The organism is Bordetella genomosp. 4 (assembly GCF_002261185.1).
GTDB lineage: Bacteria > Pseudomonadota > Gammaproteobacteria > Burkholderiales > Burkholderiaceae_B > Bordetella_A.
In genome coordinates, this window is record NZ_NEVQ01000022.1 from 403007 (window position 1) to 460677 (window position 57671).

General features: G+C 59.0%; 53 protein-coding genes, 1 tRNA gene and 1 pseudogene (1 of these 55 cut by a window edge). 39 read left to right on the plus strand and 16 right to left on the minus strand.

Features of this window, described 5'->3' with window-relative positions:
• The 4 genes from pip to lysM form a co-directional block, all read left to right on the plus strand.
• Positions 1-682, plus strand: the 3' portion of a protein-coding gene (pip, locus tag CAL20_RS23095) for a prolyl aminopeptidase (protein WP_094823427.1). It extends 260 nt beyond the left edge of the window; 682 of the gene's 942 nt are visible here — the last part of the coding sequence; the start codon falls outside the window, past its left edge; it ends in the stop codon at positions 680-682.
• A gap of 9 nt (positions 683-691) precedes the next feature.
• The gene (thiS, locus tag CAL20_RS23100; protein ID WP_094839128.1) at positions 692-892 is read left to right on the plus strand and encodes a sulfur carrier protein ThiS; all 201 of its coding nucleotides are present in this window, start codon (positions 692-694) and stop codon (positions 890-892) included.
• A gap of 221 nt (positions 893-1113) precedes the next feature.
• A complete protein-coding gene (locus CAL20_RS23105) occupies positions 1114-1836 on the plus strand; it encodes a class I SAM-dependent methyltransferase (RefSeq protein WP_179266727.1) in 723 nt (240 codons plus the stop codon).
• Between the two features lie 150 nt (positions 1837-1986).
• Entirely contained in the window at positions 1987-2433 is a 447-nt protein-coding gene (gene lysM, locus CAL20_RS23110) for a peptidoglycan-binding protein LysM (protein WP_094839130.1), read from the plus strand.
• Positions 2434-2561: 128 nt separating this feature from the next.
• On the opposite strand, the gene ffh is transcribed toward lysM, so the two are convergent.
• Positions 2562-3971 carry a signal recognition particle protein gene (gene ffh / locus CAL20_RS23115; RefSeq protein WP_094823431.1) on the minus strand — a complete coding sequence of 470 codons (1410 nt, stop codon included), beginning with the start codon at positions 3969-3971 and terminating at the stop codon, positions 2562-2564.
• Positions 3972-4080: 109 nt separating this feature from the next.
• Here ffh and CAL20_RS23120 point away from each other — a divergent pair, with 109 nt between their 5' ends.
• The 4 genes from CAL20_RS23120 (at position 4081) to CAL20_RS23135 (ending at position 6490) form a co-directional block, all read left to right on the plus strand.
• Positions 4081-4923 (plus strand): cytochrome C assembly family protein, encoded by an 843-nt coding sequence (locus CAL20_RS23120; RefSeq protein WP_094839131.1) that lies wholly within the window; start codon positions 4081-4083, stop codon positions 4921-4923.
• Position 4924: 1 nt separating this feature from the next.
• Positions 4925-5185: a PP0621 family protein gene (locus tag CAL20_RS25680; RefSeq protein WP_094839132.1), complete on the plus strand. Its 261-nt coding sequence runs from the start codon at positions 4925-4927 to the stop codon at positions 5183-5185.
• 93 nt (positions 5186-5278) lie between these two features.
• On the plus strand, positions 5279-5860 hold the full coding sequence (gene ampD / locus CAL20_RS23130) for a 1,6-anhydro-N-acetylmuramyl-L-alanine amidase AmpD (RefSeq protein WP_094823434.1): 582 nt from the start codon (positions 5279-5281) through the stop codon (positions 5858-5860).
• A 9-nt stretch (positions 5861-5869) separates the two neighbouring features.
• Positions 5870-6490 (plus strand): glutathione S-transferase family protein, encoded by a 621-nt coding sequence (locus tag CAL20_RS23135; protein WP_094823435.1) that lies wholly within the window; start codon positions 5870-5872, stop codon positions 6488-6490.
• Between the two features lie 224 nt (positions 6491-6714).
• On the opposite strand, the gene CAL20_RS23140 is transcribed toward CAL20_RS23135, so the two are convergent.
• From CAL20_RS23140 to CAL20_RS23150, 3 genes are all read right to left on the minus strand, one after another.
• Entirely contained in the window at positions 6715-7971 is a 1257-nt protein-coding gene (locus CAL20_RS23140; protein WP_094839133.1) for a type II toxin-antitoxin system HipA family toxin, read from the minus strand.
• A complete protein-coding gene (locus CAL20_RS23145) occupies positions 7971-8231 on the minus strand; it encodes a transcriptional regulator (RefSeq protein WP_254924372.1) in 261 nt (86 codons plus the stop codon). The genes CAL20_RS23140 and CAL20_RS23145 overlap by 1 nt, the downstream gene beginning before the upstream one ends.
• Before the next feature lie 185 nt (positions 8232-8416).
• Entirely contained in the window at positions 8417-8908 is a 492-nt protein-coding gene (locus CAL20_RS23150) for a MarR family winged helix-turn-helix transcriptional regulator (RefSeq protein WP_094823438.1), read from the minus strand.
• Between the two features lie 268 nt (positions 8909-9176).
• Here CAL20_RS23150 and CAL20_RS23155 point away from each other — a divergent pair, with 268 nt between their 5' ends.
• The 3 genes from CAL20_RS23155 to CAL20_RS23165 all read left to right on the plus strand — a co-directional run bounded on the left by CAL20_RS23155 (position 9177) and on the right by CAL20_RS23165 (position 12007).
• Positions 9177-10442, plus strand: a complete 1266-nt coding sequence (locus CAL20_RS23155) for a flavin-dependent oxidoreductase (protein ID WP_094839134.1) — start codon at positions 9177-9179, stop codon at positions 10440-10442.
• Positions 10439-10921: a DUF3237 domain-containing protein gene (locus CAL20_RS23160; RefSeq protein ID WP_094839135.1), complete on the plus strand. Its 483-nt coding sequence runs from the start codon at positions 10439-10441 to the stop codon at positions 10919-10921. The genes CAL20_RS23155 and CAL20_RS23160 overlap by 4 nt, the downstream gene beginning before the upstream one ends.
• A gap of 120 nt (positions 10922-11041) precedes the next feature.
• Positions 11042-12007: a Bug family tripartite tricarboxylate transporter substrate binding protein gene (locus tag CAL20_RS23165; RefSeq protein WP_094839136.1), complete on the plus strand. Its 966-nt coding sequence runs from the start codon at positions 11042-11044 to the stop codon at positions 12005-12007.
• 181 nt (positions 12008-12188) lie between these two features.
• On the opposite strand, the gene CAL20_RS23170 is transcribed toward CAL20_RS23165, so the two are convergent.
• Positions 12189-13466 carry an MFS transporter gene (locus tag CAL20_RS23170; protein WP_179266728.1) on the minus strand — a complete coding sequence of 426 codons (1278 nt, stop codon included), beginning with the start codon at positions 13464-13466 and terminating at the stop codon, positions 12189-12191.
• A 177-nt stretch (positions 13467-13643) separates the two neighbouring features.
• Here CAL20_RS23170 and CAL20_RS23175 point away from each other — a divergent pair, with 177 nt between their 5' ends.
• Positions 13644-14378: an ArsR/SmtB family transcription factor gene (locus tag CAL20_RS23175; RefSeq protein WP_094839137.1), complete on the plus strand. Its 735-nt coding sequence runs from the start codon at positions 13644-13646 to the stop codon at positions 14376-14378.
• A 195-nt stretch (positions 14379-14573) separates the two neighbouring features.
• Here the strand turns inward: CAL20_RS23175 and htpG are convergent, their stop codons facing one another.
• Positions 14574-16472, minus strand: a complete 1899-nt coding sequence (htpG, locus tag CAL20_RS23180; protein WP_094823443.1) for a molecular chaperone HtpG — start codon at positions 16470-16472, stop codon at positions 14574-14576.
• Between the two features lie 348 nt (positions 16473-16820).
• Between htpG and CAL20_RS23185 the strand changes: the two genes are divergently transcribed.
• Complete coding sequence (locus tag CAL20_RS23185) at positions 16821-18218, plus strand: nucleobase:cation symporter-2 family protein (RefSeq protein ID WP_094839138.1); 1398 nt, start codon at positions 16821-16823, stop codon at positions 18216-18218.
• An 18-nt stretch (positions 18219-18236) separates the two neighbouring features.
• Here CAL20_RS23185 and CAL20_RS23190 read toward each other — a convergent pair whose 3' ends face one another.
• Positions 18237-18497 (minus strand): hypothetical protein, encoded by a 261-nt coding sequence (locus CAL20_RS23190; protein ID WP_094839139.1) that lies wholly within the window; start codon positions 18495-18497, stop codon positions 18237-18239.
• A 480-nt stretch (positions 18498-18977) separates the two neighbouring features.
• Between CAL20_RS23190 and CAL20_RS23195 the strand changes: the two genes are divergently transcribed.
• Positions 18978-19062 (plus strand) — tRNA-Leu (locus CAL20_RS23195).
• Between the two features lie 142 nt (positions 19063-19204).
• Positions 19205-20272 (plus strand): site-specific integrase, encoded by a 1068-nt coding sequence (locus CAL20_RS23200; RefSeq protein ID WP_094839140.1) that lies wholly within the window; start codon positions 19205-19207, stop codon positions 20270-20272.
• 1304 nt (positions 20273-21576) lie between these two features.
• Here the strand turns inward: CAL20_RS23200 and CAL20_RS23210 are convergent.
• Complete coding sequence (locus tag CAL20_RS23210; protein ID WP_094839142.1) at positions 21577-22449, minus strand: hypothetical protein; 873 nt, start codon at positions 22447-22449, stop codon at positions 21577-21579.
• Positions 22450-22663: 214 nt separating this feature from the next.
• Between CAL20_RS23210 and CAL20_RS23215 the strand changes: the two genes are divergently transcribed.
• The 8 genes from CAL20_RS23215 to CAL20_RS23250 all read left to right on the plus strand — a co-directional run bounded on the left by CAL20_RS23215 (position 22664) and on the right by CAL20_RS23250 (position 27875).
• Positions 22664-22900 carry a hypothetical protein gene (locus CAL20_RS23215; RefSeq protein WP_094839143.1) on the plus strand — a complete coding sequence of 79 codons (237 nt, stop codon included), beginning with the start codon at positions 22664-22666 and terminating at the stop codon, positions 22898-22900.
• Between the two features lie 10 nt (positions 22901-22910).
• Positions 22911-23525: a helix-turn-helix domain-containing protein gene (locus CAL20_RS23220; RefSeq protein ID WP_094839144.1), complete on the plus strand. Its 615-nt coding sequence runs from the start codon at positions 22911-22913 to the stop codon at positions 23523-23525.
• A gap of 820 nt (positions 23526-24345) precedes the next feature.
• Positions 24346-24729 carry a conjugal transfer transcriptional regulator TraJ gene (gene traJ, locus CAL20_RS23225; RefSeq protein ID WP_094839145.1) on the plus strand — a complete coding sequence of 128 codons (384 nt, stop codon included), beginning with the start codon at positions 24346-24348 and terminating at the stop codon, positions 24727-24729.
• 16 nt (positions 24730-24745) lie between these two features.
• Positions 24746-25498 carry a P-type conjugative transfer protein TrbJ gene (trbJ, locus tag CAL20_RS23230; RefSeq protein ID WP_094839146.1) on the plus strand — a complete coding sequence of 251 codons (753 nt, stop codon included), beginning with the start codon at positions 24746-24748 and terminating at the stop codon, positions 25496-25498.
• A 12-nt stretch (positions 25499-25510) separates the two neighbouring features.
• Entirely contained in the window at positions 25511-25735 is a 225-nt protein-coding gene (gene trbK, locus CAL20_RS23235; protein ID WP_094839147.1) for an entry exclusion lipoprotein TrbK, read from the plus strand.
• A gap of 10 nt (positions 25736-25745) precedes the next feature.
• On the plus strand, positions 25746-27299 hold the full coding sequence (trbL, locus tag CAL20_RS23240) for a P-type conjugative transfer protein TrbL (RefSeq protein ID WP_094839148.1): 1554 nt from the start codon (positions 25746-25748) through the stop codon (positions 27297-27299).
• A gap of 65 nt (positions 27300-27364) precedes the next feature.
• Positions 27365-27610, plus strand: a complete 246-nt coding sequence (locus CAL20_RS23245; RefSeq protein WP_094839149.1) for a type I toxin-antitoxin system ptaRNA1 family toxin — start codon at positions 27365-27367, stop codon at positions 27608-27610.
• Positions 27611-27617: 7 nt separating this feature from the next.
• Positions 27618-27875: a hypothetical protein gene (locus tag CAL20_RS23250; protein ID WP_094839150.1), complete on the plus strand. Its 258-nt coding sequence runs from the start codon at positions 27618-27620 to the stop codon at positions 27873-27875.
• A gap of 103 nt (positions 27876-27978) precedes the next feature.
• Here CAL20_RS23250 and CAL20_RS25945 read toward each other — a convergent pair whose 3' ends face one another.
• Positions 27979-28437 carry an XRE family transcriptional regulator gene (locus CAL20_RS25945; RefSeq protein WP_094839151.1) on the minus strand — a complete coding sequence of 153 codons (459 nt, stop codon included), beginning with the start codon at positions 28435-28437 and terminating at the stop codon, positions 27979-27981.
• A gap of 263 nt (positions 28438-28700) precedes the next feature.
• Here CAL20_RS25945 and CAL20_RS23260 point away from each other — a divergent pair, with 263 nt between their 5' ends.
• The 10 genes and pseudogenes from CAL20_RS23260 to CAL20_RS25920 all read left to right on the plus strand — a co-directional run.
• The gene (locus tag CAL20_RS23260) at positions 28701-29552 is read left to right on the plus strand and encodes a recombinase family protein (RefSeq protein WP_441299868.1); all 852 of its coding nucleotides are present in this window, start codon (positions 28701-28703) and stop codon (positions 29550-29552) included.
• Positions 29553-29611: 59 nt separating this feature from the next.
• Complete coding sequence (locus CAL20_RS23265; protein ID WP_094839152.1) at positions 29612-29818, plus strand: hypothetical protein; 207 nt, start codon at positions 29612-29614, stop codon at positions 29816-29818.
• A 161-nt stretch (positions 29819-29979) separates the two neighbouring features.
• A complete protein-coding gene (locus tag CAL20_RS23270; protein WP_094839153.1) occupies positions 29980-30564 on the plus strand; it encodes a recombinase family protein in 585 nt (194 codons plus the stop codon).
• 10 nt (positions 30565-30574) lie between these two features.
• A complete protein-coding gene (locus CAL20_RS23275; RefSeq protein WP_094839154.1) occupies positions 30575-33808 on the plus strand; it encodes a helicase-related protein in 3234 nt (1077 codons plus the stop codon).
• Positions 33805-34608, plus strand: coding sequence for a DUF4391 domain-containing protein (locus tag CAL20_RS23280; RefSeq protein ID WP_094839155.1), 804 nt, complete (start codon positions 33805-33807; stop codon positions 34606-34608). The genes CAL20_RS23275 and CAL20_RS23280 overlap by 4 nt, the downstream gene beginning before the upstream one ends.
• 25 nt (positions 34609-34633) lie before the next feature.
• Positions 34634-36514: a site-specific DNA-methyltransferase gene (locus CAL20_RS23285; RefSeq protein WP_094839156.1), complete on the plus strand. Its 1881-nt coding sequence runs from the start codon at positions 34634-34636 to the stop codon at positions 36512-36514.
• A gap of 8 nt (positions 36515-36522) precedes the next feature.
• Positions 36523-37641, plus strand: a complete 1119-nt coding sequence (locus CAL20_RS23290) for a Fic family protein (RefSeq protein ID WP_218830730.1) — start codon at positions 36523-36525, stop codon at positions 37639-37641.
• A gap of 190 nt (positions 37642-37831) precedes the next feature.
• A complete protein-coding gene (locus CAL20_RS23295) occupies positions 37832-40870 on the plus strand; it encodes a type III restriction-modification system endonuclease (protein WP_094839157.1) in 3039 nt (1012 codons plus the stop codon).
• Between the two features lie 113 nt (positions 40871-40983).
• Positions 40984-41187: a hypothetical protein gene (locus tag CAL20_RS23300; RefSeq protein ID WP_143277097.1), complete on the plus strand. Its 204-nt coding sequence runs from the start codon at positions 40984-40986 to the stop codon at positions 41185-41187.
• Between the two features lie 487 nt (positions 41188-41674).
• Positions 41675-41866 (plus strand): annotated as a pseudogene (locus CAL20_RS25920) (SDR family NAD(P)-dependent oxidoreductase); the annotation flags it as partial.
• Positions 41867-41887: 21 nt separating this feature from the next.
• On the opposite strand, the gene CAL20_RS23310 reads toward CAL20_RS25920, so the two are convergent.
• Positions 41888-42439, minus strand: a complete 552-nt coding sequence (locus CAL20_RS23310) for a DUF2076 family protein (protein ID WP_094839158.1) — start codon at positions 42437-42439, stop codon at positions 41888-41890.
• Between the two features lie 537 nt (positions 42440-42976).
• On the opposite strand from CAL20_RS23310, the gene CAL20_RS23320 reads away from it, so the two are divergent.
• From CAL20_RS23320 to CAL20_RS23335, 4 genes are all read left to right on the plus strand, one after another.
• Positions 42977-44071, plus strand: a complete 1095-nt coding sequence (locus CAL20_RS23320; protein ID WP_094839298.1) for a molecular chaperone DnaJ — start codon at positions 42977-42979, stop codon at positions 44069-44071.
• A gap of 294 nt (positions 44072-44365) precedes the next feature.
• Complete coding sequence (locus tag CAL20_RS23325) at positions 44366-45484, plus strand: Fic family protein (protein ID WP_094839159.1); 1119 nt, start codon at positions 44366-44368, stop codon at positions 45482-45484.
• 187 nt (positions 45485-45671) lie between these two features.
• Complete coding sequence (locus CAL20_RS23330; RefSeq protein WP_094839160.1) at positions 45672-46064, plus strand: nucleotide pyrophosphohydrolase; 393 nt, start codon at positions 45672-45674, stop codon at positions 46062-46064.
• A gap of 27 nt (positions 46065-46091) precedes the next feature.
• Positions 46092-47951: a DUF2075 domain-containing protein gene (locus CAL20_RS23335; RefSeq protein ID WP_094839161.1), complete on the plus strand. Its 1860-nt coding sequence runs from the start codon at positions 46092-46094 to the stop codon at positions 47949-47951.
• 179 nt (positions 47952-48130) lie between these two features.
• On the opposite strand, the gene CAL20_RS23340 is transcribed toward CAL20_RS23335, so the two are convergent.
• From CAL20_RS23340 to CAL20_RS23350, 3 genes are read right to left on the minus strand one after another with little or no spacing between them, the layout of a single operon-like run.
• A complete protein-coding gene (locus tag CAL20_RS23340) occupies positions 48131-48907 on the minus strand; it encodes an SDR family oxidoreductase (protein WP_094839162.1) in 777 nt (258 codons plus the stop codon).
• Positions 48908-48941: 34 nt separating this feature from the next.
• Positions 48942-49856, minus strand: coding sequence for a 3-keto-5-aminohexanoate cleavage protein (locus tag CAL20_RS23345; protein WP_094823467.1), 915 nt, complete (start codon positions 49854-49856; stop codon positions 48942-48944).
• A 10-nt stretch (positions 49857-49866) separates the two neighbouring features.
• Entirely contained in the window at positions 49867-51090 is a 1224-nt protein-coding gene (locus CAL20_RS23350; RefSeq protein WP_373558316.1) for an ABC transporter substrate-binding protein, read from the minus strand.
• Between the two features lie 140 nt (positions 51091-51230).
• On the opposite strand from CAL20_RS23350, the gene CAL20_RS23355 reads away from it, so the two are divergent.
• Entirely contained in the window at positions 51231-52007 is a 777-nt protein-coding gene (locus CAL20_RS23355) for a Crp/Fnr family transcriptional regulator (RefSeq protein WP_256981717.1), read from the plus strand.
• Between the two features lie 294 nt (positions 52008-52301).
• Here the strand turns inward: CAL20_RS23355 and CAL20_RS23360 are convergent, their stop codons facing one another.
• Together CAL20_RS23360 and CAL20_RS23365 are read right to left on the minus strand one after the other, a co-directional pair.
• The gene (locus CAL20_RS23360) at positions 52302-53276 is read right to left on the minus strand and encodes a Bug family tripartite tricarboxylate transporter substrate binding protein (protein ID WP_094839163.1); all 975 of its coding nucleotides are present in this window, start codon (positions 53274-53276) and stop codon (positions 52302-52304) included.
• 29 nt (positions 53277-53305) lie between these two features.
• The gene (locus CAL20_RS23365) at positions 53306-54511 is read right to left on the minus strand and encodes a mandelate racemase/muconate lactonizing enzyme family protein (protein ID WP_094839164.1); all 1206 of its coding nucleotides are present in this window, start codon (positions 54509-54511) and stop codon (positions 53306-53308) included.
• 88 nt (positions 54512-54599) lie between these two features.
• Between CAL20_RS23365 and CAL20_RS23370 the strand changes: the two genes are divergently transcribed.
• Positions 54600-55793 carry a citrate synthase family protein gene (locus CAL20_RS23370; protein ID WP_094839165.1) on the plus strand — a complete coding sequence of 398 codons (1194 nt, stop codon included), beginning with the start codon at positions 54600-54602 and terminating at the stop codon, positions 55791-55793.
• A gap of 34 nt (positions 55794-55827) precedes the next feature.
• On the opposite strand, the gene CAL20_RS23375 is transcribed toward CAL20_RS23370, so the two are convergent.
• A complete protein-coding gene (locus tag CAL20_RS23375) occupies positions 55828-57255 on the minus strand; it encodes an amidase (protein WP_179266729.1) in 1428 nt (475 codons plus the stop codon).
• Positions 57256-57671: the final 416 nt, after the last annotated feature.

Below are 57671 nucleotides of genomic sequence, written 5' to 3' on the forward strand. Positions count from 1 at the left end.
CTCGGACATTGAACGCCTGCGCACGGAAGTCATGGGCGTGGACCGCTGGCTGGTGTTCGGCGGATCCTGGGGTTCGACCCTGGCGCTGGCCTATGCGCAAACGCACCCCAGCCATGTCAGCGAACTCATCGTGCGCGGCATTTTCAGCCTGCGCCGTTCGGAACTCCAGTGGTTCTATCAGGAGGGAGCATCGTGGCTGTTCCCCGACCATTGGGAAGCCTATCTCGAGCCCATTCCGCCAGAGGAACGAGACGACATGATCGGCGCCTATCACAAGCGTCTGACCGGCTCGGACCCCGTGGCGCAACTGCGTGCCGCCAAGGCCTGGAGCAAATGGGAAGACAGCACCATTACCCTGATGCCCAGTCCGCGCCACCAGCAAAGCCACGCCGCAGATCGCGCCGCATTGGCCTTTGCCCGCATCGAAAACCACTACTTTGTGAATAACGGCTTCATGGAAGAAGGCCAGCTCATTCGCGACGCGTACAAACTGCACGACATCCCCGGCACCATCGTGCAAGGGCGCTACGATATCTGCACTCCAGCACGCACCGCCTGGGACCTGCACCGCGCATGGCCTCAGGCGCAGTTTCACCTCGTTCCGGATGCGGGCCATGCCTTTGACGAACCCGGCACATTAGCCAAGCTCATCGAAGCCACCGACGCCTACGCCGCACAATAAGGAGCCATCATGCACATCACGCTCAACGGTGCCGCACGCGAATTCCCGCTGGACACCACGGTTATCGAACTGCTCCAGACCCTGGGCTACGCAGGCAAACGCGTGGCGGTCGAACGCAATGGGGAAATCGTCCCCAAGAGCCAACACGAAGCCACCATCCTGAAAGACGGCGACCAAGTCGAAATCGTCGTAGCCGTCGGCGGCGGTTGAATCGCGGGCGCACCGGCCTGGGGCGGATAAGCGTGACCAAGCGTGTCACCCTCCACGATACTGGACACAGAATGTGAAAATTATCAACGGTGAGCTACCCAATCGAAGTTAGTGCTTGCGCAAGGCCCGCCACGTAGTACGCTGGCGCCTGTGTTTGATGTTGGCTAGCGAGAAACATGTCTTTTGCATTGGGCAAGCCAACTCTGCTCACAGGAGTTCATATGCTGCTCAAGTTCCTGACCGGAGACGAATCCGGTCTGCCCGTAGGCTCGCGGCTGTTTCGTATCGCAGGGGTTGCAGGCCGCGCCACCGGGCATGTTGCGGGTCGCATCAGCCGCCATTCCTGGGTGGCTGAGCGCATACGGTTTCTACGCGCCTGGCGCGCCAATCCCAAAGGCATCGGCGCTATCTGGCCCTCCAGTGCCCGCCTGGCCGCGGCGATGACGCGCGATATCACGCCCAGTTCGGGCCCATGCCTCGAACTGGGCGCAGGAACCGGGTCCTTTACCCGTGCCCTGGTGGCGCGCGGCCTGACATCGGCGCAGCTGACCTTGGTGGAAATGGATCCGCAGTTCGCCCAGCAACTGCGGCACGATTTCCCCGACGCCTATGTTTATCAAGGCGATGCCGCGAAATTGGTCGGCGTGCCCTTGTTTGCCGACGGCTTGGCCGGCGTTGCCGTCTGTGGGCTGCCCTTATTGAATATGCCGGTGAAACAGCAGATTGGCATATTGCGCAGCACATTTGCACAACTGCGCCCCGGGGGGTCAATGGTCCTGTTTACATATGGACCACGCTGCCCGGTCCGGCAACGTGTGCTCGATCGCCTCGGCCTGCGAGCACGGCGTGTCGACACCGTCATCGCCAATGTGCCGCCCGCCCATGTCTGGAAATTGACCCGCCGTACCGCGGCTGGCGCCCTGCACGCCCCCGTTGAGCAATAATTAGTTACTTATTATCAGTACGAGAAGAGCACAGCCTTCACGGAATCGGCCCATAATGAGTTCCCAGCAGATGTCGTCAGCTAGCTAAATAACGTCATCTTCTGCCAACAAGCACTTAACGTTTCTTAACAGTCTAAAAGAGGAAACACTATGGGTCTGCTCAGCTTTATTAAAGATGTCGGCGAAAAACTGTTTGGCGCCAGCGAAGCCCAGGCGGCATCGGTAGATGAACTGAAGAAGGAACTGGACAAGCACGGTCTGAGTGCCGATGGCCTGAACATTCAAGTCGATGGCGACAAAGTCACCGTGACCGGCGAAGCCGCCTCGACCGAAGAAGCCGAAAAAATCACGCTGGCGCTCGGCAACACCGTAGGCGTGGCCCAAGTGGACAACCAACTGACCGCCAAGCAAACTGCACCCGAAGCCCAGATGTACACCGTCAAAAAAGGCGACAACCTCTGGAAAATCGCCGAAGCTCACTACGGTGCCGGCAAGGGCGCCAAGCACACCGTGATTTTCGAGGCCAACAAGCCCATGCTGACGCATCCGGACAAGATCTATCCGGGCCAAGTGCTGCGCATCCCGCCGCTGAACTGAACACCACAGCACAAACCGGCAAGCCCCGCAGCATTTGCCGGTTTGCACCAGCGCGAACAATCCCCGTTCGCACTGGTTGACTCGGCCAGGCTCCTGCCTGGCCGTTTTTTTGCCGCCGGCGGGTTGCTTTATCTCATTCCGCCAAAGCGTCCCAAGCCTTTCAGGCCACCCATGGCGCGCATCATCTTGGCCATGCCGCCTTTCTTCATTTGCTTCATCATGCCCTGCATCTGCTCGAACTGGGACAGCAGGCGATTGACCTCTTGCACCGGGACACCGGAGCCCGCTGCAATACGGCGTTTACGCGAGGCCTTGATCAATTCGGGCTTGGCGCGTTCGGCAGCCGTCATCGAGTTCAGGATGCCTTCGGTACGGCGCAACTGCTTTTCCGCCTGTCCTCCCTGCAACTGACCCGCGGCCTGTTGAAACTGCGAAGGCAGTTTTTCCAGCAGCGAACCCATATCGCCCAGTTTTTTCACCTGGCCCAATTGCTCGCGAAAATCGTTCAGATCGAACTTGTTGCCCGATTTGAGTTTCGTCGCCAGCTTTTGCGCCTCGGCGATATCGATGTTCTTTTGTGCCTGCTCGACCAGCGACACGATATCGCCCATGCCCAGCACGCGCTGCGCCATACGGTCGGGGTGGAAGGGCTCCAGTCCATCCAGTTTTTCCGAGACACCGACGAATTTCAGGGGCTTGCCGGTCACATGGCGCACGGACAGCGCTGCACCGCCCCGTGCGTCACCGTCCAGCTTGGTCAGCACCACACCCGTCAAAGGCAGTGCCTCGGCAAAGGCCTTGGCCGTATTGACCGCATCCTGCCCCTGCATCGCGTCAACCACGAACAGGGTTTCGACAGGCTTGACCAGATCGTACAGTGCGCGGATCTCGCGCATCATGGCTTCGTCAATACCCAGGCGGCCGGCCGTATCCAGAATCAGCACATCGTAGTGATGACGGCGGGCGTGATCGACGGCATTACGGGCGATGTCTTCGGGTTTCTGGCTGGGATCCGAGGGCAGGAAATCGATACCCGCCTGGGCCGCGACGGCCTTCAACTGGTCGATAGCGGCCGGGCGATAAACGTCGGCGCTGACCGTCAGGACCTTTTTCTTGCCGGTATTGCGGCCATTCTGGGTGTGATTGCCCTCGGCCAGCCAGCGGCCGAGCTTGCCGGTGGTGGTGGTTTTACCCGCCCCCTGCAGGCCGGCCATCAGGATGATGGCGGGGGGCTGCACGGCCAGCGACAGCTCGCCGGCGCCCGCGCCCAGGTCGCCGCCCATCAGGGCTGTCAGCTCTTTGCTGACCACGCCCACCAGGGCTTGGCCAGGGCTCAGGCTGCCGACGACTTCTTCGCCCAGGGCTTTTTCTTTGACGCGTGCGACGAAATCGCGCACGACAGGCAGGGCCACGTCAGCCTCGAGCAGGGCCATGCGCACTTCGCGCAGCATTTCCTGCGTGTTGGCCTCGGTCAGGCGGGCTTCGCCGCGCAGCGTCTTGACGACGCGCGACAAACGTTGAGTCAGGTTATCGAGCATGAGAGGCGTTTCCGCTTACACTAGTTGATTGAACGGTGGCCCGGGCAGCAGGGTTTTTATCCCTGCCAGCGACTAGCGCCTGAGAGGCCCCATCCAGACAACGGTTTTTATGTCATTAGGCATTGTATTTCACGCAGCGGCCGCCCTGGCCTACGCCGTGCTCGGTGGGGCCCTCTGGTGGCGCCTGAAAGGTGCAGGCAGCGTCGAAAAAGCGGGCAAAGTCGCCCGCGCGAGCCTGCTGGGCGCCCTGATCCTGCACGGCATCGGCCTGTATCAATCCATGTTGGGCGACTCACACCTGTTCATAGGATGGGCACTCGCTCTGTCCGCCGCGGTCTGGCTGGGCATGGTGGTGTTCTGGCTGGAAAGCCTGCTGGTCCATATTGACGGGCTGCAACTGCTGCTATTGCCGGCCGCCACGGTGATTTGCGCCCTGGCGGCGCTGTTTCCCCAGGGGCAGCTCGTCCCCCATGCCGAAGACAGCTCCCTGCGCGTGCATCTGCTCATTGCCCTGGCCGCCTATGCCCTGATCACGGTGGCGGCCCTGCATGCCCTGCTGATGGCCCTGCTCGACCGCCACCTGCACCGTCCGCTCGAAGCCCCCGCGGAACGCAGCCTCATCGGCCGTGTCCTCGATGCCCAAGCGCCGTTGCTGGTCCAGGAACGGCTGTTGTTTCGTGTCATCTGGATCGGCTTCGCCGTCCTCACCGCCGCCGTAGTCACCGGCTCCATCGCCTCGATGGACCTGACGGGCAAGGTCCTGCCCTTTGACCACAAAACGGTTTTCACACTCCTGTCATGGTTGACCTTTGGAGTATTACTGCTGGGCCGTCACATTCGTGGCTGGCGCGGCCGTGTCGCATTGCGCTGGACACTGACCGGATTCGCCTTTCTAATCCTGGCCTACACCGGCAGCCGGTTTGTGTTGGAAGTCATTCTTCATCGGAGTTGAAGTGGGCAAGTTGTTAATCTGGGTCGTCATCATCCTGGCGGTCATGGTGGTGATGCGTATCGTGTCGGCCCGCAATAGCGCCAAGCGCAGCGCCGCCGCCAAAGCGCCCCCAAGCGCCCCTGCCCGCCAGCCCGGTAGCGGCCCCGTCGAATCCATGGTGCGCTGTGCGCACTGCGGCGTGCATCTGCCGCGCTCAGAGGCGCTGCTGATCGCAGGCAATACCTGGTGCAGCAACGAGCACGCACGATTGGGCGAGCGTTGACCTGATCACACATGCCGTAACGCAGCGTCCAGTTGATGCATCAAGCAAGGCAGGCATAATGAGGCTTACAGTTACCATTAACGAGCCGCATCTATGTCTTTACAGCTTGATCGACACGGGTGGCTGAGGCCTGCTCCTGCTGTGCGCCTGCTACCCTCGCCCAACCATGACGCGCGCCCTGCCGGGTCCACGGTTTCCTTACTGGTCATCCACAACATCAGCCTGCCACCGAACCAATTTGGCGGCCCGCACGTCGCCGATTTGTTTCTGAACCGCCTGGACTACGCAGCCCACCCTTGGCTCGAACGACTGCGCGGCCTGCGAGTATCTGCGCATTTTTTCATCAGGCGTGACGGCCAGATCGTACAATTCGTATCGACCGACAAGCGGGCTTGGCACGCTGGCGTTTCTCGCTTTGAAAACCGCGAACGCTGCAATGATTTTTCCCTGGGTATCGAACTCGAGGGCACGGACATCCTGCCCTACACTGATGCCCAGTACACCAGCCTGGCCAAACTGACCCGCGTGTTGCGCGCCCGCTATCCGCTGCGCGCGGCGTGGGGCCACGAACACATTGCCCCGGGGCGCAAGACCGACCCCGGGCCCGCATTCAAGTGGTCGCGCTTTGGTCGTATGACTGGCTTTGCGCGGCGCCAACTTGCGCCGCAAACCTAAGGAACCATCATGTTGAAAATCTGGGGACGTTCGAGCTCGGTCAATGTACAAAAAGTCATGTGGACCGTGCGCGAACTCGCGCTGCCGCACACCACGGAACAAGTCGGCGGCAAATTCGGTGGCCTGGACACGCCCGAATACGGCGCCATGAACCCCAACCGCAAAGTCCCCGTCATCGACGACGGCGGCCTGATCCTGTGGGAATCCAACGCCATCGTCCGCTATCTGGCGGCACGCTACAGCGAAGGCACCCTCTGGCCCACCGACGTCGCCGTACGCGCCCAGGCCGACCGCTGGATGGACTGGACCGCCACCGAATGGCAACCCGCCATGGGCCCCGCATTTCTAGGCCTGATCCGCACCCCGGAAGACAAACGCGACCATGCCGTCATCGAAGCATCAACGCGTAAAACCAACGACCTGGGCCTGATCCTGGAAAACGCCCTGCAGCAAAAGGAATACATCATCGGCAGCCATCTCACCATGGCCGACATCGTCCTGGGCTGCGTCGCTCACCGCTGGCTGGCAATGCCCATCGAGCGCCCCGCGACGCCCGCACTGAACGTCTGGTACCGGCGCCTGATGATGCGCCCGGCGACCCAAGGCGTGCTGACGCTGCCGCTGTCGTAACCCGCCCCCCCGTCAGCACTGCCTCGGCATGCCACTACTACGAGTCCCTGTCGGTCGCCTGCAAGCCGCACCGGGCCGTTGAGCGGCGATTTAGCCTCGCGCAGCGAGGCCGAGGCCCTTGCTAACGGGCCGAGTCGCCGCGATAGGCCCGGTGCGGCTTGCAGGCGACCGACAGGGACGGCCTAATAGAAACGCCCGATGCGCACACGCTGCCGCACCTCCCGTTACTCCCACCGAGCCACATGCTTGCGCGTATTCCCCCGAATCCACTGCTCCAGTCGCTCCAGCAACGTATGCTCAGTCCCCGCCCGAGTCTGCCCTCGCAGCTCTGCAACTACCTTCTCTAGCGCCGCAGGCAATTCATCTGCCAACTCTCGCGCCGCGCGCAACACATAACGACCAGAAACACCCAGATCCCGCCCCAGCGCCTGCAACTGGCTCATCCCAATCTTGCCCGGCAGCATCTCACCGCCAATCCGAAACGCAAACTGTCGCGACAATCCTGGATAAATAGCCGTGCACATCAAATCGTAGAACGGCGTCAGCCTCCAAGCATCTCTCGCATCTTGTATCACCGAAAGATTCTTGGCATGACTATCGTTATTACCCACAAATAAATTAAAGAGTACCCAGCGCACAAAACGCTGCACATCCTGTGCCGTCACCCCCATACGCCGCATGATCTCCCGACATTGCGCCAGAGTCGGTCCGCCATCGGCCTCGTACTTGACCTCCGATGGCGTTCCCGCCAATTGGCACAAATCCAACTGATGTAATCGGGCCAACCCTCCTGCGCCATCAGGCCTGCGATCATATCGGCGCACCAGACAAGCGCGCGTATCGGGCTGATATTCGACCTCGGCAGCACCGAGCTGCAACATCGCAGCCAGTTTCATCACCATCGTTTCATTCAATGCCGATGACCAGACACCATCAAGCCCCCGAATATCGGGCTTGAGAATGTGCGTGGATGGTGCCGTGCCTTCTGGAATCGCGGGTGAGCCGTCCGGCAACACCATCAACAGCAGTTTGTCTTGTGCCCCCGCCAGAGAAACGCGCGTACCCTCCGCATTCTCCGCGACTAACGCCGGAACAACTGCCTGTTGCATCCGCTGCGCGATCTCCGCCCAACTCGTCGGCCGATAACTGGGGGGTGCGGGTTTTTCGCCCTGAGGCAAAATCGTCACACCGCTTGCAGTATCACCGCCCACACTGCGCAAGAGTCCGAATACCGTACTGGCATGGCGGCTGACAGATAACAAACGCCGGAGGTTGCCCTCTGGCAACAAGTTCTCGAAATACGCGAACACATGATCGCCCACCAGATCCTGCTCGCCCAAGGGCAAATCCGGTGCGATCGGGCGAGCCTCAGACCAAGCCAACCAAGCAGGGTCATAGCGGAACCTCAACGGCTGGTCGTCAAAAAGACGCCCAACGCATCGTCCGGCGGCATAGACGTCTAACGCATCGACCGTCGCCATCAAAAGTCTCCGCGTTTGCGCTGAATCACCACCTCCAACCCGAGCAGATCCAACATGTCGAGCACCTTCTGCAACTGCAGTGTGGGTTTGCCCCGCTCCAGATCAACGACAAACCGGTTACCAGTCCCCGCGAGTCCGGCCAAGTCGACCTGCAATAACGCTTGTTCGGCCCGCACGGCTTTGACGAGTTTGCCTAGCTCGGCAGAAGTACGGACTTTGGTCGGCGCGTACACATCGATGGGCATAGAGTCGGTTGTCATGATTACCCTTGCTAATTCCCGATCGGTAATTCTAGAGAGTTTGATGGATGATTGGCTATAAAAAATTACCGCTCAGGAATTTTATTCAAAAAAAGCGACGTTTTAATCAAAAATTTCCCGATCGGTAATTTTAAAATGTACGACGCGTAGAATTCCCATGATTATTCCCGATCGGGAATATTGATTTATCCAACCCGCCCCAACAACGCAATCAACTGCTTGCGTTCCACATCACTCAACTGCGCACTGATACGTTGATCGTGGGCCTGCACCGCCCGAGTGATACTGGCGTGTGCGCGTCGCCCGGCCGGCGTCAGCGTCAAGGCGTAGGCTCGTTTGTCTGCCACGGCGTCGCGACGCGTGACGTAGCCCATCGCCTGCAGCTGATCGACTAATTGCACGGCTCCCGACCGGGCAATACCGAGAATCCGCGCCAGATCGGTGAGCTTCAATTCGGCATTCGATGCAATCAGCGTCAAAGCCGAGAATCGCTGTGGCGTAATGTCCCAGGGCTCCAGCGCCGCCAGAAAATCCTCGTAGATCAGGATCTGCGCTCTCCGGATCGCATAGCCCACCAGCGAATCCAGCGCACCATATTCGATGCCCGCGACATGCGGATCAAAATGTTCGCCACGGGCCGATGGCCGACGCGGTCGCGATGCAGAAGCTGAGGGCATAGCACGCCATGAGTGAAATAAAAAAAGGACCTACACACTACCGCAGACGGGAGCCTAGCGCTACATACCGCCCGAAAAGCGAGTGAACCGCCCACGGATGACAAGACCCGATACTTCGATGAATCCAGGCTCCGCGGTCCGTCCTCGGCCTCCAGGCCCACCCCATTACGGGTTAGTCCCAGTGCCGACTCTCACGCCCAATTTGTTATGGTACATAACAATATAAAATTCGTGCGTGAGCTACGACAGCAAGTCGGAGAGAGACTTTATGAATATCGTGATTGCCGGCGGCGGCATAGGTGGACTGACGCTGGCCCTGATGCTGCATCAGCGAGGCATCAATTGCCGCGTCTATGAAAGCACGCAAGAACTGCGTCCGTTAGGCGTAGGCATCAACCTGCTGCCCCATGCGGTGAACGAGCTGGAACCGCTGGGTCTGCTGAACACGCTCGCCGAACACGCCATCCCCACATCCGCCCTGCACTACTACAACAAGTTCGGCCAAGCCATTTGGCAGGAACCGCGTGGCCTGAACGCAGGCTATCCGCTGCCTCAATTCTCGATACACCGTGGCGAATTCCAGATGTTGCTAGCCGAGGCAGTACGCGCGCGCCTGGGGCACGATGCCATTGTCACCGGAATGGTGTTGGAATCGGCCGAGAATGACGGCATCACAGCGCGCGCGCATTTTCGCAGCCGCACCGACGGTTCCTTGCATACCGCAGTGGGTGATGCCGTAATCGGCGCCGATGGCATCCACTCTGCCCTACGCAAACAGTTTTATCCCACTGGCGACGAACCCCGTTTCTCCGGCCGCATGCTGTGGCGCGCAGTCACCGAGGCTACGCCCTATCTGGATGGCCGCACGATGTTCATGGCAGGCCATCAGGATCAGAAATTCGTCTGCTATCCGATCTCGGCGCCCTTGTATCGCGAGGGCCGTTCTCTCATCAACTGGATCGCCGAACTCGCCATTCCAGACGCGACGCTGCCCGCCACAGATTGGAATCGCCGCGTCGACAAATCCGTCTTTGCCGATCGATTCGCCGACTGGCGCTGGGACTGGATTGATATTCCCTCGATCATCGACGGCGCGCAGGCCATTTACGAATTCCCCCTGGTTGACCGCGATCCCTTGCCGCGCTGGACCAAGGGCCGTCTCACCTTGCTAGGCGATGCCGCGCATCCCATGTACCCCATCGGCTCGAATGGTTCGGCCCAAGCCATTCTGGACGCACGCTGCCTGGCCGATTGCCTCAGCCAAGCCCAGCAAGGCAAAGTCCGCGCATTGGAAACCGCCCTGCTCGAATACGAAGCCGAACGCCTGCCGCGCACGGCCGGCATCGTACTGCGTAATCGCCTGAACGGCCCAGAGCAAGTCATGCAAATGGCCGAAGAGCGCGCCCCGCAAGGCTTTGCCAACATTGCCGACGTCATCCCCGAACACGAACTGCAAGCCGTATCGCTGCGCTACAAGCAGCTGGCAGGCTTTGACCCCGCCGCACTGCGCCGTCATACCGGAGAAAAACCATGAGCGCCGTTAATCCAACCGAGCCCACACCTCCGAAACTCGAACACCTCGCCACGCTGCACGTACAAGTCGGCCCGCCGCAAGAGGTCGGAGACACGCCACAAGGCCGCCGCCGCGTCATTCCGATTCTGGGCGGCACCGTCACAGGCCCCAAGCTCAACGGCACCATCCTGCCCGGCGGCGCGGATTTTCAGTCGATCCGTTCAGCCACGTATACCGATATTCACGCACGCTACGTCATCGAAACGACCGAGGGTCATCGCGTATATGTCGAGAACACAGGCATCCGCACCGGCAGCGCCGAAGACATCGCGAAACTGGCCCGTGGCGAAAAAGTCGATCCATCGTGCATCTACTTTCGCAGCTATCCACGATTCGAAACGGCCGCACCCGAACTGAGCTGGTTGCACGAACAGATCTTCATCGGTACCGGTGCGCGCTTTCCTGATCACGTTGCGTTGTGCTTTTACCGGGTTTGCTGAGAAAGCATGGACGGCTCTACCAGCCGCACCCATCGCCACGCTCGCCCCCCCCCGTTCCATTAATACTTATCGCCACCAGCAACGTACTGGCAGCTCACATCACCGACACGGAGACATCCCATGCCATCCCCCTTGCGCCGACTGCTCGTCACAGCCATGCTGTGCTTGCCCGCCATCGCCCTCGCACAGTATCCCAACGCGCCCATTCGCCTCAACGTCGGCTTTCCACCCGGCACAGGGCCCGACATTGTTGCCCGCACGCTCTCGCAACAGCTAGGCGAGCGTCTGAAACAAAGCGTCGTCGTGGAAAATCGTGCGGGTGCCGGTGGGCAAATCGCAGCACAAACCGTCGCGCGCAGCCCCGCTGATGGCTACACCCTGCTGTTAGGCGAAGTCGGCTCCATCAGCATTTCACCCGCCACGTACAACAACCTGAACTACGACCCGGCCAAAGACTTTGCGCCCATATCCGAAGTTGTACGCGCCGATTTCGTCCTGGTCGTGCCGGCGACCTCGCCCTATCAAACGTTGGCAGACTTCATCAAAGCCGGCAAGGCCTCGAAAGACCGCGTGAACTTTGGCACATTCGGCGCAGGCACACCGGGCCATTTTGGCGCTGAACTATTCGCACGCGAAGTCGGCATGCAAATCGAACCGGTCCATTACCGATCCACCGGCGACGCCGTGTCTGGATTGGTATCGGGCAGCGTACAGGCCGAGTTTGTCACCACCGCCTTAGCGGCGCCTCAGGTAAAAGGCGGCAAAATGCGTGCCCTGGCTATCACTGGTGCCAAGCCGTCCAGCGCATTGCCTGGCGTGCCGACCTTTGCCCAGGCCGGATACGGCAAAGTCGATTTCGGTGCGTGGTTTGCCCTGTTCGCTCCAGCAGGCACACCCGCAGACATTCTGGATCGTCTGCAAACAGAAAGCGCGGCTGCGCTACGAACCCCCGAAGCCGCAAAAACATTGGGAGATGCAGGCTTTATCGTGGTGGGATCCACGCGCCAAGATCTGCAACGCCTGCTGGACAGCGAAGCCAAACGCTGGTCCGCCGTCGTCAAGACGACGGGATTCAAGGCTAATTGATATCAAGGCGGACGCAAAGCATGGGAGTCAGCTTTGCGTCCAGCAACGGATTTCGCGAAACTGCCGCATTGTCATTGGCACCGATCGAGCATGCCAATACCGCATTTTCCTGTCGTCTCGCATCCTGCCTGCCGCCACCATTTACCCGCAGCCCGTTGCCAATCGCATCTCCATCCGCGTACTAATCCAGCACCCGACGCCGGCCTAGCAAAAATACGACGGCAGCAATCAGCTGAATCACCATCGCCGTCGCAAACAACGCACTTGCATGATGGGCCATGCCCGCCGACACATCGACCGTAGGCCCCTGCAACACACCAAAAATAGCCGGCGCAAACGCATAAGTCCCCTGACTGATCGCCACAATCAGCGCCACCACACGCGGTACATCCTGCGATGCAAAGTCCGTTTGCGCGATCAACGGGGGCAACGACGTGGCATTACCTATACCAGCCCCCAACAACACCACACCTAGCACCAGCGGCCAGACAGTGCCTGCCGGCGCACACAACAACACCGCCGAACCCAGCGCCTGCATGCTGTAGCTAGCCGCCGCGATCGTGCGTCGATCTCCCACATATCCCATCGCCCGAGCCGCCACCATACGGCCGATAATGGCGCACGCCGTGCCGCCCCCCATCAACCACCCTGCCGGTTGCGCACCGAGCGTCGGCACCAACAGCTTGAACAGATGCGCCAGCAAACCAATCTGTGCAAACAAGCCGATCGCCATCCCTAACGACAACGTGACAAAGGCGCGATCCCGCCACAGTGCCTTGCCCGACAGCACGCCACGCGCTGATGCGGACGCCTTGCCTACAGTCTCGTGCGCAGTTACGCGGCCATCCAGCGATTGCCCCAGGGTTTGCGGCGTCTTGGAAAAAACCGCGACACTCAACGCCGCGATGACAGTGATCATCACCACGCCAACCAACGCCGCTGCTGCAGGAAACCCCAGGCCTTGTATCAGCGCCACCCACAAGGGCGCAAAAATCGCCCCACCGATACTGGCGCCGTTATATGCCTTGGCCAGCGCAGAGGGCCGGCCCGCGGCGTACCACCGCGCAATCACCGCATTGACCGCTACCGCCCCCATCATCACCCAACCCGAGCCGCTGACCAGGGCCGCCACAAACAATTGCCACGGTTGCGCAGCCATCGCCCAGCCAAACACACCCAGCGCCGTACACACCGCCCCCAACGCAATACTCGGCGCCAATCCCAACCGGGCATGCACCCGAGGCAAATTCGCCACCACCAATGCGCCGAACAAAAAGTGCACCGTCACTGCCGTCGACACCCATTGCAGCGACCATCCTGTGCGCGCAATCACCTCGGCCAGATAGATTGAAGGCCCGTAAAAACCTACCCCCCAGCCAAACATGGCCAGCACAAACGCCGCCCGAATCACCCAGGGCCCGAAAAAGCGATACTGCGGCAAGGCAAATTCATTAACCATCACGCAAACGCTCCAAAGAATCAGAGCCCACACTGTGCCGTGTGTCGACGCGCCTATGCTACGGCCCAGACCGTAGTATCGCCAGCAGAAAAATTGCTAAGCTGACCGAAACCCGCGGATGGGGTTTATCACGGGACTTATACCGAACCTATCACTGGATTCATCACAGGAGCCGTCATGGTCAGCACCGCCTCACTCGCCGAAACCGCCGCCCTCATCGGCGACCTGGCGCGCGCGAACATGCTCGCCGCCCTGATGGACGGCCGCGCCCTGACCGCCTCCGAGCTCGCCCACATCGCAGGCATCTCGCCGCAGACCGCCAGCGGACATCTAGCAAAGCTGACTGACGCAGGACTATTAGCCCGGGAAAAACAAGGCCGCCATCACTATCACCGCCTCGCCACGCCCTCCGTCGCCCGCATGCTGGAGCAAATCATGTCCGTCTCCATCGAGCGCGAACGAGGTTCCGCGGCGCGAGGTCCCCGCGTCATCACCGGCCCGCGCGACAAGGCTCTACGTTACGCCCGCACATGCTACGACCATCTGGCCGGTGAAATTGCCGTGGCGATCACCGACAGCATGATCGATGCGGGGCATATCGAGCTGACAGCAGAAGCAGGCGCCCTCACCACCAAAGACATCACCGCGCTCCAAGCCCTGGGCATGGACATCGCCAGCCTCAACATCGACTCCAAACCTCGCAAATCCTCTCGCGTATTCTGCCGCGCCTGTCTGGACTGGAGCGAACGCCGTCATCATTTGGCCGGCACCCTGGGCACCGCCTTGTTATCTCACTACGTAAAACAGGATTGGGTCAGACGACTATCAGGCACACGCGCGGTCACCATCACACCCCGCGGATATGCCGCTTTTGAAAAAGCATTCAATTTGCCGCTGCGAAAATCGCTGTAGATAAACTCGCGGTCGACACCGGCAGCTTCTCTATAGAACACCTCAAACAAACCCTCACCAAACTTCGTCCGCCCAAAAACAAAACACCCCAGAAATCGATATTTGATCTCTGGGGTGCACCCGCATCCGGCTAAAGCCAAAACGCGGCACAGTAATGATGCACGCGCCTCTGCTTCAAAAACAGAGGCCGCCCACTTACTTCAACAACAACGCATTCAACCTCTTCACAAACGCCGCCGGATCCGCAATCTGAGCGCCTTCAGCCAACAAGGCCTGATCCAACAACAGACGAGCCCATTGATCGAACTCGCTATCATCAGCATCACGCACACGCGCGATCAAAGCATGCTCGGGGTTGATCTCCAACACCGGTTTCACATCCGGCGCCTCTTGGCCCGCGGCCTTTAGCATGCGCAGCAAATGCGGGCTGAGTTCGTTCTGCCCCACCACCACGCACGCCGGCGAGTCCACCAGACGCAGCGTCACGCGCACCTCTTTGACCTGATCCTCCAACGTCTTTTTCAGACGCTCGACCAGCGGCTTAAAGGTTTCCTCAATCTCGGCTTGATGCTTCTTCTCGTCCTCGTCCGCCAGCTCGGCCAGATCCAGACCGCCCTTGGCCACCGACACCAGCGACTTGCCATCAAACTCGCGCAGATACGACAGCATCCACTCGTCAACGCGATCCGACAACAACAGCACCTCGATGCCCTTCTTGCGGAAAATCTCCAGATGCGGGCTATTGCTCGCGGCGGCAAAGGTATCAGCCGTGACGTAGTAAATCTTGTCCTGGCCTTCCTTCATGCGCGACACATAATCGGCAAACGAGACATTCTGAATCGCATCGCCCGTGTGCGTCGAAGCGAAACGCAGCAGCTTTGCAATACGCTCGATATTGCCCGTATCCTCGCCCGTGCCTTCCTTCAGCACCTGACCGAATTCCGTCCAGAACGTCGCGTAGTCTTCGGCCTTGTTCTCGGCCATATCTTCGAGCAGGGACAGAATGCGTTTCGCCGAACCCTCGCGGATCGCACGCACATCACGGCTTTCCTGCAAAATCTCGCGCGACACGTTCAACGGCAGATCCGCCGAATCAATCACGCCACGCACAAAGCGCAGGTACGACGGCAGCAATTGCTCTGCATCGTCCATGATGAATACGCGCTTGACGTAGAGCTTCACACCGCGGCGGCCATCACGATCCCACAGATCGAACGGTGCGTGTTTCGGCACATACAACAGCTGCGTGTATTCGCTGCGGCCCTCGACGCGATTGTGCGTCCAGGCCAGCGGGTCGTCATAGTCATGCGAGACCGTCTTGTAGAACTCGCGATACTGTTCGTCGGTGACATCGCCCTTGCTGCGCGTCCACAGCGCGTTGGCCTGGTTCACCGTTTCCAGTTCTTCGGTCTTGACCTGTGCGCTCTTTTCCGAATCCCATTCTTCCTTGAACATGCGGATCGGCAGCGAGATATGGTCGGAATAGCGGCGCAGGATCTCGCGCAGTTTCCAGCCATTCAGGAACTCGTCTTCGTCTGCACGCAGATGCAGCGTCACATCCGTGCCGCGCGTGGCCTTTTCCGCGGCAGCGATGCTGAACTCGCCCTGGCCATCGGATTCCCAACGGATCGCCTCATCGCTGCCGGCACGGCGGCTGACCACCGTGACCTTGTCTGCCACGATGAACGAAGAATAAAAGCCCACGCCAAACTGACCAATCAGTTGCGCGTCTTTCTGCTTGTCGCCGGTCAATTGCGAGAAAAACTCACGCGTACCCGAGCGTGCGATCGTACCCAGATTGGCGATCGCCTCGTCGCGCGACAGGCCGATCCCGTTATCAGAGATCGTGATCGTGCGCGCGTCCTTGTCGTAGTCCACCCGGATCGCCAGCTCACTATCGCCATCCAGCAGCCCCGGCTGGTCAATCGCCTCGAAACGCAGCTTGTCGCAAGCATCCGACGCGTTAGAAACCAGCTCGCGCAGGAAAATTTCCTTGTTGCTGTAGAGCGAGTGGATCATCAGGTGCAGCAGTTGCTTTACCTCGGCCTGGAACCCCAGGGTTTCAGAATTGGAAGACGTGGCGGTTTGGCTCATAGTTTTAACGGTCAGAAAAACAAGAGAGAAATGGAACAGCCCCGCGAATCTGATCAGCCCCCCCCAAAAAACCGGGGGACATCCGCGCAATTCGCCAGGACGAAACCTGAGAAACCCCCACAATATGGGGGTGACGACCAGGGTTTCAAGACCGCCGTCAGGCGAGACCCGGATCAGACCGACCTCTAAACCAGCCCTTTTTTGAGCCTTTTTGTGGTTTTTCCGGCATTTTTCCCATGCCAAACCGCCCTGCGAGCGCCAAAAAAAGGCATTCCCCCAGACAGGCAGCCCGCTGCCTCGCTAAAATCCCGCCCATTCCCATTTTCCCCAGCCGGCCGGCGCCCGCTCATGCAACCTGCCTCTCTCACCCAAACCGCCCCTCACAGCGCTGCGGACGACGACGTCCCTGCGCACGACCTGGTCTACGGTCCTGACGACCGTCCCGCCGCGCCAGTCGCCTTTGTCGCCGCCCTGCAGCACTTGCTGGCCATCCTGGTGCCCATCGTCACCCCTGGCCTGCTGATCTGCCAGGCCCTGGGCGTCAGCGTCCGCGACACCACCCTGATTGTCTCGATGTCGCTGGTCGTCTCCGGCATCGCCACCTATATCCAGTGCCGCCGATTCGGCCCGCTGGGCGCAGGCCTGCTCATCGTGCAGGGCACGAGTTTCAACTTCGTCGTGCCCCTGATCACCGCCGGCTCGGCCATGGTCAAATCCGGCACCCCGGTCGAAACGGTGCTCGCCACCATGTTCGGCGTCGTCATCGCGGGATCCTTTGTCGAGATCTTTATCAGCCGCATCCTGCCGTTCGTCAAACGGCTGATCACCCCGCTCGTCACCGGCATCGTCGTCCTCTTGATCGGCCTGACCCTCATCAAAGTCGGCCTCATCAGCATGGGCGGCGGCTACAACGCCATGAAAGACGGCACATTCGCCAGCGCAGAAAACCTGACCCTGTCCGGTCTGGTGCTGGGCACCATCATCCTGCTGAACCGTCTGCCCATCGTCTGGATCCGCAGCACGGCGCTGGTCATCGCGCTGATCGTCGGTTATATCGCCGCCGCCTACATGGGACGATTGGATTTCACCGGCGCGCGCGAGGCTGCCCTGTTCCAGATCCCGGTGCCGTTGCATTTCGGATTGGGATTCTCGTGGTCGCTGTTTGTGCCCATGCTGATCATCTATTTGGTCACCTCGCTCGAGGCGATTGGCGACGTCACCGCTACCAGCAAGGTTTCCAAGCAGCCTGTCGAAGGCCCCCTATGGATGCAGCGGATCAAGGGCGGCGTGCTGGTCAATGGCGTGAATTCGCTGTTGGCGGGCGTGTTCAACACCTTTCCCAGCTCGGTGTTTGCGCAGAATAACGGCGTGATTCAGCTGACGGGCATCGCCAGCCGCCACGTAGGGATCTGGATTGCCGGGATGCTGATCGTGCTGGGGCTGTTTCCTGCCGTGGCTGGGGCGCTGCAGGCCGTGCCGGAGCCGGTGTTGGGTGGTGCTGCCATGGTGATGTTCGGCGCCGTCGCGGCGGCGGGGATCAATATCCTGGCGAGCATTCAGCTGGATCGCCGGGCGTTGTTGATCATCTCGGTGTCGCTGGCCCTGGGGCTGGGGGTATCGCAGGTGCCGGAGATCCTGTCGCATTTGCCGCATGCGCTGAGCAGTGTGCTGGAGTCGGGGGTAGCTACCGGCGGGATCTGCGCGTTGGTGATGAATTGGTTCTTGCCTGAGAGAAAGCGGGCGTAATCGCGAACGGAGGGATGGCTAATCCCTCTTGGCAATGGCGCGCGCCTTTGTATCGCGCAGGCGGTATTCCAAGACGGTCTGCTGATAGTTGCCGGCAGAAACACGGCGGACGCTGACAACGCCCGCCTCGCTGATCAGCCAGTATTCCCCGTCGTTATTCCAGTCACCATCGCACAGCACGACCTGCAGTTCGCGCGCCGTGCCGCCGCCCAGAGCCGTACCGGTATAGATCTGGTCGCATTGCGCGACCGGCTCGACATGGTGACGGCCCTCGATCACATGTAGTTCCAGTACAGACCGGGGGCTACCTGGGATACGCGTGTTGTTAGTGCCGTTGCTTGCCTTTAGATAGGCTACGGGGCCGGTGTTTCCAGAGGTCTGCGGTGCCGGAGGAGTTGATGAGCAGGCACCTAACATGACTATCGCCAGCACCGCCAAAAACCGACACGGCGACGAGATCGATGGCGAATTACTGCGCTTCATATTACTCAGGCTTCCTCTGTTAGCGGCGTGACGGTCTAGGGCATTTATGGGGAGCCCTTGCCATCCAAGTAGGCTTTATAACGCGCCAAGCAACGATCCGTTGCGATTGTTGTGAATATTTGACATAGGTGGGGGTGAGTATTGCGTGTTGGGCGCAGGAGATTTTCAGGTCTCGTGGACGAGAATTGGGGCGAGCTGACATTTTTTTAAAAACAGCATACAATCGCTGTCTTCGCATCTCCCGCAGCAAGTCATCAGACTGCTAGCGACCTCCTAGCCCGGGTGGTGAAATTGGTAGACGCAGGGGACTCAAAATCCCCCGCCGCAAGGCGTGCCGGTTCGATTCCGGCCCCGGGCACCACTCAAAAATCCCTAGTATTTACAAGCCTCTAGCGCGATTTTTCGTCTTGCCCTGACACCAGGGGATTTTCCAAGTTTGTGAGCCAGGTACAGTTTCGGTACAGTGGCGAAGCACCGAGTGTACTTTCGGAGCTTTTACACGCATGGCTACTATTGTTAAGACACCTTCAGGAACATGGAAAGCCGTCATTCGAAAGACTGGCTGGCCGACTTCGTCTAAAACATTTCGCACCAAACGCGATGCTGAGGATTGGGCGCGGCGGACTGAAGACGAGATGGTGCGCGGGGTCTACATTCAACGAGCCCCGGGTGAGCGCATGACACTCGAGTCGGCACTAACACGCTACCTACGGGAAGTCACGCCCTCCAAGCGGGAATCGACACGCGCCTCTGAGCACAAAAAAGCCCAGCCGCTGCTAAAGCACCTTGGGAAATACTCATTAGCCGCCCTGAGTGCCGATATTGTGGCGCAGTATCGCGACATGCGACTGGCGGGCGATCCTGACGAGAACGGCAAGCTGGTTCCACGCAGCAACAACACTGTGCGCCTGGAACTCGCGTTGCTAAGCCACCTGTTCACCATTGCGATCAAAGAATGGGGGCTGGGCCTGCCTTTCAATCCCGTGTCCCAGATTCGACGCCCTGCTCCCGGTGCTGGCCGCAACCGTCGACTAACGCCCGCAGAAAACAAGCGGCTGTTGGCGGCTGTGGATGCCTACTCCAACCCGATGTTTAGCTGGATCGTACGAATCGCCCTGGAAACGGGGATGCGGCTCTCTGAAATCGGTGGTCTACGTCTTGGCCAGGTAGACCTACAAAGGCGCGTTGTACGGCTGGACATCACGAAAAACTCTTCGCCGCGAACTGTGCCCTTAACGAAGGCCGCTACGGCAGCATTTCAAGCTGCTATAGATAACCCGACTCGCCCACGTGAGACCGACCTAGTGTTTTTCGGTGAACCTGGCCGTGATGGCGTGCGACGGCCATATCTATTCGACAAGGCTTGGACTGACGCCAAGAAAGAGGCTGGGCTGACGGATTTCCGGTTTCATGACCTGAGGCATGAGGCGGTCAGCCGGTTGGTCGAGGCTGGACTGTCAGATCAAGAGGTGGCGGCTATCAGTGGGCATAAATCTATGCAGATGCTGAAGAGGTATACGCACTTAAGAGCTGAAGATTTGGTGGGGAAGCTCGACATGCTAGATAAATAAATGCATGGCATTCCCAGCACAGAAAAGCACCAAGGGATCAAGATAGTCCCAAGAACGAAAATCCAATATTCTTACAAACAAATTTATCGGGAGGCAACGTGAGCACGCCATCAGACAACTCTCTACGGCGAACCCTAGAGCCGATAGCTATCATTAGCGATGCTTTTAATCAGGCATCCAATTGGCGAGCAATAACGGAAGCCTGGAAGCTCTCACGAAGCATAGATCGACGCTTATTCTTAGCGTTCACCATAGCCTTTATTGCTTCCTTGGTCGCGAGCGCTATCTATACCTCGATGAGCCGAAACTTGCTTTTCGGAATTGCAGTGTTCGCCGCCATAACAAGCCTTCTCTACTTTCGCTGTCGAATTGCAGACAAACACCCTATCACAAGTTCATTTGGACGTTTTGACCAATGCTTTGGGCTAAATTATCGGTTTAGACGGTATTTAATGTTCCGAGAAGACCTATTAAAAGGCGGCATTGGATTAGAAGCTCTCGCGGCCGCACACAAGAACCTGCGAATAGAGGCGAGTCTTCTCGAAAATCGAACGGTCAGCATGGGGGCTGGCGCAACGGCGATAGTTTCCATTATCACCAGCATATTAACCACCGTCAGCACACAAGATCACATGATCACATCAGGACGGACGTTCCTGATTTTGTTTGTGCTAGTTCTAGCCCTGTATTTTTACTTTTTTCTAAAAACTGTGATCCCTAATACGAAGCATCGTCAGCAAGAGCTAGTGTGCTTTCTGACTTGGTATGAACAAGAACTCGCTTCCCTTTCACCGAAGCTACCTCACTGATTAGTACTCCCTAGGCAAACCACCTCTTGCGAATTCTCAAGCCAACCATACTGCTTTTTACTATATCGAGCACAGCCGACCTCCATATATAACAATGATGTCCAATTACTAGATAATGGATTTGTCGTATGGTACCCGAGGCCAGAATCGAACTGGCACGCCTTGCGGCGGGGGATTTTCTTACCACTTCGGCTTTCGCCGCCGTCGCTTTGCAAACAACGTTCGTGGTCTGGAGCACGCCTTCACCTTAGTCTTTCGACTTTAGGTGCTCGCCGTCTGCTCTCTACACCTTCCCGGCGTTCAACCGCCAGGCTTGGCTCGGCATTAGCTCGGATACGTGATCCAGGGCCTTCGCCGAGTTTGACGGGCTTCACCTCAGGGGTTTCCCCTTGAGGGCTCAAATTGTTCTGAGTCCCCTGCGTCTACCAATTTCACCACTCGGGCACAGACGGGAATTTAGCACCAAATGCCGGCCAAAATCACGGAAAAACCGGCTTATTTCACCGGCCGGAACGACCGATCCGTAAGTGAGGCTAATCTAGCGTAGCGTCCGCAAATTTGCTTGTTCGCGCATTGATCCCACAACGATAAAAACGGGTTAATAACGTACTCGCCGACGGATGGAGCACTGGACATGCCGCGTCGCATCCACTCCTTGCGAATCGCAAAGGCGTAATCACCATCTGCCTTCATGCGCGCCAGTTCGATATCCGCGAAATAGTTCACGATGTCAGGCATCACGCCCAGCTCGTCTGGCTGATTCGCGGCGATCGCGAGCTTTAGGCACAGGTACGCGCGAATACCCCACTCTAACGGGTAGGCAGATACAACATAATCGTCTCTGGGCAGCTGAGTACGGTACAGCAACACCACGCGTGCGAGATCCTGATATGTGATCGGCTCGCCGCAGTCGAAATCACTATAGAGCTTCATTTCGAGATCGCCTAAGGCGGCTTCGTAGCTGGCGAAATCCCATGCAGCAAGATCACTGTTTTGCCAGATCGCTTTCCACAGCCCCCCAGGGCCATCACGAAACAACGCCAGTGCGCCCGTCGCATTGCTTGCCATGCCGGGAGAGGGATAGACAGGGATGCTTGCCACCGGTTCATCCAAGGCCGCATGGCTGCTGTAGTAGCGCCCATCAGGAAATAACTCATCCAGGTACTGCACCCACTCTTCCGTCATGGCAACGGTGCCATAAAAATTTTTGCGCCATTTATTGCTGACATTGGTATCCCAGGTGCGGCCAGGATATCGGGCTTGCATGCACTCGTCGAACCACCGTGAGAACTGCGCCAGGTTATTTGCACAGCAGACTTTGTCCAATAAAAGATTCAGCGTCGCGACGGTACGAACGCGATCCTGCATCTCCTGTTCACGAGTTTTCGTCGACCCAACGGGTCGACCACGTCGAGGATGACGAGGCGATGGTTGAACGCTGACAGCGCACCGATCTTTCATTCGCAGCCGTTCTATTTTCGAACCTAGTGATTAACGAATTAATTTTACAGGGCCATTCAGCGTAACCAGGACAAAACTACGCTTGTTAGATGTAATTAAACACAGCGTCTGGAGCCACCTGATGTCCGCTACCCTCGCCACATTGAAAGAACGCTATTCCGTGTTGCTGACTCTCGGCCAATTGGCCGAAGTGTTGAATCGCAGCCCTGACGGCCTACGCATCAGCCTGAGCTCATCGCAATCCGACTGGGCCGACCAAATCAATTCGACCAAGGTCAAGATCGGCAGACGGGTGTATTTCAGAACCGAAGGCATCGCCCGGTTGATCGACGATGCGTTCTCTGCCCATCATTCGTGAGGGACCAGCGATGGACGCACAGACCGACCTCTTACACGCTGAAACCACTTGGTTTCATATTTTTCACTCGATGATCCAAACCGGTGACATCTCGCGCATGGGTCCGTATGCGGTCACCGTGTACCTCGTCATCAAAGCCCATACCAACTTCCAGTCTGGACGCGCCTTTCCTGCCATCGACACCATCATGACCGAGTCCGGCATCAGCCGTAGCCAAGTGCTTCGCGAGCTCCAGACTCTGCAACGTTTTGGGTACATCACCAAAACGCGTGTAGGGCGACGCAACGAGTACCGCTTACGCGAGAAGGTGTGCATCCGTGATGAGCGAGGCAAGCCCACTGCGGTCGCAACGTGGGACTACCTGCCGTCCACCGTCCAAGCGGCAACGGCTGACCTGAAAAACGCCCTGGCGTCCGGAAACTACGAGGGCTCACGCATCGTTCACATCGAAAAGCTTCAGGTCAACGTCACGCATGCCAGCGGTAATGCCGTGATCTTCAACGCGCAGGAGTTCGCGTGTTTGCCCGAAGAAATGCGGAAACTCCTGATGTCGTTGAGACAAAAAATCGAGGACGACGAAGCCCACGAACTTATACACATGCCTACCAGACACGTATCTGGCTGAGACCTAAGTTATTCACACAGGTATCCGGTAGAAACCTTCTAGGTCCCAAATAGTGTCTCCCAGGCACTCTAACAAGATAGATATATGTATCTAACAATAGGACGAAAAATGCGACCTTGCTTGTGGGTAAACCCACGAAAGAGCGGGCAATCACCGCCCGCTCGCATCTTGTTGATCCAGTCCCTGATAGGTTTGGCTAATTGGTCAAAGGCCGATCGTTGGACGCCAAGAGGGAGTGGCAGGAAATCGGTGCAGCTCCGCCACGTTGTCAGACTACGACAAGGGCGCCCCTCAAGTGTCAACGTCACCGGGGTCGAGCGGGCCAAGCTCGCTGGTCCGCGACACCAAGACCCAAGCGACGCCTGGCTGACGAATGTGCTGAAAGCTGCTCAGTATCGAGTGCCAACTAAATCGCTGGCGCTCATTGACACTTGAGGGGCGCTGATGGGCTTTTCCCTTGGCGTTCAACTTGTTTTTCGAGTGTGTGGAAAGTGCAAGGAAAGTGTTGGTTTCGTGCGTTGGAAAGCGGTAGGAAAATCCGGTTTTATCACGACTCTGTAGCGATTTTTTCACGATTGCATAGCGATTCTGTCGATTGTGGAGCCACTACGGATCAAATACAGATCAATAGCGATGAATTCCAACTTGGATACATGCAAAAAACGCGGCTGTGGCGCGGGCAGGATAGGTGAAGTAGGCCCACCCGCGCGCGGGCGTTCCTTCTTCACTGTCCCTTATTCGCACCTGGCGGTGCTCAACGGGAATCCTGCTCTGCGAGGCGGGTCCGACTACCGTCGGTGTAACAGATGAGGGCAAGCGGATGGCTGACGAAACCAAGCCAACCAGGAAGGGCAGCCCGCCTATCAAGGTGTACTGCCTTCCAGACGAACGAAGAGCGATTGAGGAAAAGGCGGCGGCCGCCGGCATGAGTCTGTCGGCCTACCTACTGGCCGTCGGCCAGGGCTACAAGATCACGGGCGTCGTGGACTATGAGCACGTCCGCGAGCTGGCCCGCATCAATGGCGATCTGGGCCGCTTGGGCGGCCTGCTGAAACTCTGGCTCACCGACGACCTGCGTACGGCGCGGTTCGGTGATGCCACGATCCTCGCCGTGCTGACGAAGATTGAGGAAAAGCAGGACGAGCTTGGCAAGGTCATGATGGGTGTGGTGCGCCCAAGGGCCGAACTAGTTTTTAGCCGCTAAAAAAGGACGGCACATCATGAGAAGAAACACCCGTGGCCTGCTATGTGCCACCATTATGAGCCTGATAGCGTTGCCGGTGCATGCAGGCATCCCGGTTATCGATGGCACCAACCTGACCCAAACCACTGTCACTGCGATTCAGCAGGTTGCGCAGGTCCAGAAGCAAATCGAGCAATACCGAACGCAGTTGCAGCAGTACGAAAATATGCTGCAAAACACGGTCGCGCCGGCGGCCTACATTTGGGATCAGGCACAGTCCACCATCAACGGGCTAATGCAGTCCATTGACACCCTGAACAACCTCACCAATCAGGCCGGTAGCCTGGATGCCTACCTAGGCAAGTTCCAGGACGTTTCCTATTACAAGTCCTCGCCATGCTTCACCTCGGCCGGCTGCTCTGACACCGAACGCGCAGCGCTGGAGAAAACCCGCGTGCTGGCATCGCAGTCGCAAAAGGCCGCGAACGATGCGCTGTTCAAGGGCATCAAGGATCAGCAAGAAAACCTCAAGTCGGACGCGCGCCAGCTCGAACGGTTGCAATCGAAAGCCCAGGGCGCGCAAGGGCAGATGGAAGCCATCGGCTACGCCAACCAGCTCGCCAGCCACCAGGCCAACCAGCTCCTGCAAATCCGTGGCCTGCTGCTCGCGCAGCAGAACGCCATTGCGGCCAAGAACGCTGCCGATCTGGACGAGAAAGCTCGTAAGGCTGCGGGTTCGACGGAGTTTCGCTCGGGTGATGTGCGGAAAAGCTCCGGGCAGAAATGGTGAGGAGGCGCCCCGATGAACGTCAAAATCTATGTCGCGGTCATCGCCCTGGTCGTCGTCGTAGTTGGTGCAGGCGTCTCGATCTTCGGCGGCTCGAAAGCGCAAATGCCGGAGGTGAACGAGCAAAACTGCCAGAACGAAGTTATCAGCAAAATCCGCGACAGCGACACGCGGAAAGAGTTCTCGGGCAAGTGCTTCAAGCTCGGGACCGTCCGGAAAAGCTCCAGGCAGAAATGGTGAGGAACAGCCTATGAAAACACTATTGACTAAACCAGGGCCGGCCGTCCTGGGAGCGGTGTTACTTCTGGCGCTGTTCTCGGCCGATGGCCATGCCGCCGTTGACAACTACGACATTCTGGATGGCATCGTTAAGGAGCTAAAGACCGTAACGGAAACAATGTCCGGCAAGCTCATCGGCTTTGCCACGACGCTGTTCTGGTTGCTCGCGGTCATCAACATGGTCTGGACGTTCGGCATGATGGTGATGCGCAAGGCCGACATTGGCGAGTTCTTCGCTGAGCTGGCGCGCTTCATCATCACGCTCGGTTTTTTCTGGTGGCTGCTGTCGAACGCTGTAACCGGCATGAACATCGCCGGCACGATCATCGAATCCATGCGCGACATGGCGGCCCAGGCAACCGGCCTAGGCCGCGAGCTGTCACCGTCCGGCATCGTCGATGTTGGATTCGATGTGCTTAAGAAGGTGATGAATGCTGATATGGGGCTTGCGGAAACTATTGTCGCCTTTGCTGTAGCGATCATCATTCTGCTGATCTTCGCGGCCGTCGGCATCAATATGGTGGTGGCCCTGGCGGAGTCCTGGTTTCTGCTCTACGGCGGCCTGTTCGTCCTGGGCTTCGGTGGTGCCCGGTGGACTACCGATATCGCCATTGGCTACTACCGCCAGGTGCTCGGCGTCGGCTCCAAGCTGTTCGGCATGGCGGCGATCGTTGGCATTGGCGCTGCCTTTGTTAATACCTACGTCGCCCGGCTTACCGCAAATGTTCGCCTGACAGAACTCGCTGTGATGCTGGTCGCGGCTTACGTGTTCTACAAACTCTCGGACCGCATTCCGTCAATGATGGCTAGCCTCATCTCGGGCGGCGGACCTGGCGGCTTTGCAGGGAGTGGCGGGGCCGTAAGCGCGGGTGCCATCGCAGGGGCGGCCGCCAGCCTCGCGGGCGCTGCTGCCGGCGCTGCTATGACCGGTGGCGCCTCTCTGGCTGCGACCGCCGCCGGTGGTGCGCAGGCGCTCATGGCGGCCGCCTCGAAAGCGAACGATAACGTTTCTGCCGAAACCGACATTCTGTCGAGCTTGATGGGCGGCGGCCGTGATAGCGCCGATGCCAGCAGCGCCGGCGACGCCGGTGGTGATGGTGGCGGCTCTGGTGGCGGTGAAACGCCGCTGGCCTCGGCCGCAGGCCACAACAGCACCGGCTCACGCGGCGGCAGCTCGGGCGGCGGCTCCGGCGGTGGTCGTTCGTCTGGCGGCATCGGGGCCACGGCGGCCAAGGGCGGCCGGATCGCAGCCGATACGGTCGCCAACCTCGCCAAAGGCATCGGCTCGATGGCGTCGGCCAAGGTCGGCAGTATGGCTGAGGCGGCCAAGAACCGGATTTCAGAGACGACCGGCGGCAAGCTCGCCGCGACGATCAAGACGGCCAGCAGCAAAGAAAGCGCTGGTCCGCGCCAAGATGCAGCGCCGACATTCGACGGAAACAACCTGGCCGGCACGAACGACAACACGGCGACCGGGGTAGATGACGAGGTGGCCGCGTTTGTGAACCGACCGCAGCCGACCTAAGCGCGCCGTCCGGCGCAGCAACGCCGGTCGACACTTCCACTCACCACCTGTGAGAGAGGTGAAAAATGGCAACTATACATCCTAACGAATTTTCCCAGGCGGTTCAGCACGCGGCGACGGAATTGAACGCTATCGGCTGGCTGGGCCAGGACGCCGCGCGCGAGCTGGGGCCGCTGGCCGAGGCCACGGCCAACCTGTTCATGGTGCTGTTCTACCAGGCCGAAACGGGCCTTGCGACGCGCGGGGACTTTTCCCAGGCCAGAGCACAGATTCAGCACGTCCTGACCGCCCAACACGTTCGTTTTCAATAAAGGCTTTATGGACTTCTTCCCCCCTCAATCGTTTTCGGACTTCCTGCTTGTCATGGAGGTGCTGTTCCTGGTGTTCGTGCCGGGCCTCTATCTGCTCGGCCGCCTCATTTGGGCGCTTGGTTTCGGCCCCCAGCCTACTGCCCTCGCGGATAAGATGGAGCGCATCCGCGATGCGGTAGCGCCGAGGGTCGCCAGCAATCTGTTCGAAACCAGCAAAGAACTGGAAAGGCAAAGCCGCTGGCCTTTCAATCATCGCAGAAAGTAATAGCCCCGCTCCAACGCAGGGCAGCTTTGTTCAAGGCCGGCGGCGCACGTGAAATCGCTGATGCAGACCAGGAACAAGAAGGGCGGCCAGTTTGCCGCCCTTGCTATTTCGGCCTATCCCGCTCACGGCCGCGGTCGGGGCCGGTGTCGATTTCAGGGTGCAGGTTGTCCGTGGTGATGTCGGCGACGAGCTGGGCGAGTTCATCATTAAGAATCTCGCTGACGCTCTTGGAGGACACCTGTCCCGCCAAGCCAGCATTAATCCGTTCGACCAACAAAGCCTTGAACTGCGCCCATGTTGGATCGTCATTGTGCAGGCCCGCAGCGATGGCCATGTTCAAAAGCGTATCCATCCCGAGTTCGTCGATCTTCCCGCGCATCAGGTCAAACATGTGAGATTCCGTCACGCCAAGACGGCGCGCGGCTTCGGCCGGCGTCCATCCATGATCGTGGATTTGTTTTTCCAGGGCCATCATCAGCGCCGAACGCAGTTTCATGTTTTCAGCCTCGGCAGGGCCGTCTTCGATGGCATCCCACACACTCGCAAAGGTCTCGTTGGTCATCGTTCCCTCTTCTCTATGTTGGTGCAGGTCCCTAAATTTATACGTCCCGCCACGTGGGCAGCGTGGGGGGCGAGAAAATTGTTCTTCCGTATTTTGGCGTTGAGTTCATGAGTAAATTTAGCCGCTAAAGACGGCAACGCTGAATTTGTCGTGGAAGCTCATTAGAGTTGCGGTTTTGCGCTAGGCGCATATAAATCGGAATTTCAAGATTGAGCCGTGTCGGTTACGATGGAGCGCGTTAGCCTATACCCAAAGGAGCCAACATGAGCACAAAGAAGGACCGGCGCGTCGGTTCGATGTTGGCCGGGATCGCAAGCGAGGCGGGCGGTCTGACCGATGAAGAACACGCGCTGTTTGAGCGTGCACGCGTCAAGTCCCCGGCCCGTGCAGCGAGCTTTGACGACGCCTCTGCCCTCAAGGTCGCCCGCGTATATTTGCGCGTCAGCACCGACGCGCAGGACCTGGAACGCCAGGAAAGCATCATCGAGGGCGCGCGGGCGGCCGGTTACTACGTCGCCGGCGTCTACCGCGAGAAGGCATCCGGCGCACGGCCCGACCGGCCCGAGCTGCTGCGCATGGTCGCGGACCTACAGCCCGGCGAGGTGGTCATTGCGGAGAAGATCGACCGCATCAGCCGCTTGCCGCTTGCCAAGGCCGAAAGCCTGGTTGCCGCGATCCGGGCCAAGGGCGCGCGCCTGGCCGTCCCTGGCGTTGTAGACCTGTCGGAGCTGGCCGCCGAAGCCCAGGGTGTCGCTAAGATCGTGCTGGAATCGGTCCAGGACATGCTTTTGAAGCTGGCCCTACAGATGGCCCGCGACGACTACGAGGACCGCCGCGAGCGGCAGCGCCAGGGTATCGAGCTGGCGAAGGATGCAGGCAAATACCGGGGCCGGCGGGCCGATCCGAAGCGCCGCGCCCAGGTCATCGCCTTGCGCCGATCCGGTCACAGCATCACCAGGACGGCCGAGTTGGCCGGCTACAGCCCGGCCCAGGTCAAACGGATATGGGCCGAGGTCAGCCAGGCCGAGGCGGTGCACATGGGGGCTTTCCGCGAGGATGCGTTAACCGAGGCTGACGCGATGGTGGCTGCCGACCGGGAGGGTACGAAGGTATGAGAAACAGGCACTTTCCCCTGCCTCCGCTTCCGCCGGAGCTGCAAGCCGCACATGATGAGATGGACGCCAAGGGCGATTATTTTGCCTATGCCGTGTGCCGCACACATGACGGCCAGGCGTGGGAAGTGACGACCAAGCAGGGCTGCATGTATCGCCTGCTCGATGGCTGCTATCTCGATCACGACGAAGCGGCCGCTGCCGGCGTGGCCTGGCTGCTGGAAAAGATCGACCGCGAACCGATCGGCGATGAGGAGGCCTACCGGTGACTATGGGAAAAGGCAGCGGACATTTATGCCAGATCAAGACCGGGTCTCTGTTCATAAAACGGTGGTTTGCTGGACAAGTCAAAGTAGCGCGCTTTGTGTTCGTGAAAGCCGTCTATGAATGTTAATATCGGCGTCAAGTTTTCAATGTCCTGGATGCGTCCATGAATCAACGCATAGGATACGCCCGCGTATCGACTGACGATCAGCACCTAGACCTGCAGCGCGACGCGCTCCAGCAGGCTGGATGCTGTGTGATCTACGAAGAAGCGGCTAGCGGCAAGAACACGACTCGACCAGAACTTGAACAGTGCCGTAAGGCACTACGGGCAGGGGACACCCTGGTGGTGTGGCGCCTGGATCGGCTCGGGCGCAGCCTGCCAGACCTGGTGCAGATCGTGACCGATCTTGAGCAGCGAGGCATTGGCTTCGAAAGCCTGACAGAAAAAATCGAAACCGGCAGCGCGGCGGGCAAGCTTATTTTTCATGTGTTCGCAGCGCTGGCCGAATTTGAGCGCGGTTTGATCCGAGAACGGACGCAGGCTGGGCTGGCCGCAGCGCGTGCCCGTGGCCGCGCCGGTGGCCGCAAGCCGAAGCTGGATGAACAGCGGGTGAGAGAGATCAAAGCACTTTTGCGCGACCCTGACATTCAGGTTTCGGAAGTGGCGCGTCGGTACGGAATCTCTCGTACCACACTCTATAAGTACGTAGGGGTCATAAAGCCCCGTGAAAAGAATAGCCAGAAGTGATCGGGAGCCTATGAAGCTAATCCAAAACACCGGCACACAGCGCGTCATCGATTTGATGAAGCCCCACCTCAAGCACGGCAGCCAACTCGACTGTGTAACCCCTTCGCTCTCTCTTTACGCCTTCGCGGAAATCCGGGAGGCGTTGTCCGCTCTGGATCGAGTCCAATTGATCGTGCCTCCAGATAACGAGGCTCTTGAACTCTTGGGAACGGAGGGCGACCGTGCAGCGCGCAATCGTCTGCAGGCACGTTGGCTGGCCAATCAGTGCGCGAAATGGATCAGTGAAAAAGTAGCGCTCCGGCGGGCACCGAGGTCGGTGCCACAGGGGGCTGCTGTCATGCGCGGCCCGGACGGGGCGCCTGCACAAGTGGTTCTGGGCTCCTTTGCCTTCAACACATCTGGCCTTGGCCTGACGCCAGGCAATCCATTGAACCTGATTCAGGCGTCAGAAACGGCCGAGGAAGCCGCGCAGCTCGCCCAATGGTTCGAGCACCAGTGGGCAGCCTTGCGAACTGCTGCTTCAACCGACTCCGAGGGTCAGGGAGAAGAGCGCGAATCCGTTCTTGAGGCGTTGCGAGCCCTTGGCGAGCACCGCGATCCATACACCGTCTACACGCTGATATTGCATCACCTGTTTGGTGATAGCGGTGACGAAATGGACGAGGACCGAATCGTCAAGTCCGCTACCGGTATCCGCAATACGGTGGTGTGGAAGAAGCTGTTCAAGTTCCAGCGTGATGGCGTAGTTGGCGCCATTGACAAGCTGAACCGCTTTGGTGGTTGCATCATCGCGGACAGCGTCGGCCTCGGTAAAACCTTCGAAGCTCTGGCGATCATCAAGTACCACGAGCTGCGCAACGACCGTGTTCTGGTGCTGGCGCCGAAGCGTCTGCGCGACAACTGGACACTCTACAAAGCCAACGACAAGCGCAACATTCTCGCGGCGGACCGCTTCAACTACGACGTCCTGAACCACACCGATCTGTCACGGGACGGCGGCACCTCCGGCGACATCGATCTGTCGCACGTGAACTGGGGCAACTACGACCTGGTGGTGATCGACGAGTCGCACAACTTCCGCAACAAGGCGACACACAAGGGCAAGGAGTCACGCTACGACCGCCTGATGCGTCGGATCATCAGGGAAGGGGTCAAGACCCGCGTCCTCATGCTGTCGGCCACGCCGGTCAACAACCGGCTTGCAGACTTGCGCAACCAGATCGCCTTTGTCACCGAAGGTGATGACACCGCCCTGCTGGAACACGGCATCGCCAGTATCGAGGCGACCACCCGCAAAGCCCAGGCCCAGTTCAACCGCTGGTTGGCGATGGACGAGTCCGAAAAAACGCCGTCGAAGCTGGTTGAAATGTTGGGGTTCGACTATTTCACGCTGCTGGATCACCTCACCATCGCCCGCTCGCGGCGGCACATCGAGAAATACTACGGCACCAGTGAGACTGGCCGTTTCCCAAATCGCCTTCCGCCAATCAACATCAAGGCGGATGTTGACCTCGCCGGCGAGTTCCGCGCCATCCGCGACATCAATCTGGAAATCCGCCGCCTCACTCTGGCCAGTTATGCGCCGCTGCGCTATGTCCTGCCACACAAGCAGGCGGCTTATGACGCCAAGTACAGCACCCAGGTTCGCGGTGGCGAGGGCTTCTTCCGCCAGGTGGACCGTGAAGAGAGCCTGATTCACCTGCTTCGCGTCAATGTGCTCAAACGCATGGAAAGCGCGGTGTCGTCCTTCGCGCTGACGGTCCAAAGGCAGCTCAGGGATGTGGAAGCCACGCTGGCCCATATTGAATCGCACACAGACGAGCTCGAAGAAATCGACATCGCCGATGTCGACATAGACGATCCGGCTTTCGAGGCGCTGTTCGTCGGGCGCAAGGTCAAGGTGTTGCTCGGTGACGTTGACCTGATTCGCTGGAAACAGGATTTGATCGAGGACCGCAACCGGCTGGCCACACTGCTGGCGGCAGCCAAACAAGTCGATGCCGCGCGTGACGCAAAACTGGCCGCGCTGCGCCAGATGATCGAAGACAAGTGCCGCCACCCCATCAACACACTGGATGGAAGGAGCAACCAGAAAATCATCGTCTTCACCGCCTTCTCGGACACCGCGCACTACCTCTACGAGCAGCTCGCCCCCTGGGTCAAAAGCACGCTGGGCATTGACGCCGCGCTGGTGACCGGCAGCGCCGGCATTCAGACCACCGTGCCCGGCTTGCGCAAGAGCATGAGCGGCGTGTTGTCGGCGTTCGCCCCGCGTGCCAAGGAACGCCCCGAAGAGCTCGCTGCGGAAGGCGAGATCGATTTGCTCATTGCCACCGACTGCATTTCCGAAGGCCAGAACCTGCAAGACTGCGACTGGCTGATCAACTACGACATCCACTGGAACCCGGTGCGCATCATCCAGCGCTTTGGTCGTATCGACCGTATTGGCTCACCCAACCAGTGCATCCAGCTGGTCAACTTCTGGCCCAACATGGAACTGGAGGAGTACATCAATCTGGAGCAGCGGGTCAGCGGCCGTATGGTGCTGCTCGACATCTCCGCCACCGGCGAGGAAAACCTGATCGAGCAGCAATCCGGCAACCCGATGAACGATCTGGAGTACCGGCGCAAGCAATTGCTCAAGCTGCAGGACACGGTCATCGACATGGAGGATCTGTCCACCGGGGTATCGATTACCGACCTGACCCTGACCGATTTCCGCATCGATCTGGCGCAGTACCTGAAGGCACACCCCGGCAAACTTGATACCCAGCCGCTCGGCGCCTATGCCGTCACGACCTCCCTGGATGCCGATATTCCGCCGGGCGTGATCTTTTGCCTGCAAGCCTGTGGTCCGGCGGCCGACAAAGCCAAAGAGTCTGACTACCCCTTGGCACCGCATTACCTCGTTCATGTCGGTGATGACGGCGCCGTATTGCTGCCTTACCCCCAGGCCAAGCGCATCCTGGATCGCCTCAAGCGCCTGGCACTGGGGCGCGAACGGCCGGATGACAGTGCCTGCGCGCGCTTCGACAAGGCGACAAAAAGCGGTGAGGACATGCGCCACGCCCAGAAGCTGCTCGCGGCGGCCGTGGCATCCGTCGCCGGCAAGCATGAGGAACGGGCCGTTGCCAGCCTCTTCACACCTGGCGGCACGCACGCCATGAAAGGCGAGTTCGCTGGCAGTGACGACTTCGAGGTGGTGGCATTTCTCGTCGTGCTGCCCGAGCATGAAGCGGCATGACAATGGCAACATCGCGCGCGCTTTATGATGCTTTACAACTGCCCGACAGCGCACGGGTAGATCAGCGGGTTCCCAAGAAGCTGTTGCTGGAGAACGCTGCTTCCACCGCATCCGACAAACGCCTGATCACGGATGCCATTGAAGAAATCCAGTGGCTTGCCGCACTCAAGCCCAACACCATTGGCGTACCCAGCTACCGGGATACGCAGCGTGAGTACCTGGAAATCGCCGTACTGGCCGTGACCCTGCGTGGCACCGTCAAGCCTGCCAGGCTCGCTCGCCTTGCCGAATTGGTGCATAGGGCAGTGCCGTATCCCGTCTTGCTGCTGATGGAAGGACAGGCATTGACGCTCTCGCTGGCGCACAAGCGCTGGGCGCAGAACGAGGCAGGCAAGGTCGTGCTCGATAGCGATGCAGTGTTGCTAGCGTTGTCCCGCGTAACTGAGGATGTCACCGGGGAGGAAGACGCAATCGCACCCGAAATCGAGAGTGCCTTTGTGCAGTCCCTGTCAATTGCATGTCAACCCCAGGCCACGCTGCACGCCCTCTATCAAGGCTGGGTGGATTGCATGCAGGCCTTGCTCGCCGCCCGGTTGACGGGAAGCTACCAAACCCCGGCAACCCCGGAGCAGGCTGCGGCGCGTCGGCAAGCCTTGGCTGATTGTGAGCGGCTGGAGGCTGAAGTCAGCCGTCTGCGGGCGCAAGCAGCGAAAGAAAAACAAATAGCGCGTCAGGTGGAACTGAACCTGACGCTCAAGCGCGTGCAGGCCGAGCTGGCCACCGCGCGCCAACAACTTTGAAGATTGAAGAATGACGGAGAGCATCATGGAAAAGATCACGGCAGCCAGCCCCGAGGCCCAGTCCGCCGACCTGGTGGCGGGCAATATAGAGCAGCTCAAGGCCCTGTTTCCGGAACTCATTACTGAAGGTCCGAACGGAACGGCGGTAAACGTGGATGTGCTCAAGGCGTTGGTGGGTGACCATACCGTCACCGATGCCGACGAAAAATACGGCCTCAACTGGCACGGCAAGCGCCGCGCACGGCAACTGGCGCTGACTCCGAGCACCGGCACCCTGCGCCCCTGCCCCGAGGAGAGCGTGGATTGGGACACCACCCAGAACCTGATGATCGAAGGTGACAACCTGGAAGTGCTCAAGCTGCTGCAGAAGAGCTATGCCGGCAAGGTCAAGCTGATCTACATCGACCCGCCGTACAACACCGGCAAGGACTTTGTGTATCCGGACAACTTCCAGGACAACATCAAGAACTATCTGGAGCTGACCGGGCAGGTCGAAGGCGGGCAGAAGATCAGCAGCAATACCGAAGCCAGTGGCCGGTTCCATACCGACTGGCTGAATATGATGTTTCCGAGATTGAAGCTGGCGAGGAACTTCCTTCGTGATGATGGCGTTTTTGCTGCCACGATTGATGATGGAGAAGTTGCGAATCTTAGAAAGATGTGTGATGAAGTTTTTGGCGAGGAGAATTTTGTTGCCAATATTATTTGGCAGAAAAAGTACGGTGCCGCCAATGATGCAAAGTACCTATCAGACATGCATGATCATATTCTTCTGTACTGCCGAAATAAGGAAAATTGGAGACCCAATTTATTTCCGCGACCAGAAGAGCTGAATGCCAAATATACTAATCCAGACAATGATCCAAGAGGACCTTGGTACCCTACCAACCTTTCTGTGAAGACATATTCTGCATCTAATGATTATGTGATTACATCTCCTGCGGGGCTTGAGTTTTCGCCACCCCCAAGTCGTGCTTGGGTTGTTAGCAAGTCTCGCTACGAGGAACTCTTTGCAGATGGAAGAATCTCCTTTGGAAAAGATGGAAAGTCACGGCCATACCTAAAGACGTTTCTTTCGGAAGTTCAGCAAGGGATTGTTCCTACGACAATCTGGCTTCACGAAGATGCTGGACACAATATCGAAGGGAAAAGCCTCATTCGTGAAATGTTTGGCGATGAAGCAAGTGTTTTTGATACTCCAAAGCCTGTCAGGTTGATAGAGCGCCTAATAACAATGTGTGAAAGCGATCACCATCAAGACATTGTTATGGACTTTTTTGCGGGTTCAGGAACGACTGCACATGCGGTTCTAAAGCAGAACTCACAAGACATGGGGAGACGGCGATATGTTCTTGTGCAAATACCAGAGCCGTTGGAAAAGCTGGGTTATAAATCAATTGCTGATGTAACAAAGGAGCGCCTCCGTCGCGCTGCGGCTAAAGTCAAAGCAGACAGCCCCGTGTTTGCCGGTGACTGTGGCTTCCGCGTCTTCAAGCTTGACCACTCCAATATCCGCGCCTGGAACCCCAACCCGGCGGATCTGGAAGCCTCGTTGTTCGACCATCAGGATCACTTGCTCGAAGGTCGCTCCGAGGCGGACGTGCTTTACGAACTGCTGCTCAAGCTAGGCCTCGACCTGTGCGTGCCCATCGAGCAGCGCACCATCGCGGGCCGTGAGGTGCATTCCGTGGGTGGCGGCGTCTTGATGACCTGTCTTGCCGAGCAGATTACCCGCGAGCAGGTGGAGCCGCTGGCCCAAGGCATTATCGACTGGCACGAGGAACTGGCGCCCGCCGGTGACACGACCTGCGTGTTCCGCGACAGCGCCTTTGAAAACGATGTCGCCAAGACCAACCTCGCCGCCATTCTGGAGCAGCACGGCATCCAGAACGTGCGTAGTCTGTGAGGGGCCAGATGATGCAGCCTTATGTGCCCGATAGCTTGCCACTGGATAATCTGGATTACCGCCTGTTGTTGCCGCTGGTTGGGCAGGCCAACGCCGCGCTCGCCCGATATGACGGTTTGTTACAGGGCATTCCCAACCCGGCGGTGATGCTGTCACCACTGACTACACAAGAAGCCGTGTTGTCTTCAAAAATTGAGGGCACCCAGGCAACCGTGGACGAGGTACTGGAACAGGAAGCTGGCTTGCTCAAGGAGGGTGAGAAGTATCAGGATATTCAGGAAATCTCCAATTACCGCCAGGCCTTGTTCAGGGCCCGCGAATACCTGCTCGACTACCCCATTCGATTGGGTTTCGTCTGTGAGCTGCACCGTATCTTGATGAGCAGCGTACGCGGCCAGGATAAAACCCCGGGCGAGTTCCGGCGTGACCAGAACTGGATTGGCCGTCAAGGATGCACCCTGGAGCAGGCGACTTTTGTCCCACCTAACCCCTTGCAGCTTTTGGATTATTTACAGGCATGGGAGCAGTATCTTGACCATGATGACGTGGATTTTCTGATCCAGACTGCCATTGTCCATGCACAGTTTGAGTTACTGCACCCATTCAAAGACGGTAATGGGCGCATTGGCCGCATCCTGATTCCGCTATTCCTGTACCAAAAGCGGGCACTGTCGCAGCCGATGTTTTATCTCTCCGAGTATCTCGAGAATCACCGGGAAGAGTATTACCAGCGGCTCAAGGCAATCTCTGCCGAGCAGGACTGGGATGGCTGGATTGCCTTCTTTTTACGCGCCACCATCGAGCAGGCCGGACAGAACATCGGACGGGTAGAGGCGATCAAGTCGCTTTATGATGAGATGAAAATCGCTATTCAGGAAACCACGCGTTCGCAATATTCCGTGCACTTGCTGGACGCCATCTTCAGCAAGCCCATCTTCCGTACTTCAGATCTGGCACAAAAGCTGGTTGCCGAATACGGCATTCACGAAAAAACCGCCCCGGCACTGTTACGGCAATTACGCGATGCCGGCATTTTGCGGGAGTTGCAAGCGGGCAGTGGCCGCCGCGCCGCGACCCTTTGTTTCCCTCGGTTGATTAATCTGGCCGAGGGGCGGGAGGTACTATGAGTTATTTGAGTAGCGTCAGGACTCCACAAAATCATTTGTGGAGTCTATTTTCAATTTTGCGCTCCGCTAGCGCAGTAGGGGAGCTTGGCAACTCCACAAGTGCCGCCACTGGCGTGCAAGACAAAACGGCAGCTCAGCCGTTTTGCACAGCCGCAGGCTGCCCGCAGGGTGGCATACGGGGAGGTGCGCTATGAAACTTCACTTCGAGCCCAACCTCGACTACCAGATGCAGGCCATTGAGGCCGTGTGCGACCTGTTCCGAGGCCAGGAGGTCTGCCGCACCGAGTTCACGGTGACGATGAAGGCGCCGGTGCCGGTGGGGTCGGACCTGTTTCCCGGCACCCAGCCTGAGCAAATGACGCTGGGCATGGCCGAGTCGGATCTGGGTGTCGGTAACCGCCTGACGTTGCTGGACGATGAACTGCTGAAGAATTTGAATGACGTGCAATTGCGCGGAGGCCTGCCGCCTTCCAGTTCACTGACTTCCGGCGACTTCACCGTGGAGATGGAAACCGGGACGGGCAAGACCTACGTCTACCTGCGCACAATCTTTGAGCTGAACAAGCGCTATGGTTTCAGCAAGTTCGTCATTGTGGTGCCCTCGATAGCCATCAAAGAGGGGGTCTACAAGACCCTGCAGATCACCGAGGATCACTTCAAGGGGCTCTACGCGGGCGTGCCCTTCGATTACTTCCTGTACGACTCCGGTAAGCTCGGGCAGGTACGCAATTTTGCCACCAGCTCGAACATCCAGATCATGGTGGTGACAGTGGGCGCCATCAACAAGAAGGACGTGAACAACCTCTACAAAGAGAGCGAGAAGACCGGTGGTGAAAAGCCCATCGATCTGATCAAGTCTACCCGGCCCATCGTCATCGTGGACGAACCCCAGAGTGTGGATGGTGGCCTTGAGGGGCGAGGCAAAGAGGCTCTGGATGCGATGAATCCACTCTGCACGCTGCGCTATTCCGCCACCCATGTGGACAAGCACCACATGGTGTATCGCCTCGATGCCGTTGATGCCTATGAGCGCAAGCTGGTCAAGCAGATCGAGGTGGCCTCGGCGACAGTGGAGGACGCGCACAACAAGCCGTATGTGCGTCTGGTTAAGGTGGAAAATAAGCGTGGCCGCATCAGTGCCAAGGTCGAGTTGGACAAGCAGACGCCCAGCGGCGTTCAGCGGGTTGAAGTGACGGTCAGCGATGGCGATGATCTTCAGCAGAGTGCTGATGGCCGCGCGATTTACGCTGATTTTCGGGTGGGCGAAATTCACACGGCCAAGGGCGACGAGTTTATGGAGCTGCGTTACCCCGGTGGCGAAGTGTTCCTGAAGCCGGGTCAAGCCCACGGTGATGTGGATGCGCTGGCCGTACAGCGTGAGATGATCCGCCGCACGATTCGCGAGCATCTGGACAAGGAAAAGCGCCTGCGACCGTTGGGTATCAAGGTGCTGTCTCTGTTTTTTATCGATTCGGTGGACAGGTACCGCCAGTACGATGCGGATGGCCAGCCGGTCAAGGGCGTGTATGCCCAGATATTCGAGGAGGAATATCGCCGTGCTGCCAAGCTTCCGGCCTACCAGAGTCTCTTCGCCGAGATCGACCTGGACTCCGCCGCAGAGGAAGTGCACAACGGCTATTTCTCCATCGACAAGAAGGGTGGCTGGACCGACACCGCTGAGAACAATGCGGGCAATCGTGAGAATGCAGAGCGTGCCTACAACCTGATCATGAAGGAGAAGGAAAAACTGCTGTCCTTCGACACGCCGCTGAAGTTCATCTTCTCCCACTCCGCCCTGAAAGAAGGTTGGGACAACCCGAATGTGTTCCAGATCTGCACCCTGCGCGACATCCAGACCGAGCGCGAGCGACGTCAGACCATTGGTCGCGGACTGCGGCTGTGCGTTAATCAATCTGGCGAGCGGGTGCGGGGCTTCGACGTCAATACGCTCACCGTGATTGCGACCGAGAACTACGAGCAATTTGCCGAGAACCTGCAGAAGGAAATCGAGAAAGACACAGGCATCCGCTTTGGCATCGTGGAGCAGCACCAATTTGCCGCCATTGCCGTGACCGGCGCTGATGGGCACGCCGCGCCGCTGGGCATGGAGCAATCGAAGGCTCTGTGGGAGCACTTGAAAGCTGCTGGCCATATTGATGCCAAAGGCAAGGTGCAGGATTCACTGAAAACGGCGCTGAAGAACGGCACTTTGGAACTCCCGGCCGAGTTTGATGCGCAGAAGGCTCAGATTGCCGAAGTCCTGCGCAAGGTGTCCGGCCGGCTGGATATCAAGAATGCCGATGAGCGCAGGCAAGTGCCGCTGCGCAAGGGCAAGGATGGCAAGGCCGTCTATCTGAGCGACGATTTCAAGGCGCTGTGGGATCGTATCAAGCACCAGACAACGTACCGCGTGCAGTTCGACAACGCCAAGCTGGTGACGGATTGCATCGCAGCGTTGCAGAAGGCCCCGGTGATTGCCAAGGCACGGCTGCAATGGCGCAAGGCCGACATCTCTATCGGCAAGGCGGGTGTCGCCGCGACGGAGAAAGCGGGCGCGGCGACTGTGGTGCTCGACGAAGCGGATATCGAGCTGCCGGATTTGCTGACCGACCTGCAGGACCGCACCCAGCTCACCCGACGCACCATCGTCAGCATCCTGACGGGAAGCGGCCGCCTGGACGACTTCAAGCGCAATCCGCAGCAGTTCATCGAATTGACCGCCGAAACCATCAACCGTTGCAAGCGCTTGGCCTTGGTCGATGGCATCAAGTACCAGAAGCTCGGCGACCAGCATGTCTATGCGCAGGAGCTGTTCGAGAAGGAAGAGCTCACCGGCTATCTCAAGAACATGCTGCTGGATACCCAGAAGTCGATCTACGAGCACGTGGTGTACGACTCGACCACTGAGCGGGATTTCGCCGATGGGCTGGAGAAGAACAACGCCATCAAGCTCTACGCCAAGCTGCCAGGCTGGTTCAAAGTGCCCACCCCGCTGGGCACCTACAACCCCGACTGGGCCGTGCTGGTGGAAGAGGACGGCAGCCAGCACCTGTACTTTGTGGTGGAAACCAAAAGCAGCCTGTTCACCGACGACCTGCGCGACAAGGAGAGCGCCAAGATCGAATGCGGCAAGGCGCATTTCAAGGCGCTGGCAGTTGGTGAGAACCCTGCCCGATATGTGGTTGCACGCTCGGTTGGTGATCTTATGGTCGAGGTGGCGAAGGGGTAGATGGCTATCGTTGTCACGCCGAGATGAGACAGCTTGATCAGCAGGCGCCTCAAGCGCTCGGCAACGGATGCTTGAGGCGCAGATTTTCTAGCCACTAGACCGGAGAAATGAGCATGACGCACCTGATGAATCAAACTGGCTCGGCCGAGCCGTGTTTCATCACCGACGGCCCGCCGTCCAATGACCTGCCAATCCCTCCGCACCGGACGATGAACTTGCCGCAAATCCTGGCGAGCCTCACCGATGCCAAATTGGCGAGATGGCCCGGCGACCTGGCCGACGCCGAGCGGGAGAAACGGTGCAAGGCTGGAGGTTGAACGCTATCCGATGACTTCTCTTGGCGTCACATGGTATTTTTCATGGCATCAGGCTTGGCTATGAGCATGGTGCGTTGATTTATAAAGAAATTTATTTGCAAATGACAATCGAGTGGGGATCACCAATAACAAGCCAACCTCTTCTATGACCAAATAGGTAGGACCAAAGTCGCCCTACCTATCTACATAGGCCTATCTGGACTACGGCATATTGGGTTTTGACTGTACTGAAGGTAGTCATTTCGGTACAGTACAGGTACACAAATCAGTTTTCGCTAGTTTCACTAAATTACGATAACCAACTGATTAACAAGTACTTTTATCTACCTCAAACTACTCTTAGCTTCACCCCGCTTCCCTAGACAAGCACCTTCGCACGCCAACTCAAAATCCCCCGCCGCAAGGCGGGCCGGTTCGATTCCGGCCCCGGGCACCACTCAAAAATCCCTAGTATTTACGGCTCTAGGCTCTACCCCATAAACGGGGGGTGGGCTACGTCAGACGAGTATCGCTCCCTATTCGAAGTCCAAGTTTCGGTCTGATTGAGGTAACGCGTGCGGCACTGCCGCTAATGCGGCGCACCAAAAGAGGTCGGATCGTGAGCCTCTCCTCTGGCGCCGGCATCATCGGTATGGGTGGGCACGGCGATTACAACGTGACTAAATTTGCAGTTGAAAGCCTATCGGCTCGGACGTATCAATCAGATATCGTCGAAACCACCACCGTCATCAAAACCGCCATCGTCGTTGACCACGTCTTGATTTTCTTCCGGTGCCGCTGCGGCAGGTTCTTCGGCAGGCGCCTCGGCAGCCTGCGCATCATTGCCGCCGAACAAACCACCCAACAGATTACCCAGCATCATGCCTCCGGCAACACCGACCGCGGTTTGCATGGCACCAGCCAAAAAACCACCGCCACCGGCATTACTGCGGCCAAAGCCCGACGACAACGGCGCCGCAGCCGGAGGCTGCCCCGCCCCTCGTCTACCAAAGTCCGTCGCTGACGGTGCCGCTGCGCCGGCGGGCGCAGACGGATTGCTCTGATTCTGCTCCTGCAACTTTTGCTGCGCGTTCTTCAACGCTTCTTGCTGGATCAGGACGGTCTGAGCCAAATAATAGGCGGACTGGGGGTTTTGCTGAATGCGCTCCTGAATCAGGCGCTCAGCCTCGCTATCCCGAGGCGCGCCTTGACGCTCGACTTCTTCAATTCGGGCAAAGACACTGTCGATGGCTTGACGATCTTGGGGGTTCATAGATAACTCCGTAGCGATTGCTGCAATAAAGCTGGGCAGTCAAGGAGCCCATGCGGGCTTCTTGACTGGCAGACAGGTAGGGTACCGCGCCTTTTTGATGCGCGGGATCTAGCCCTGAAGATATTCAGGTTATTGTAAGCTTTATGCAAACGCAAATCTGCATGCCAACGCCGCTATTGAAAATATCCGCATCCCCGTATCAGTAGGTTGGAGCCGCAGCAGCGTCGATTTTCACGCGCAGCAGGCTGTAGGGTTTGTCGCGTAGATCCTTGCCATCATGGAATCCTGCCTGCCGTTGGAGTTGGTTGGCGATGAAGTACAGGTAACCTTCAGGCCCTATCGACAGTGTGTCTGGCCACAAAACCCGGGGATCATGAACGATGGTCTGCCAGCTGCCGGTCGCGCACGTTCAAGGCCGTGCATGGCGTCACGCCGTCGGAATACTTGCTGTCGGTCAGAATGCGGCATGCCATGGCGCTGATACGCGCCCACTACAATGCCACCTGTTTCCACCGAGGCGGGCAAGACTGTTTCTTTATGAACAAGGCGTGCGGACAGGCAGTCAATATCGTGGCCGGACTTGGCGAGGCGAGACTCTCCAAGGGACAGGAGACATTCAATGCCCTGACCAAGCAGATCGAAGAGCGACGGGCCCGTCTGCTCATCTGGGAAGAAATGCGGCCGACGTTTCAGAAAAAATATGTTGATGGCCTGTTGCCCTTGCAGCGGGAGTCGACAGATCTACAGATCAAGATGGTCCATCTTCTCAATGACGCGTTCGATAACAAAAGCCTGACGAAAGCCGAGCGGCGTACCCTGTCGGATCTGATTGCGGACATGGCGGGCCGTTTGGTCGACGCCTGCGATGACGTGGCGGTCAAGGCAATCTACAACATGCATAGCCGGTCCGACTACGACAGTGAAACGGTGGTCGAGCTGGAAATTGAAAGTCCCACCCCAGACGCGGTCCTCGGCATTGAGGCGGGTGACGATGGCGATTTCGATTCGCCTGATGAACTGCTGCGGCGATTGGATGCCGAGATGCGAGCGCGAGACGATGCCAGAGAGCGAGCCAAGGAAGCGCGACGAGCCGCCCGAAAGCAAGCGTCACCCAAAAAACGTGCCGCTCAGACGTTGCAGGATTCCACGCAGGCGGAGTTGAGCAAATCCATCCGGCAGGTCTACCGTAAGCTCGCCAGCGCCTTGCACCCCGATCGCGAACTAGATGCGCAAGAGCGGTTGCGCAAGACCGCCCTGATGCAGCGAGCCAATCTTGCCTATAAGAAGAAAGACCTGTTGACGCTACTGGCGTTGCAATTGGAGCTCGAGCACATCACCCAGCAGGCGCTGAACGATATCAGCGAAGATCGACTGCAGCATTACAACAAGATTCTCCAAGAGCAGATCGGCGAACTGGATGAGGAAATCCAACACGTCGAACGCGGTTTTCGGCAGGCGTATGGAATTCCTCCCTCCACCGACGTTTCCCCCGACACAGTTCTACGCAGCCTGCAGAAAGCGGTCGTCATGCAGCAGAGATACATAAGCGATCTGGCAGGGAGTCTGCGCTTGTTCGAGGATATCGAACGGCTGAAGGACAGCCTGGGACACATGAAGCGTATGGGACGTTAGCAACATCCCGAGCTCGCCATAGCCCACTCGCACGGTAATTGGGTGTCCTTTGAGGGTGTCGGAAGCGAGTGTGGATGGATAGCGATGCGAGTTAGTGGGGCTTTTCCTTGTTGCGTTGGCACGATGTATATCTGCTGAATTCTTGTCCGTCTGCTGCTGCTCAGTCATATGCTCTTCCGGATGTGGTCGCTCTAATAAATACTGATTGGCATTGTGCGCGGCCCAGACGGTCTGAGGTACTACTTGGCCCGTATCACAGTTGACTATGCGCCGAAACTCCACCACAATCACCGCATGAATTACGGTGAATACATCTGGCAATCGCCGCATTGGCCTGACTGGCAATACGACCTCGCCGCTCTGGCAGAGCCTCTGGCGCTCGTCAGTCGCGCCCAGGGCCTGCTACTCGGCCGTCTGGCAGATGTAGGTATGGCGCTACGTGACGAAGCCAGCCTGGCTGCTCTGACCGAAGACGTCGTGCAAACCAGCGCAATTGAAGGCGAAACACTAAACGTCGCCTCGGTTCGGTCCTCGGTCGCGCGTCGCTTGGGCGTTGACATCGGTGCCCTCGAGCCGGTTGACCGCCACGTCGAAGGCATTGTGGACATGGTCTTGGATGCCACCACCAACGCGATGGCCCCTCTAACCACTGCACGCCTATTCGGTTGGCACGCCGCCCTATTTCCCACCGGCTATTCTGGCATCAACACCATCCGTGTGGGCTGTTGGCGAGACGACGCCACAGGCCCCATGCAAGTCGTTTCGGGCTCTATTGGCCGGGAAAAGGTGCATTTCGAGGCCCCCCCCGCTGACCGACTAGAAACAGAGATGACGCGTTTCCTGACATGGCTGAATGACTCTGCACAGAAAGAACCCGTCCTCATTCGTGCCGGCCTCGGTCATCTATGGTTCGTCACTCTGCACCCGTTTGACGACGGCAACGGCCGCATTGCGCGTGCGATCGGCGACCTGCTGTTGACTCGTGCAGACGGCAGCCCACAACGCTTCTACAGCCTGTCCGCGCAAATTCAACGCGAGAGGAAAGCCTACTACGACATCCTCGAACGCACACAGAAGGGTGACATGGATGCGACTGCGTGGCTAGACTGGTTTCTAGCCACGCTGCTCAAGTCCATCGAACGTGCCCATGTCGTGCTTGACCAAGTGTTCACCAAAGCGAAGTTCTGGCAGCACGCAGCTTCTATCCCGATGAATGAACGCCAGATCAAAGTGCTGAATCGACTCCTGGATGGGTTTGAAGGGAAACTGACAACTAGTAAATGGGCAGCGCTGGCTAAATGCTCGCAGGACACCGCATTGCGGGATATCACCGAGCTACTTCAGCACGGCGTTCTACGCAAAACCAAAGCGGGTGGGCGAAGCACACACTATGAAATCGCCCCTCCTGGCTAATGTCGTGCGACGCACGAACGCAATGGCCGCAATCACGCTCCCAATAGCCGAATCCCAATTGGGCACGTGAAGCTCCGGACAACGCTGCGCAAGCTAGGACGAACACCGGCTTAACGCAATAATTTATCAATATCCAGCAACCGGGTAACATGTCGCGTAAGTAGAAGTACGCATATGGACAAGCCCCGTGATTAAATCTTCCCACGACAGCTCACCAACAGAGCCGCTGATCAACGTAACGCCGCTTAGCAAGGCGCTGGATCAGTTCGCTACAGACCGCGACTGGGCCCAATTCCACTCCCCCAAAAATCTGGTCATGGCTCTCACCGGAGAGGTTGGCGAACTCACGGAGATCTTTCAATGGATGACCGAAGCCCAATCGCTCACGGCTGGCACCAACCCTGATACCGCTCAAGCAGTGAGGGACGAACTCGCAGACGTGCAGCTTTACCTCGTCCGTCTGGCATCAGTACTGGGCGTCGATCTCAATGAGGCTGTTCAAGCAAAACTACAAAAGAACGCAGCCAAATACCCTGCCGACAAGGCCAGAGGTTCAAGCAAGAAATACACAGAACTCTAAAGTCACCATTGCCAGGAGCCCACAGCAATGATCGTCTATGAAGCTGATAAGAAACAGTTTCTACATCACACTGACTATGACGATATTGAAAATGTCATCCTGACCAGCTTCAAGACAGCGACGGGGAAACGCGTCAACAATTCTGAGGTCCGCTCTTGGAGAGAGTCGCTCAATCACATTGCGATGGTGCTACGCGATGACGACATTCCCGATGATATGGGCGTCGCCGTCGAACTGCATATTCCGCAATCGTCAAAGCGAATTGATGTCACGCTGACGGGCAGAGATGACGCAGGCAACAAGAACGTTGTCGTCATCGAACTCAAGCAATGGGAAAAAGCCGCCGCAACCGACAAAGACGCTATTGTCGCGACGTATCTGGGCGGAGGCCAAAGAGAGGTTGTGCACCCCTCGTACCAAGCCTGGTCATACGCCTCGTTGCTCGAGGGTTTCAACGAGGCCGTGTACGACGGCGGTATTGCCATCAAGCCATGCGCCTATTTGCATAACTACCCGCGCGACGGCGTTATAGACGCGCCCCATTATTCTGGATATACGATCAAGGCTCCGCTCTTTTTAAAGGGCGCGAGAGAGCGGCAGCAACTACGAGATTTCATCAAAAAGCATGTTAAATACGGGGACTCAAAAGAGATCCTGTACGAGCTCGCAAACGGCCGTATTCGTCCATCGAAAGCACTGGCGGATGCCCTGAAAGGTCTTTTGACGGCCAAACCGGAATTCGTTCTGATCGATGATCAGAAAGAGGTATTTGAGGCTGCCTTGGCCGCAGGCCGTACTGCGTCGCCCGAGACGCCAAAGGTCATCATCATTGAAGGCGGCCCGGGCACAGGCAAGACGGTACTCGCCATCAACCTTCTGGTCCGGCTGACCAGTTCAGGCCTGCTGGGACAATACGTTTCCAAGAACGCCGCACCACGCGAGGTATATCAGTCAAAGTTGGTTGGAACCATTACCAAGACAAAATTCGCCAGCCTGTTCTCCGGCTCCGGGCGTTTCTTTGACGTTGAACCCGACTCGTACGATTTCCTGATCGTCGACGAAGCGCATCGTTTGAACGAAAAGAGTGGGCTATATGGAAACTTGGGCGAAAACCAGGTCAAGGAACTGGTCAACGCCTCGGCATGCACCATCTTTTTCATCGATGAGGACCAGCGTGTCACGCTGAACGATATCGGCACCAAACAGGCCATTCGTGATTTTGCCAAGGCGAAAGGTGCATTGATCGAGGAATACGAACTCGCATCACAATTTCGATGCAGTGGTTCCGATGGCTATCTGGCTTGGCTGGACAATACTCTTGATATTCGTCCGACGGCGAATCCTGTACTAAATGTCGACGAATATGATTTTCAGGTCTTTGACTCGCCACAAGCATTGCATGACGCGATAGAAGCCAAGAACGGTGAAAACAAGGCACGCGTCGTTGCTGGCTATTGTTGGCCTTGGTTGAGTAAAAAGAACCCTCAGGCTAGTGACATCGTCATTGGGGACTATCGTCGCCAATGGAATTTAGATAAAGACAGCAGTCTCTGGATCATCGCGCCCAAGTCCATCGAACAAGTCGGCTGCATTCATACCTGCCAGGGCTTGGAGGTGGACTACATCGGCGTAATCATTGGCGATGACCTTGTCGTGCGTGACGGGCAAGTAGTGACGAATGCCGAACACCGGGATCGGCATGACAAGACGATTCGCGGATATAAGACGCGGCTCAAGACTGACCCTGATCAAGCACGAGCTGAGGTCGATCTGATCATCAAAAATACGTATAGAACCCTCATGACTCGTGGGATGAAGGGATGCTATGTGTATTGCACTGACAAAGAAACCACCGAGTACTTTCGATCTCGCATCAATGAGATATAGCAGTTTCGACCCGATCCGGCAGATCAATCGGTTGATGATGGGCCGTGGAAGAAAATAAGTGGAACCCGGGCCCGGGCGGCCATACGGAAGAATGGCGCCGCGATATCGCAAAGCCGATCCGCATCGAGGCGCCCAGACTCACTGCCCTGGTATAGCCCGCCTGCCCCGCCGCATCCTCGCTACCCCAGGTATTCGACGTTGCCGCACACCGAGATGCTCTGGCCGCTGATCATCGCGCCCTCGTCCGAACATAGGAACGCCACCTGGTTGGCGATGTCCTCGGGCTGGGTCATCTTGCGCAGCGACACCTTTTCCACCAGCTGCGCGCGCATGGCATCGTTGCTGAAGCCGCCGGCCACCGCGCGCGCGGCGATGATGCGCTCGACTCGATCGCCCGCCACCACGCCGGGCAGTACCGAATTGACGCGGATGCCGGACGGTCCCAGTTCCATCGCCCAGGTCTGCGTCAGCCCCGCCAACCCAAACTTGCTTGCGCTGTAGGGGCTGCGCAGCGAAAAGCCCAGCCGGCCCGCGACCGACGAGATGTTGATGATGGCCCCGCCGCCCGCCTCGCGCAGCAGTGGCACCGCGCTGCGAGCGCACAGGAACGTGCCGGTCAGATTGACGTCCAGCGTGGCCTGCCACGCCGCCAGGTCCGTGTCTTCGAGCCGGCTGGTGGGGCCCGAGACGCCGGCGTTGTTCACCAGCGCATCCAGTTTGCCCCAGCGTTCGGCCAACTCCGCGAACATGGCCAGCACCTGGGCTTCGTCGGCCACGTTCGTGACGCTGCCGCTCAAGCCGGGGTGCGCCTGCACGGCGGCCTGCACCGCTTCCGCAGCCACATCGCAGATGTGCACTTGCGCGCCAGCGGCCAGGAACTTGCGCGCGATGGCCAGACCGATGCCCCCCGCGCCGGCGGTGATCAGGACCCGCTTGCCCTTCAACGATTCGATCATCAGGCTACATCCTTGGAAAAATACCGCGCCGCTCTCACAGCGCGAATTCCGGCCGCACGCCGCTGCGCAGCGGCAACCCCATGATCTCGCGCGCCTCGGCGGGCGTCGCGGGCTCCATGTCCAGCTCGCGGATGATGCGCACGATGCGCTCGGTCAGCTGCACGTTGGTCGCCAGCTCGCCGTGGCGGTAATACAGGTTGTCTTCCAGGCCGACCCGCGCGTGGCCACCCAGCAGCAGCGCGCTGATGTTGGCCTCCAGCTGCGACGGCCCGATGCCGCTGACGCAGAAGATGCTGTTCTTGGGCAGCAGGTCCACCATCATCTGCAGGTGGCGCGGCGAGAACGGCATCGCGTTCTGGAAGTTGCGGTGCACATTCATCACCAGGTTGATGAAATGCGGCTCTTCATCCAGTCCTTCGTTGATCAGCGTCGTCGCATCCTGCAGGATGTGGGTCGGGCTGAACACCTCCCACTCCGGCTTGATGCCGCGCGCCTTCATGCCCGCCGCCAGCTCGCGGGCGCGCGTCAGGGGCGTGTTCATCAGGTATTCGCGGTCGCCGAAGGCCAGATTGAGCGTGGTGGCATCCAGCGTGCACATCTCGGCGCCCGCGTCCATGCCCTTGAGCCGCTCTTCCCACAGGATTTCCCAGGTGCCCGGCGTGGTCTCCCTGACCATGTCGCCGTGCACGCCCCCGCCCGTGGAATTGTTCAGCACGATGTCGCAGCGCTCGCGGATGCGCTGGTTCATGTCGCGGTAGATGGCCGCATCGCAGGTGGCCTGGTCGTCGGGGCGGCGCGCGTGCAGCGCGACCACGCTGGCGCCGGCGTTGTAGCAGCGGTAGACGTCCTCGGCGATCTCTGCCGGCTGAGTCGGCAGATGCGGGTTCTGACTCTTGAACGCCATGCCCCCGGTGGGGGCAATGGTTACGATCACTTTGCGTTTTGCCATGGCGGTTCTCTTATCTCCAAAGGGCGCAGCGGGTTTCCGCCTTGGTGGTGAAGGCTTCATTGCCGTCGATGGTCTGCACCACCTTGAAGTAATCCCAGGGGGCCTTCGATTCCTCCGGCGTCTTGACCTGCAGCAGATACATGTCATGCACCACGCGGCCGTCCGGGCGCACCACGCCGTTCTTGATGTACACGTCGTTGAGCTTGTTCTCGCGCAGATACGCCAGCACCTTGTCGGCGTCGTCCGTGCCGGTGGCCTTGACCGCGCGCAGGTACTGGATGGCCGCCGAATAGTCGGCCGCCTGCAGCGACGACGGCATGGCGTTGCGGCGCTCGTAGAACTTCTGCGCCCAGGCCCGGGTCTCGTCCGATGCGTCCCAATACCAGCTGTCGGTCAGGTACATGCCCTTCGCGGTGTCCAGGCCCATGGCGTGGATATCGTTGATGAACATGATCATGCCGGCCAGCCGCATCGTCTCGGTCAGGCCGAACTCGTTGGCCGCCTTGATCGCGTTGGTGGCATCCGCGCCGGCATTGGCCAGCGCCAGTATCTCGGCCTTGCTGGCCTGCGCCTGCAGCAGGAACGACGAGAAATCGCTGGTCGACAGCGGATGCTTCACCGACCCGACCACCTTGCCGCCGCCCGCCTCGACCACCTTGGCGGTATCGGCCTGCAGCGCATGGCCAAAGGCATAGTCCGCCGTCAGGATGTACCAGCTCTTGCCGCCCGCCTTCACCACCGCCGCGCCGGTGCCGCGCGCCTGCGCCACGGTGTCGTAGGCATAGTTCAGCGTATAGGGCGTGCACTGTTCGTTGGTCAGGGCCGGCGCGCCCGCGCCCACCACGATGATCGGCTTCTTCTTGTCTGTGGCCACCTTCGACATGGCCAGCGCCGTGCTGGAATTGGTGCCGCCGATCAGCATGTCCAGGCCACGCTGGTCGAACCACTCGCGCGCTCTGGCCGACGCGATGTCCGCCTTGTTCTGGTGGTCCGCCGTCAGCAGTTCGATCTTCTTGCCGTTGATCTCGCCGCCCATCTCCTCGATGGCCATCTTGATGGCCTCGGCGCCGCCAGGGCCGTCCGGCCCCGAATAGACGCCGGACATGTCGGTGATGAAGCCGATCCGGATCACATCGTCGGACACCTGCGCCTGGGCCGCGCCCGCGTGCAGCAGGGCACCCGCGATGGCGCCGGCCAGGACAGCGCGCGAAAACCTGCGTCGCATTGACAACATACCTGTCTCCTCTTATGGTTTTTTGGCTCAGGGGCCCCGAATATTCTCGGACTGGCCCCAAATGCGAACAGTCATCATGTTGACAAAGCGCCCTAGGGTTTATACCTGGGCGCCCTCACCACGGCGAAACGGGGACAACCATGCGCGCAGCAGCGGCCGGAACCGGCCATGAACCTGCCAGCCCGAAGCGGCGAGCCGGGCAAGACCCGGTGGAACGGATGCTGGCCGTCGTGCCCTGGTACAACGGCCTGCCGCAGCTCGAACGCGAGGTGGTGCGGGCCGAACTGCGGGTGGTGTCATTGCAGCCGGGCGAACGCCTGTTCCGCGAAGGCTCGAAATCCCTGGGCTGGTACGGCGTGGTGGAGGGTCTGGTGAAATGGTCGTCGCGCGGCTCGGACGGCAAATCGCTGTCGCTGGCCGGCTTCAGCACCGGCAGCTGGTTCGGCGAGGCCACCATGATCCGCCGCGAGCCGTTCGAATACGAAGTGGTGGCGCTGCGGCCGAGCCAGGTCGCGATCCTGCCGCGCGACACCTGTGAACGCCTGTGGAACAACAATATCGAGTTCACCAAGGCGCTGATGATGCACCTGGCGCAGCGCGTCAACTGGCTGATGGCCAGCTACACGGGCAATGTGCTGTTGGACGTCGACACCACCGTCGCCCGCGCGGTCGCCGCCCAGCTGAACGCCGAGCAGCATTCCGGCACCAATGGCCGCCTCAAGATCTCCCAGGAAGAAATCGCCAGCCTGTGCGGCGTGTCGCGCCAGCGCTGCAACACCGCGCTGACGCGGTTGGCTCGGGCGGGCATACTGCAGACCCACTATGGCGGGATGACGATCCTGGACCGGGAGGGGTTGTACCGTTGCGCGAAACTGAACCGCGAGCCGGCGGATCATCCGGCGGACATGCCGGCGTAGCGCTCAGTCTGCAACCACAAGGCCTTTCAGTTTTTCCCGGACACGATGTTCACGCCAATTTGGTCGGCCAGGTCCAATACATTGGCATAGGCATTTCCATCTTTCAACAGGCTACGCGAAGGCGCCGCCTGCGCCAGTACACCCGCAACTTGCGCTGGGCTTTGCCACGCAAGTCCACAAGCACGAGTCCTCGAGCGACCAGAGAGTGGTGGCAGCCGTGTGCCCCTCGATGCCGACACACGAGACAGATGCGCTGGCGCAGAAGGGGCACGCCGGGGCCGTGTTAGGGGCAGATTATCCTGGTTTTATTCCAGCCGTGGTCACCGCCTCGCGCCACACCTCAACTTCGGTAGCCACCATCTCGGCGAACTCTTGAGACGTGGAGGGTTTGGGCTCCAGCCCTTCCCTGGCGAACTGGTCCCGCAGTGTGGGTGCCTGTAGCGCTTGGGACAAATGCGTGTTGAGCAAGCTGATCACAGCCTCCGGCGTTCCCGCCGGCGCCGCGAGGCCGTGCCACAAGGTCGCCGAGAACCCTGGCACGCCGGCCTCCTGCGCTGTCGGGATATTAGGCAGCAGACGACTGCGGCTCTCCGTGGATACGCATAAGGCCTGCAAGCGCCCGTCACGGACATAGGACGTCACCGACGCCGCGCTCGCTAACATGAATTGAACTCGATTTGCTAATAGGTCGGTCAACGCCAGCCCGCTGCTGCGGTACGGCACGTGGGAGACCGAAATACCAGCCTTACGAGCGAACAGCTCCGTGGCCAGATGCGTCGACGATCCAGTGCCCGAACTAGCGTAGTTCAGGCTGCCGGGGTTTTGCTTCGCCTCGCGCAACAAGTCCTCCAAGCGAGTAAAGCCGGTGTCCTTTCCTGTCACGAGTAACCAGGGACCGGATGCGATCAAGCCCACGGCGCTGGTGTCCTTGACGACATCATAGTTCAGTCGCATTACTGCTCCATTGGAGGCATGCGAGGTCGAGAGTAGGACAAGGGAGTAGCCGTCAGGTTGGGATCGCACCACCGTTTCCAACCCCATGGCACCGCCCGCACCGCCGCGATTCTCGACTACCACACTGACGCCTAGCCTTTCCGTCAGAGCGCGTGCCACGACACGCGCCAGGACATCCGAGCCGCCACCAGGTGCATAGGGCACCATCAACCGTATTGGCCGATCGGGATAGCTCGAAGCCGCCCAGACCGGGCGCATCCCCGCGCTAGCCACCATGGCCATGGTCACAGAGAGAAATTTGCGTCGTTCATTCATAGGGTGTCTCCTGCACGCTATTGGAAGCGTTAAGCGAAGCTGGGATCGGACAGCGAGAGCGGGATGTCGCCGGGCGGATGGTCTCCCAAAATGGCTTCCTCGACGGCGATGCCGAGGCCGGGTGCGGTACCTGCGAGGAAATGACCGTCACGCAGCTCCGGTGCGTAGCCGCACACACCGGTCTCGAACAATGGCGACTCGGCGAACTGCTGTTCGACCGCCTCGGTGATGCCCAGCGCTGAGCACACGTGCACTGTGTGCGCATGGGCTACCGGTCCAGAAGGATTGTGCGGCGAGACAGTCACGTTGTGATTGGCCGCCAGGGCGACGATGCGGGAGAATTCGCCATAACCGCCGCAGTACTTGATATCGGGCATGATGACGTCATACAGTCCCTGTGCCAGGAAAGGTAGTGCGCCGGCCGCGCCAATAATGTTTTCGGCACCGGCCAATTTCATGTCCGCGTGATTTGCGTGCGTGCGCAGAGTGCGGATGATGTCGTGCCATTCGGATGACTCCGGGACGGGGCATTCAAGCCAGTGCAGGCGAGCCTCACGCAAAGCGTCGATGAAGCGTCTGGCGGCGGCACCATCAAGGCGCCAATGGCAGTCGACCATCAATGGCAAGTCGGGACCGATCGCCTCGCGCACCGCCAGGATACGCTGCACGGCGCGCCCGACCTCAGCCTCGCCTTCGGAGGACGATGCCGTCTGCGGCGTCACCGCATCGAACGGCATGATCTTGATGCCCTGAAAACCCGCAGAAGCAGCCGCCTTGCAAGCTTCAGCGAAGCCTGTAGGAGTGCGCTCTCTGACACTGCGATTGACGGTCGCGTAGGACCGTAAGGGCGAGCGATCAGCTCCGTCCCACAGATCGCAGATTGGCTGGCCCAGATACTGGCCTGCAAGGTCCTTGCAGGCCTGATCCAACGCGCTCATCACCGCGTTGCCTGCGCGCCCGGCAGGCATGCCGGGGTAGGCCTTGCAAAGCGCTGCGAGGTCGTCCAAAGATAGGTTACGGATCGACGGCATCATGCGCGTCAGGATGCCGCTCATTGCATCTTCATGGGCGCGCAAGGTCAACTCACCCCAGCCGCAGCGCCCATCGTCCATAACGAGCTTGAGGAAGCTCCAGTTAGACCGCGGCGCTACGCCGATCACATGCAGGCCGACGTCCGCGACGCGGTGGGATACTCCTATTTTGCGAGTTTCCAAAATGATTGAATGGCTGCGCATGCCATGAACTCCTTCTCTATATTGTGTTGTGTCCGACGATCTTATCGGCCACACTATTTGGGTCAACGTAGATTCATCGAATCAATGCATGGAAAGCCACACATTCCGCGAAAAAAGTCGGATTCCGCTGATCGGATCCGATGAAGCGGCGCAGTTGCTTGGGATATCCCTGCGCACGCTCTACTCCTACGTCAGCCGAGGCCGTATTGGTCGCGTGATCGATCCCATCACGGGTAAGAGCCAGTACAACCGTAGGGAGGTGGAGGAGTACGCGCGCAAGCGCGATCGCGGCCGCAGTGCAGGCAACGCCGCGCGGGCTTCTCTTAGTTTTGGATTGCCGGTGCTGGATAGCCAGATCTGCGCAATAAAGGCTGGCAGGCCATGGTTTCGCGGCCAGGACGCCATTGCCCTCAGCGAAACTGCCACGCTCGAGCAAACTGCTGCTTTGCTGTGGAACGTGGACAGCCTGCCCGAGACTGGCATTGCGGGTGTGGTGGACAGCGCAGGCACCTGCGGCGAGCGCTTCTTGCCTCGCTTTCACCAATGGCTGCTAGCGAATATGGACCAGGTCTATGCGCGCGAGGTGTTAAGCCGCAATCAGCAGCTCCTGCATGCCAGTCGCATCTTGCGTGCTGGCGCGACCATCGCGGTTGGCAATGACCTGCGCGACGTTCCTATACACGAGGCCATGGCGCGAGCCTGGGGCGGGCCTGCCGGCGCGGCGAATATCATCCGCCGCGCGCTCGTGCTACACGCCGACCACGAACTGAATCCGTCCAGCTTCGCGTTGCGCTGCGTCGCATCAACCATGGCATCGCCCTATGCCTCCACGCTCGCGGGCTGTTGCGCAGCCAGCGGCGTTAGACATGCAAACTTTTCGGCGGTGATGGCGTTGATCGGTGCCACGTTGCAAGGCGCGGACCCAGCCGCGCTTGTCGCTTCGGGCGTGACAGGTGGCCGAGCGTTGCCGGGATTCAATCATCCGCTCTATCCCAAGGGCGATCCGCGCGCGACGGCCCTGCTCGACGACCTGCGGGCCATCGCGTCCAACCGCGACATGGCGTGCATCGACGGACTGCTTCAAACGGCCCACGCCACGTACGGCTTGCTGCCCAAGAACGATTTCGCCCTGGCTGCGGCCACGCAGCTGCTGCAATTGCCGACCGACGCATGCGAGCGGATTTTCGTGGTCAGTAGAATCGTCGGTTGGAATGCGCATGCGCTGGAGCAGTACAGCTCTCCGCTGCTGATCCGGCCCCGGGCCCGCTACGTGCCGGACTAGGGCCAATTGTCGCGGAAATGTGCGCAGAGCGCTGTCAATGCCGATCCACCGCTGGAGGTTTGGGAAACACCTGCAAGGTATGTTCGACGGCCAGTGCAAGGCTCAGTAGGCGCACGTCGTCGCCAGGCTTAGCCATCATGTCCAACCCGACCGGTAGTCCGGCCGGCGCACTAGCGTCGGGTGGAGTAAAGCCGGCGGGCAGGTCGATCGCGGGAAAGCCCAGGGCCGAGGCGAATATGCCGTTCCGTTCCGGCCTGGGCGTTTCTCCCACGGCCAAGGGCGGACGTTTCTGCGCCGGATAGACCAGTACATCCAGTGCCTGTGTCTCCATCAAACCCAGTATCTTGCGGCGTAGAGTGTCGCCGTACTGTAGTGCGTCGCGGTACTCGGGCATGGCCAAGGGAGCCTGCCAAGCCACGGACTGTTGCAGGAATTTATTCATTCCAGCGGGATACTGACCAGCCTCCACGTACGCACGCAGCGAGGCCGGCCCAGTGCCCTCAGGCAGCTGCGCTAAGAAAGCGTCGAATAAGGGGCCGAACTCGTAATTTGCCACGTTCAGCCGTTTGCTGCTTAAGTCGGAATCAAATTCGGCGTCATTAATCTCGATGATCTTGGCCCCCTGTGCACGCAGAGCACCCAACGCCGTGCGAATGATCGCATTTACGGACTCGTGCTCCGGCCCGTTGCCGAAGAGATTCACGAGCACGCCCAAGCGCTTGCCGTCTAGGGGTGCGGGCGTGGGCAAGCCTGTTCGCAGCTCCACTGCTGCGCGCGCCGCCTCGGCGTCTGAGGGCTGGGGATCTGCCATGACGGCAAGCAGCCGTGCGGCATCGTCCACCGAACGGCAGATAGGGCCGACCACATCCATAGTTGAGGATTGCGGGATAGCGCCGCGCCGACTGACTAGGCCCGGCGTGCTACGCATCGCCACCACGCCTGCTGAGCTGGCAGCGTTGCGCAGCGAATTAACCGTTTCTGTACCCAGCGCGCACAAGCTCATGCCTGTGCTCACGGCTACCGCGGAGCCTCCGCTGGAACCGGCGGCGAATCGCGTACGGTCATAGGCATTGAGCGTCTGGCCACCCAGCGAGCTGATGGTGCTGCCAGTCACGGCGAGCTCGTCGAGGTTGGTTTTGCCGACGACGAGCGCACCCGCGCGGCGAAGCCGGCTTAGCGCATCCGCGTCTGCACCCGCCACATTGCCCCGCAATAGAACGGATCCTCCAGTTGTGACCATGCCTTTTACATCGATGTTGTCCTTCACCGCTATCGGTATGCAATGCAACGGCAACACCGTGCCAGTGCTCCGCAGCGCGTCTAGCTTTTGCGCGTCTGCAAGCAGGTCTGGATTGACGGAGATGAACGCTTTAAGTTCCGAATCCCGCTGTTTGATCGTCTCCAGCGCGTTGCGAGCGATGTCTACGCAGCTAAGCTGCCCCGTAGTTTGGGCTTGAAGCATTTCGGCGATCGACACTGCATGCGGGGCCGGAGCGGATGCGGTTGACGCGTCCGCGGGTAAGACAGACAGAGCCAGGGCACAAGCCTGGAAGGTTTTGCTACGGTGGCTCAAGGCCATGGCGGTTCGCTCCATTCCCCGCGCAGCGGGATCGGTTGGTTAGACGCAGTGCCGTCATCATGAGCGCGGTGGCGCATCGCGTCCAGGTTGATTCGCCGAATCAACATTTACATTGTCTTCGTGCGTCGCCATGATCTGCACGCGGCGCCTGGCATACCCGTCCGAGACATAACGCGTTTTTTCTCTGAACATCTCTAGAGTAAATTTGCTGATCTTGCGGTGGTAAAAAAATGGGCCGGTTGCGTTCCAGCCTCTCTTCGTGTGACATCGAAACCTTGAATAGGTACCAAAGGGGTTAG

Bases quoted from the DNA above. Each gene is read 5' to 3' on its own strand.
- CAL20_RS23165 (WP_094839136.1), top strand. From the start codon at position 11,042: ATGCCATCCCCCTTGCGCCGACTGCTCGTCACAGCCATGCTGTGCTTG.
- CAL20_RS23145 (WP_254924372.1), bottom strand. From the start codon at position 8,231: ATGACAACCGACTCTATGCCCATCGATGTGTACGCGCCGACCAAAGTC.
- CAL20_RS23135 (WP_094823435.1), top strand. From the start codon at position 5,870: ATGTTGAAAATCTGGGGACGTTCGAGCTCGGTCAATGTACAAAAAGTC.
- CAL20_RS23160 (WP_094839135.1), top strand. From the start codon at position 10,439: ATGAGCGCCGTTAATCCAACCGAGCCCACACCTCCGAAACTCGAACAC.
- CAL20_RS23120 (WP_094839131.1), top strand. From the start codon at position 4,081: ATGTCATTAGGCATTGTATTTCACGCAGCGGCCGCCCTGGCCTACGCC.
- CAL20_RS23300 (WP_143277097.1), top strand. From the start codon at position 40,984: ATGACGCACCTGATGAATCAAACTGGCTCGGCCGAGCCGTGTTTCATC.
- CAL20_RS23200 (WP_094839140.1), top strand. From the start codon at position 19,205: ATGGCTACTATTGTTAAGACACCTTCAGGAACATGGAAAGCCGTCATT.
- CAL20_RS23185 (WP_094839138.1), top strand. From the start codon at position 16,821: ATGCAACCTGCCTCTCTCACCCAAACCGCCCCTCACAGCGCTGCGGAC.
- lysM (WP_094839130.1), top strand. From the start codon at position 1,987: ATGGGTCTGCTCAGCTTTATTAAAGATGTCGGCGAAAAACTGTTTGGC.
- CAL20_RS23265 (WP_094839152.1), top strand. From the start codon at position 29,612: ATGGACGCCAAGGGCGATTATTTTGCCTATGCCGTGTGCCGCACACAT.
- trbK (WP_094839147.1), top strand. From the start codon at position 25,511: ATGAACGTCAAAATCTATGTCGCGGTCATCGCCCTGGTCGTCGTCGTA.
- CAL20_RS23280 (WP_094839155.1), top strand. From the start codon at position 33,805: ATGACAATGGCAACATCGCGCGCGCTTTATGATGCTTTACAACTGCCC.
- CAL20_RS23250 (WP_094839150.1), top strand. From the start codon at position 27,618: ATGGACTTCTTCCCCCCTCAATCGTTTTCGGACTTCCTGCTTGTCATG.
- CAL20_RS23150 (WP_094823438.1), bottom strand. From the start codon at position 8,908: ATGCCCTCAGCTTCTGCATCGCGACCGCGTCGGCCATCGGCCCGTGGC.
- trbL (WP_094839148.1), top strand. From the start codon at position 25,746: ATGAAAACACTATTGACTAAACCAGGGCCGGCCGTCCTGGGAGCGGTG.
- CAL20_RS23175 (WP_094839137.1), top strand. From the start codon at position 13,644: ATGGTCAGCACCGCCTCACTCGCCGAAACCGCCGCCCTCATCGGCGAC.
- CAL20_RS23220 (WP_094839144.1), top strand. From the start codon at position 22,911: ATGGACGCACAGACCGACCTCTTACACGCTGAAACCACTTGGTTTCAT.
- CAL20_RS23360 (WP_094839163.1), bottom strand. From the start codon at position 53,276: ATGAATGAACGACGCAAATTTCTCTCTGTGACCATGGCCATGGTGGCT.
- CAL20_RS23210 (WP_094839142.1), bottom strand. From the start codon at position 22,449: ATGCAGGATCGCGTTCGTACCGTCGCGACGCTGAATCTTTTATTGGAC.
- traJ (WP_094839145.1), top strand. From the start codon at position 24,346: ATGGCTGACGAAACCAAGCCAACCAGGAAGGGCAGCCCGCCTATCAAG.
- CAL20_RS23260 (WP_441299868.1), top strand. From the start codon at position 28,701: ATGAGCACAAAGAAGGACCGGCGCGTCGGTTCGATGTTGGCCGGGATC.
- CAL20_RS23270 (WP_094839153.1), top strand. From the start codon at position 29,980: ATGAATCAACGCATAGGATACGCCCGCGTATCGACTGACGATCAGCAC.
- CAL20_RS23140 (WP_094839133.1), bottom strand. From the start codon at position 7,971: ATGGCGACGGTCGATGCGTTAGACGTCTATGCCGCCGGACGATGCGTT.
- CAL20_RS23355 (WP_256981717.1), top strand. From the start codon at position 51,231: ATGCGCGCAGCAGCGGCCGGAACCGGCCATGAACCTGCCAGCCCGAAG.
- CAL20_RS23155 (WP_094839134.1), top strand. From the start codon at position 9,177: ATGAATATCGTGATTGCCGGCGGCGGCATAGGTGGACTGACGCTGGCC.
- CAL20_RS23365 (WP_094839164.1), bottom strand. From the start codon at position 54,511: ATGCGCAGCCATTCAATCATTTTGGAAACTCGCAAAATAGGAGTATCC.
- CAL20_RS23295 (WP_094839157.1), top strand. From the start codon at position 37,832: ATGAAACTTCACTTCGAGCCCAACCTCGACTACCAGATGCAGGCCATT.
- CAL20_RS23350 (WP_373558316.1), bottom strand. From the start codon at position 51,090: ATGTTGTCAATGCGACGCAGGTTTTCGCGCGCTGTCCTGGCCGGCGCC.
- CAL20_RS23310 (WP_094839158.1), bottom strand. From the start codon at position 42,439: ATGAACCCCCAAGATCGTCAAGCCATCGACAGTGTCTTTGCCCGAATT.
- CAL20_RS23285 (WP_094839156.1), top strand. From the start codon at position 34,634: ATGGAAAAGATCACGGCAGCCAGCCCCGAGGCCCAGTCCGCCGACCTG.
- CAL20_RS23375 (WP_179266729.1), bottom strand. From the start codon at position 57,255: ATGCTTCAAGCCCAAACTACGGGGCAGCTTAGCTGCGTAGACATCGCT.
- CAL20_RS23170 (WP_179266728.1), bottom strand. From the start codon at position 13,466: ATGGTTAATGAATTTGCCTTGCCGCAGTATCGCTTTTTCGGGCCCTGG.
- htpG (WP_094823443.1), bottom strand. From the start codon at position 16,472: ATGAGCCAAACCGCCACGTCTTCCAATTCTGAAACCCTGGGGTTCCAG.
- ampD (WP_094823434.1), top strand. From the start codon at position 5,279: ATGTCTTTACAGCTTGATCGACACGGGTGGCTGAGGCCTGCTCCTGCT.
- trbJ (WP_094839146.1), top strand. From the start codon at position 24,746: ATGAGAAGAAACACCCGTGGCCTGCTATGTGCCACCATTATGAGCCTG.
- CAL20_RS25945 (WP_094839151.1), bottom strand. From the start codon at position 28,437: ATGACCAACGAGACCTTTGCGAGTGTGTGGGATGCCATCGAAGACGGC.
- thiS (WP_094839128.1), top strand. From the start codon at position 692: ATGCACATCACGCTCAACGGTGCCGCACGCGAATTCCCGCTGGACACC.
- CAL20_RS23105 (WP_179266727.1), top strand. From the start codon at position 1,114: ATGCTGCTCAAGTTCCTGACCGGAGACGAATCCGGTCTGCCCGTAGGC.
- CAL20_RS23245 (WP_094839149.1), top strand. From the start codon at position 27,365: ATGGCAACTATACATCCTAACGAATTTTCCCAGGCGGTTCAGCACGCG.
- CAL20_RS23340 (WP_094839162.1), bottom strand. From the start codon at position 48,907: ATGATCGAATCGTTGAAGGGCAAGCGGGTCCTGATCACCGCCGGCGCG.
- CAL20_RS23215 (WP_094839143.1), top strand. From the start codon at position 22,664: ATGTCCGCTACCCTCGCCACATTGAAAGAACGCTATTCCGTGTTGCTG.
- CAL20_RS23345 (WP_094823467.1), bottom strand. From the start codon at position 49,856: ATGGCAAAACGCAAAGTGATCGTAACCATTGCCCCCACCGGGGGCATG.
- CAL20_RS23335 (WP_094839161.1), top strand. From the start codon at position 46,092: ATGATCGTCTATGAAGCTGATAAGAAACAGTTTCTACATCACACTGAC.
- CAL20_RS23290 (WP_218830730.1), top strand. From the start codon at position 36,523: ATGATGCAGCCTTATGTGCCCGATAGCTTGCCACTGGATAATCTGGAT.
- CAL20_RS23275 (WP_094839154.1), top strand. From the start codon at position 30,575: ATGAAGCTAATCCAAAACACCGGCACACAGCGCGTCATCGATTTGATG.
- CAL20_RS23325 (WP_094839159.1), top strand. From the start codon at position 44,366: ATGAATTACGGTGAATACATCTGGCAATCGCCGCATTGGCCTGACTGG.
- ffh (WP_094823431.1), bottom strand. From the start codon at position 3,971: ATGCTCGATAACCTGACTCAACGTTTGTCGCGCGTCGTCAAGACGCTG.
- CAL20_RS23320 (WP_094839298.1), top strand. From the start codon at position 42,977: ATGAACAAGGCGTGCGGACAGGCAGTCAATATCGTGGCCGGACTTGGC.
- CAL20_RS23370 (WP_094839165.1), top strand. From the start codon at position 54,600: ATGGAAAGCCACACATTCCGCGAAAAAAGTCGGATTCCGCTGATCGGA.